49 protein-coding genes, 3 tRNA genes, 1 pseudogene and 1 riboswitch (1 of these 54 running past the window's edge) are annotated in these 57416 nt (G+C 67.8%); of the genes and pseudogenes, 23 read left to right on the forward strand and 30 right to left on the reverse strand.

The features are described 5' to 3' along the window. The 4 genes in view from ACFFGN_RS25850 to ACFFGN_RS25865 are tightly spaced (each overlapping or abutting the next) and all read right to left on the reverse strand, a layout consistent with a single transcriptional unit that may run on beyond the window. Window positions 1-398: the 5' end (the start) of a glycosyltransferase gene (locus ACFFGN_RS25850; RefSeq protein ID WP_380052408.1), read on the reverse strand. 562 nt of this gene lie to the left of the window's left edge; only the first 398 of its 960 coding nucleotides appear in the window; it begins with the start codon at window positions 396-398; its stop codon lies off the left edge, out of view. Further along, window positions 395-1399 (reverse strand): glycosyltransferase family 9 protein, encoded by a 1005-nt coding sequence (locus tag ACFFGN_RS25855; protein ID WP_380052410.1) that lies wholly within the window; start codon window positions 1397-1399, stop codon window positions 395-397. The genes ACFFGN_RS25850 and ACFFGN_RS25855 overlap by 4 nt, the downstream gene beginning before the upstream one ends. Continuing rightward, a complete protein-coding gene (locus ACFFGN_RS25860; RefSeq protein ID WP_380052412.1) occupies window positions 1399-2868 on the reverse strand; it encodes an HAD-IIIA family hydrolase in 1470 nt (489 codons plus the stop codon). Before ACFFGN_RS25860 ends, ACFFGN_RS25855 begins: the two co-directional genes overlap by 1 nt. Then, on the reverse strand, window positions 2865-4511 hold the full coding sequence (locus ACFFGN_RS25865) for a carbamoyltransferase family protein (RefSeq protein WP_380052414.1): 1647 nt from the start codon (window positions 4509-4511) through the stop codon (window positions 2865-2867). Before ACFFGN_RS25865 ends, ACFFGN_RS25860 begins: the two co-directional genes overlap by 4 nt. A gap of 192 nt (window positions 4512-4703) precedes the next feature. Here ACFFGN_RS25865 and ACFFGN_RS25870 point away from each other — a divergent pair, with 192 nt between their 5' ends. From ACFFGN_RS25870 to ACFFGN_RS25910, 9 genes are all read left to right on the forward strand, one after another. Then, window positions 4704-6497 (forward strand): MBL fold metallo-hydrolase, encoded by a 1794-nt coding sequence (locus tag ACFFGN_RS25870; protein WP_380052417.1) that lies wholly within the window; start codon window positions 4704-4706, stop codon window positions 6495-6497. Between the two features lie 15 nt (window positions 6498-6512). Next, window positions 6513-8276 carry an alpha-amylase family protein gene (locus ACFFGN_RS25875; RefSeq protein ID WP_380052419.1) on the forward strand — a complete coding sequence of 588 codons (1764 nt, stop codon included), beginning with the start codon at window positions 6513-6515 and terminating at the stop codon, window positions 8274-8276. Between the two features lie 25 nt (window positions 8277-8301). After that, on the forward strand, window positions 8302-9351 hold the full coding sequence (locus ACFFGN_RS25880; RefSeq protein ID WP_380052421.1) for a LacI family DNA-binding transcriptional regulator: 1050 nt from the start codon (window positions 8302-8304) through the stop codon (window positions 9349-9351). A 754-nt stretch (window positions 9352-10105) separates the two neighbouring features. After that, a complete protein-coding gene (locus ACFFGN_RS25885) occupies window positions 10106-11473 on the forward strand; it encodes an ABC transporter substrate-binding protein (RefSeq protein ID WP_380052423.1) in 1368 nt (455 codons plus the stop codon). Between the two features lies 1 nt (window position 11474). Beyond that, complete coding sequence (locus ACFFGN_RS25890) at window positions 11475-12386, forward strand: carbohydrate ABC transporter permease (RefSeq protein WP_380052425.1); 912 nt, start codon at window positions 11475-11477, stop codon at window positions 12384-12386. Next, entirely contained in the window at window positions 12386-13213 is an 828-nt protein-coding gene (locus ACFFGN_RS25895; RefSeq protein ID WP_380052427.1) for a carbohydrate ABC transporter permease, read from the forward strand. The genes ACFFGN_RS25890 and ACFFGN_RS25895 overlap by 1 nt, the downstream gene beginning before the upstream one ends. Window positions 13214-13217: 4 nt before the next feature. After that, entirely contained in the window at window positions 13218-14195 is a 978-nt protein-coding gene (locus tag ACFFGN_RS25900) for an ROK family protein (RefSeq protein ID WP_380052429.1), read from the forward strand. Continuing rightward, window positions 14192-14806 carry a D-sedoheptulose-7-phosphate isomerase gene (locus tag ACFFGN_RS25905; RefSeq protein ID WP_380052431.1) on the forward strand — a complete coding sequence of 205 codons (615 nt, stop codon included), beginning with the start codon at window positions 14192-14194 and terminating at the stop codon, window positions 14804-14806. The genes ACFFGN_RS25900 and ACFFGN_RS25905 overlap by 4 nt, the downstream gene beginning before the upstream one ends. Further along, window positions 14803-17283, forward strand: a complete 2481-nt coding sequence (locus ACFFGN_RS25910; protein ID WP_380052433.1) for an alpha-mannosidase — start codon at window positions 14803-14805, stop codon at window positions 17281-17283. Before ACFFGN_RS25905 ends, ACFFGN_RS25910 begins: the two co-directional genes overlap by 4 nt. Before the next feature lie 87 nt (window positions 17284-17370). On the opposite strand, the gene ACFFGN_RS25915 is transcribed toward ACFFGN_RS25910, so the two are convergent. From ACFFGN_RS25915 to ACFFGN_RS25935, 5 genes are all read right to left on the reverse strand, one after another. Next, entirely contained in the window at window positions 17371-18234 is an 864-nt protein-coding gene (locus ACFFGN_RS25915) for a hypothetical protein (RefSeq protein ID WP_380052435.1), read from the reverse strand. A 46-nt stretch (window positions 18235-18280) separates the two neighbouring features. Further along, window positions 18281-19915, reverse strand: coding sequence for an FGGY-family carbohydrate kinase (locus tag ACFFGN_RS25920; RefSeq protein WP_380052437.1), 1635 nt, complete (start codon window positions 19913-19915; stop codon window positions 18281-18283). A 1-nt stretch (window position 19916) separates the two neighbouring features. After that, complete coding sequence (locus tag ACFFGN_RS25925) at window positions 19917-21485, reverse strand: DUF885 domain-containing protein (protein WP_380052439.1); 1569 nt, start codon at window positions 21483-21485, stop codon at window positions 19917-19919. Between the two features lies 1 nt (window position 21486). Beyond that, window positions 21487-22254, reverse strand: coding sequence for a GNAT family N-acetyltransferase (locus tag ACFFGN_RS25930; RefSeq protein WP_380052441.1), 768 nt, complete (start codon window positions 22252-22254; stop codon window positions 21487-21489). A 164-nt stretch (window positions 22255-22418) separates the two neighbouring features. Beyond that, window positions 22419-22760 (reverse strand): metallopeptidase family protein, encoded by a 342-nt coding sequence (locus tag ACFFGN_RS25935; RefSeq protein WP_380052758.1) that lies wholly within the window; start codon window positions 22758-22760, stop codon window positions 22419-22421. A gap of 200 nt (window positions 22761-22960) precedes the next feature. Between ACFFGN_RS25935 and ACFFGN_RS25940 the strand changes: the two genes are divergently transcribed. From ACFFGN_RS25940 to ACFFGN_RS25950, 3 genes are all read left to right on the forward strand, one after another. Beyond that, window positions 22961-23033 (forward strand) — tRNA-Glu (locus ACFFGN_RS25940). Between the two features lie 90 nt (window positions 23034-23123). Continuing rightward, window positions 23124-23200 (forward strand) — tRNA-Asp (locus ACFFGN_RS25945). A gap of 49 nt (window positions 23201-23249) precedes the next feature. Continuing rightward, window positions 23250-23322: transfer RNA gene (locus tag ACFFGN_RS25950), tRNA-Phe, on the forward strand. 579 nt (window positions 23323-23901) lie between these two features. Here the strand turns inward: ACFFGN_RS25950 and ACFFGN_RS25955 are convergent. The 3 genes from ACFFGN_RS25955 to soxR all read right to left on the reverse strand — a co-directional run bounded on the left by ACFFGN_RS25955 (window position 23902) and on the right by soxR (window position 26594). Continuing rightward, the gene (locus tag ACFFGN_RS25955; protein WP_380052443.1) at window positions 23902-25083 is read right to left on the reverse strand and encodes a Fic family protein; all 1182 of its coding nucleotides are present in this window, start codon (window positions 25081-25083) and stop codon (window positions 23902-23904) included. 534 nt (window positions 25084-25617) lie between these two features. Further along, window positions 25618-26034 carry a hypothetical protein gene (locus tag ACFFGN_RS25960; RefSeq protein ID WP_380052445.1) on the reverse strand — a complete coding sequence of 139 codons (417 nt, stop codon included), beginning with the start codon at window positions 26032-26034 and terminating at the stop codon, window positions 25618-25620. Window positions 26035-26135: 101 nt separating this feature from the next. After that, window positions 26136-26594, reverse strand: coding sequence for a redox-sensitive transcriptional activator SoxR (gene soxR, locus ACFFGN_RS25965; protein WP_380052447.1), 459 nt, complete (start codon window positions 26592-26594; stop codon window positions 26136-26138). Window positions 26595-26648: 54 nt separating this feature from the next. On the opposite strand from soxR, the gene ACFFGN_RS25970 reads away from it, so the two are divergent. Then, on the forward strand, window positions 26649-28136 hold the full coding sequence (locus tag ACFFGN_RS25970) for an MFS transporter (RefSeq protein ID WP_380052451.1): 1488 nt from the start codon (window positions 26649-26651) through the stop codon (window positions 28134-28136). A 77-nt stretch (window positions 28137-28213) separates the two neighbouring features. Here the strand turns inward: ACFFGN_RS25970 and ACFFGN_RS25975 are convergent, their stop codons facing one another. From ACFFGN_RS25975 to ACFFGN_RS25980, 3 genes and pseudogenes are all read right to left on the reverse strand, one after another. Further along, on the reverse strand, window positions 28214-29023 hold the full coding sequence (locus ACFFGN_RS25975; RefSeq protein WP_380052453.1) for a hypothetical protein: 810 nt from the start codon (window positions 29021-29023) through the stop codon (window positions 28214-28216). A 255-nt stretch (window positions 29024-29278) separates the two neighbouring features. Next, window positions 29279-29389 (reverse strand): annotated as a pseudogene (locus ACFFGN_RS36105) (DUF8730 family Cys-rich protein); the annotation flags it as partial. Continuing rightward, entirely contained in the window at window positions 29355-30281 is a 927-nt protein-coding gene (locus ACFFGN_RS25980) for a dihydrodipicolinate synthase family protein (protein WP_380052455.1), read from the reverse strand. The gene ACFFGN_RS25980 and the pseudogene ACFFGN_RS36105, both read right to left, overlap by 35 nt. Before the next feature lie 70 nt (window positions 30282-30351). On the opposite strand from ACFFGN_RS25980, the gene ACFFGN_RS25985 reads away from it, so the two are divergent. Together ACFFGN_RS25985 and ACFFGN_RS25990 are read left to right on the forward strand one after the other, a co-directional pair. Next, complete coding sequence (locus ACFFGN_RS25985) at window positions 30352-31242, forward strand: LysR family transcriptional regulator (protein ID WP_380052457.1); 891 nt, start codon at window positions 30352-30354, stop codon at window positions 31240-31242. Between the two features lie 58 nt (window positions 31243-31300). Beyond that, window positions 31301-32290: an NAD-dependent epimerase/dehydratase family protein gene (locus tag ACFFGN_RS25990; RefSeq protein WP_380052459.1), complete on the forward strand. Its 990-nt coding sequence runs from the start codon at window positions 31301-31303 to the stop codon at window positions 32288-32290. 369 nt (window positions 32291-32659) lie between these two features. Here the strand turns inward: ACFFGN_RS25990 and ACFFGN_RS25995 are convergent, their stop codons facing one another. Next, window positions 32660-33358 (reverse strand): bleomycin resistance protein, encoded by a 699-nt coding sequence (locus tag ACFFGN_RS25995; RefSeq protein WP_380052461.1) that lies wholly within the window; start codon window positions 33356-33358, stop codon window positions 32660-32662. A gap of 176 nt (window positions 33359-33534) precedes the next feature. Here ACFFGN_RS25995 and ACFFGN_RS26000 point away from each other — a divergent pair, with 176 nt between their 5' ends. After that, on the forward strand, window positions 33535-34203 hold the full coding sequence (locus tag ACFFGN_RS26000; RefSeq protein WP_380052463.1) for a hypothetical protein: 669 nt from the start codon (window positions 33535-33537) through the stop codon (window positions 34201-34203). Between the two features lie 168 nt (window positions 34204-34371). Here ACFFGN_RS26000 and ACFFGN_RS26005 read toward each other — a convergent pair whose 3' ends face one another. Both ACFFGN_RS26005 and ACFFGN_RS26010 read right to left on the reverse strand, forming a co-directional pair. Further along, window positions 34372-35655 carry a HAMP domain-containing sensor histidine kinase gene (locus tag ACFFGN_RS26005; RefSeq protein ID WP_380052465.1) on the reverse strand — a complete coding sequence of 428 codons (1284 nt, stop codon included), beginning with the start codon at window positions 35653-35655 and terminating at the stop codon, window positions 34372-34374. Then, window positions 35652-36332, reverse strand: a complete 681-nt coding sequence (locus tag ACFFGN_RS26010) for a response regulator transcription factor (RefSeq protein ID WP_380052467.1) — start codon at window positions 36330-36332, stop codon at window positions 35652-35654. Before ACFFGN_RS26010 ends, ACFFGN_RS26005 begins: the two co-directional genes overlap by 4 nt. Before the next feature lie 112 nt (window positions 36333-36444). On the opposite strand from ACFFGN_RS26010, the gene ACFFGN_RS26015 reads away from it, so the two are divergent. Further along, window positions 36445-36942, forward strand: a complete 498-nt coding sequence (locus ACFFGN_RS26015) for a hypothetical protein (RefSeq protein WP_380052469.1) — start codon at window positions 36445-36447, stop codon at window positions 36940-36942. A 368-nt stretch (window positions 36943-37310) separates the two neighbouring features. Continuing rightward, a riboswitch (cyclic di-AMP (ydaO/yuaA leader) is annotated at window positions 37311-37501 on the forward strand. After that, window positions 37501-38343, forward strand: coding sequence for a C40 family peptidase (locus tag ACFFGN_RS26020; RefSeq protein WP_380052471.1), 843 nt, complete (start codon window positions 37501-37503; stop codon window positions 38341-38343). It overlaps the preceding riboswitch by 1 nt. A 112-nt stretch (window positions 38344-38455) precedes the next feature. On the opposite strand, the gene ACFFGN_RS26025 is transcribed toward ACFFGN_RS26020, so the two are convergent. Both ACFFGN_RS26025 and ACFFGN_RS26030 read right to left on the reverse strand, forming a co-directional pair. Continuing rightward, the gene (locus tag ACFFGN_RS26025; protein ID WP_380052473.1) at window positions 38456-39109 is read right to left on the reverse strand and encodes a response regulator; all 654 of its coding nucleotides are present in this window, start codon (window positions 39107-39109) and stop codon (window positions 38456-38458) included. Continuing rightward, window positions 39106-40377, reverse strand: coding sequence for a sensor histidine kinase (locus ACFFGN_RS26030; RefSeq protein ID WP_380052475.1), 1272 nt, complete (start codon window positions 40375-40377; stop codon window positions 39106-39108). The genes ACFFGN_RS26025 and ACFFGN_RS26030 overlap by 4 nt, the downstream gene beginning before the upstream one ends. Window positions 40378-40519: 142 nt before the next feature. Between ACFFGN_RS26030 and ACFFGN_RS26035 the strand changes: the two genes are divergently transcribed. From ACFFGN_RS26035 to ACFFGN_RS26045, 3 genes are all read left to right on the forward strand, one after another. Continuing rightward, complete coding sequence (locus ACFFGN_RS26035) at window positions 40520-41410, forward strand: ABC transporter ATP-binding protein (RefSeq protein WP_380052477.1); 891 nt, start codon at window positions 40520-40522, stop codon at window positions 41408-41410. 36 nt (window positions 41411-41446) lie between these two features. Beyond that, the gene (locus ACFFGN_RS26040; protein WP_380052479.1) at window positions 41447-42268 is read left to right on the forward strand and encodes an ABC transporter permease; all 822 of its coding nucleotides are present in this window, start codon (window positions 41447-41449) and stop codon (window positions 42266-42268) included. Window positions 42269-42460: 192 nt separating this feature from the next. Next, window positions 42461-42649, forward strand: coding sequence for a DUF3073 domain-containing protein (locus tag ACFFGN_RS26045; RefSeq protein ID WP_380052481.1), 189 nt, complete (start codon window positions 42461-42463; stop codon window positions 42647-42649). A 506-nt stretch (window positions 42650-43155) separates the two neighbouring features. On the opposite strand, the gene purM is transcribed toward ACFFGN_RS26045, so the two are convergent. Both purM and purF read right to left on the reverse strand, forming a co-directional pair. After that, window positions 43156-44232, reverse strand: a complete 1077-nt coding sequence (gene purM / locus ACFFGN_RS26050; RefSeq protein WP_380052483.1) for a phosphoribosylformylglycinamidine cyclo-ligase — start codon at window positions 44230-44232, stop codon at window positions 43156-43158. Window positions 44233-44313: 81 nt separating this feature from the next. Next, window positions 44314-45891 (reverse strand): amidophosphoribosyltransferase, encoded by a 1578-nt coding sequence (gene purF / locus ACFFGN_RS26055; protein ID WP_380052485.1) that lies wholly within the window; start codon window positions 45889-45891, stop codon window positions 44314-44316. Between the two features lie 247 nt (window positions 45892-46138). Here purF and ACFFGN_RS26060 point away from each other — a divergent pair, with 247 nt between their 5' ends. Next, window positions 46139-47122 (forward strand): helix-turn-helix transcriptional regulator, encoded by a 984-nt coding sequence (locus ACFFGN_RS26060; RefSeq protein ID WP_380052487.1) that lies wholly within the window; start codon window positions 46139-46141, stop codon window positions 47120-47122. Window positions 47123-47249: 127 nt separating this feature from the next. Beyond that, entirely contained in the window at window positions 47250-48281 is a 1032-nt protein-coding gene (locus ACFFGN_RS26065; protein WP_380052489.1) for a hypothetical protein, read from the forward strand. 77 nt (window positions 48282-48358) lie between these two features. On the opposite strand, the gene ACFFGN_RS26070 is transcribed toward ACFFGN_RS26065, so the two are convergent. The 8 genes from ACFFGN_RS26070 to ACFFGN_RS26105 all read right to left on the reverse strand — a co-directional run bounded on the left by ACFFGN_RS26070 (window position 48359) and on the right by ACFFGN_RS26105 (window position 57274). Beyond that, window positions 48359-49219: a nucleotidyl transferase AbiEii/AbiGii toxin family protein gene (locus tag ACFFGN_RS26070; RefSeq protein ID WP_380052760.1), complete on the reverse strand. Its 861-nt coding sequence runs from the start codon at window positions 49217-49219 to the stop codon at window positions 48359-48361. 124 nt (window positions 49220-49343) lie between these two features. After that, window positions 49344-50132 carry a type IV toxin-antitoxin system AbiEi family antitoxin domain-containing protein gene (locus tag ACFFGN_RS26075; RefSeq protein WP_380052491.1) on the reverse strand — a complete coding sequence of 263 codons (789 nt, stop codon included), beginning with the start codon at window positions 50130-50132 and terminating at the stop codon, window positions 49344-49346. Between the two features lie 131 nt (window positions 50133-50263). After that, complete coding sequence (locus ACFFGN_RS26080; protein WP_380052493.1) at window positions 50264-50959, reverse strand: GAF and ANTAR domain-containing protein; 696 nt, start codon at window positions 50957-50959, stop codon at window positions 50264-50266. 20 nt (window positions 50960-50979) lie between these two features. Next, window positions 50980-52350: an NAD(P)(+) transhydrogenase (Re/Si-specific) subunit beta gene (locus ACFFGN_RS26085; protein ID WP_380052495.1), complete on the reverse strand. Its 1371-nt coding sequence runs from the start codon at window positions 52348-52350 to the stop codon at window positions 50980-50982. Further along, entirely contained in the window at window positions 52347-52682 is a 336-nt protein-coding gene (locus ACFFGN_RS26090; protein ID WP_380052497.1) for an NAD(P) transhydrogenase subunit alpha part 2, read from the reverse strand. The genes ACFFGN_RS26085 and ACFFGN_RS26090 overlap by 4 nt, the downstream gene beginning before the upstream one ends. Continuing rightward, entirely contained in the window at window positions 52679-53803 is a 1125-nt protein-coding gene (locus ACFFGN_RS26095) for an NAD(P) transhydrogenase subunit alpha (protein ID WP_380052499.1), read from the reverse strand. Before ACFFGN_RS26095 ends, ACFFGN_RS26090 begins: the two co-directional genes overlap by 4 nt. 45 nt (window positions 53804-53848) lie before the next feature. Beyond that, window positions 53849-55189 (reverse strand): dipeptidase, encoded by a 1341-nt coding sequence (locus tag ACFFGN_RS26100; protein ID WP_380052501.1) that lies wholly within the window; start codon window positions 55187-55189, stop codon window positions 53849-53851. Between the two features lie 144 nt (window positions 55190-55333). Further along, window positions 55334-57274, reverse strand: a complete 1941-nt coding sequence (locus ACFFGN_RS26105) for a zinc metalloprotease (protein ID WP_380052503.1) — start codon at window positions 57272-57274, stop codon at window positions 55334-55336. Window positions 57275-57416 lie beyond the last annotated feature (142 nt).

The raw sequence follows: 57416 nt of genomic DNA on the forward strand, positions 1-57416 counted from the left end.
GCCGACCCGTTGTCCCACATGGCCTGGTTGAACCGGGTCACATGGGCGAGCGGGATGTCGGCGCGATCCGCCAGCACGTGCCGCCAATCGTTCACGTCACCGCGCGGAGTGTTGTGCTCGACGTAGATCGCGGGCGTTCCCCCGGCACCGAGATTCCGGCCGGTCCAGCGCTGGAACAACTCCAGCTCGATCGGCCGTTGCAGCACCACCAGGTCGATCTCGGCCGAGCGCAGTTGCTCCGGCGTCAGCTCCACCACGTTCGGCGGCCAGTCGAAGGTTCGGGCCCGGCCGGCCCCGTCCGGACCGCGATCGGGAAGTACCGGCACCAGGTAGTCGTGCCCGCCCTGCACGAACGACGTCATCCACGAGCCGTGCACGTGCCACGCCAGGATCCTCATCCCGCCACCTCCTCGATCAATTTGCGCACGGCCACCACGACCTCGTCCGGCGTGATGTCCGACAGACAGGGATGTCCCGGCTCGGGACAGATCCGCGCCCGGGTCCCCCGGCAGGCGGCCTGCTGATCGCCGAGCACGATCGTCGGCACACCCCAGGGCGCCCAGCTCCCGGCCGGCACGACCGGGGCGAACAGCGACACCACCGGCGTACCGACGGCGGCGGCGAGATGAGCCGGACCGGTGTTCCCAACCACCACGCACGCGGCTTCGCGCAATACCTTCGCCAGTTGGCGGAACGTCGTCCGGCCGCCAAGGTCGACCCCGTCATCGCCCGCGACGTACGCCGTCAACTCGCGCTCCCGCGCCGACCCGGTCACCAGCACCCGCCAACCCACGGCGGCCAACGCCGAGACGTAGGCGCGCGCCCGATCCGGCTGAGGTGCCCGCGCCGAGACCGAGGCGCCCGGGTGGACCACCACGAAAGGGGCCTCGGGCAATGACATGGCCGGCAACGTACGGCGTACCGCCAGCTGGCCGTTGTCGTGTGATGGCAGGTGGAACCCCGCGGCGGCGGCCAGCGAGAGCGAGCGCCGCACCTCGTGGCCGACCTCGGGCCGATGCCGCAGATCGAGCAACGAACCCGGGTAGTCCGCACTGGCGGCGGCGATATAACGAATCCCGGCCAGTCGCAATATAAGGGCCATCGGCAACGAACTCTGGTGGAACGAGGTTAGGATCAACGCCCGGCCGATGCATTCCAGCTTGAGGGCCTCGATCAGCGCGGTGGTCAGTACCGGATCGACCGCCGGTGGTTCGAAACCGCTCCACGGGCAAGGCCAAACCACGACGTCGTGCACACCCGGCAACAGCCACGCGGCCTGTTCGCCCGAGGGCGAGACCAGCATGATCACGCGCGCCGAGGCCGCCACCGCGCGCACGGCCGGACCCGCCAGCAGGACGTCGCCGTCGTTGTCGGGACGGCAGATCAGCACGGTTTCCATCAGCGCCGCTCCAGGACGAGGTCAACCGCCTCCGCGAGGTTCTGCCGAACAACGGGCGCCGCGTCGATCTCGTCCCGTTTGGTCACGCCGGTCGGTACCAGCACCGAGCGGGCACCAGCCGCCTCGGCGGCCTGCACGTCGGTCCCGATGTCCCCGATCACGACAACCTCCTGCGGCCGTACGCCGAGATCCTCCGCAGCCGCGAGCACCATCCCGGCGGCGGGTTTGCGGCACGCGCAACCGTCGTCGGCGGTGTGCGGGCAGATCTGCCACGTCTCGAACGGGCCCAACTCGGCATCGATGCGCTGGTTCACCGCCGCGACCTGTTCGGCCGTGAGCAGGCCGCGGCCGACACCCGACTGGTTCGTCACCACCCCGACCTTGATCCCGGCCTTGCGCAGGCGGCGGATCGCGTCCGAGGCGCCGGGCATCGGCGCGACCTTGGCCGGATCCCCGTTGTAGGGCACGTCCTGTACGAGCGTGCCGTCGCGGTCGAAGAGCACGGCCCGTACCGGACCCGGCCAAGCCGTCGCACCACGGTGACGCCACCAGCCGCGCAGCCGGTGCCAGCTCGCGACGGGCGGAATCACCACTGAGGTGACGCTCATCCGCGAGATCTCGTCCCGGGTCCGCGGGCCGGGCGCGATCCGCCGCCGCGCGAAGTCCACGGTCAGCGCGAACCAGGCACCCGCGGCCCCAACGGCGAGCCGGCGACGCCCCGCTACCGCGCCACCGGCCGCCGTGCAGCCCGCCAGCACGGTCAGCAGGTGCCAGCGGAACCGGCCGGGAGGGCATTCCGCGAGACCCCGCCAGTTCCGTCCGTGCACCGCTTTCATCAACGCGTCGTCGGCGTTGCCGCGCTGCACCCGGACGCTGACCCAGTACCCCTCGGCGCGCGCGGGATGCAGGACGTGCCGCTTCCCCTGACGCAAGTCGCCGCCCTGCCTGCGGATCCGCAAGGCCAGTTCGGCGTCCTCGCGGTAGGCGCGCGGGAATCGCTCGTCGAAGCCATCGGCCCGGCGCAGTGCGTCGCGGCGATACGCCATGTCGGCCGTGGCCCAGCGAGCGTTCTCCAGCCCCGCCGTACTGCGCTCCCAGTCGGTCGGCGCCCGCCCTTCGTCCAGCGGTACGACGATCCGGCCCTGCACGCCGGCCACCGAATCGGGTACGCGCAGGTCATCGGCCAGGTCGCGCGACCAGTCCGGCGACAAACGAATGTCGTCGTCCAGGAACACCACCCAGTCGGCCGAGGAAGAGGTCGCCCGCCAACCGCGATTCCGTGCCGCGGCCGGTCCTCGACCGCCACCACGCAACACCCGGATCTCGCTGCCGAGGTCCAACGGCTCACCTCCCCGCCGATCGTCCACGACGACGATCTCGTCCGGCTGGTTCGGCTGTGTGGCGAGATCGGCCAGCAACTCGGTAAGCGTTGCGCGGCCGACCGTAGGAATGACGACCGCGTAGCTCATCGGAACGCACCCGCCCGCCGGACCACGTGCGGCCCGAGTACGAGCAGGTCCACCGGCGCGGAACCGAACAACTCCAGAGCTTCCGCCGGGGTGTCGACCATCGGACGGCCCGCCGTGTTGAGGCTGGTATTCACCAGCACCGGCAGTCCCGTACGTCGCTCGAAGGCCCGGAGCAGATCCGCCAGCACCGGCTCGTCCGCCTGGTCGACGGTCTGGATCCGCGCCGTACCGTCGACATGGACGACGGCCGGAATCCGGTCGCGCCAAGCGGGGGCCACGTCGTGCACGAACAACATGTACGGACTGGGCAGCGGGCCATCGAAGATGTCCGCCGCGCGCTCGGCCAGGACCAGCGGCGCAACCGGGCGGAACTGCTCGCGGCCCTTGATGTCGTTGAGCCGCTCAAGGTTCTCCCGGCGGCCAGGATGTGCCAGCAGCGAGCGATGTCCCAGCGCGCGCGGTCCGTACTCCGCACGCCCCTGGTACCAAGCCACGATCGCATCGCCCGCCAGCGCTTCACCGACCACCTCGGCCAGATCGGCCGGGGTCTCGAACGGCAAGGCCGCCTGGCGTAGGCGCGCCGCCAACTCGTCATCGCTCCAGCCGCGGCCAAGGGCTGCCGTCGTCATGGGTTCGGGTCGTTCGTTCCGCTCGGTGCCGCTGAGATGCAGGGCCGCGCCTAGGGAGGTTCCGGCGTCACCCGCGGCGGGCTGGACCCAGATGTGGTCGAACGGACCGCGCCGGGCCAGTACGGAGTTCGCGACACAGTTGAGCGCCGTACCGCCTGCCATCGTGAGGGCCTTCGCGCCGGTGCGGTCGTACAACCAGGTCGCGAGTTCGAGCAGGACCTCTTCGAGGCGTTGCTGCACGGTGCAGGCCAGGTCGGCGTGCGCCTCGGTCAGCTCACCTTCGCTCGCGCCGTTCAATCGCGGAGCGTATCCGGCCCAATCGACCTTCTCCGTCACGAATCCGCCCTCGGGCGTGGTTCGCAACAGGTGCCGGAAGTCGTCGAGATGCCGCGGCTTGCCGTACGACGCGAGGGCCATCACCTTGTACTCGTCGCTCGACCGGAGGAAGCCGAGATGCTCGGTCAGATCCTCGTAGAGCAGCCCGAGCGAATGCGGCAGATCCTGCGCCGCGAGGATTTCCAGCCGCGGTCCGTCGTACACGCCGCCGAGGTGCGAGGCCCGTTCGCCGCGGCCGTCCAGCACCAGGCAGGCGCTGCGCTCGTACGGCGCGGCGAGACCTGCCGAAGCCGCGTGCGCGACGTGGTGCGGCACGAACTTGACCTTGGCCGGGTCGAGGCCGGGCATACTCGCGGCCAGGAATCCCGGTGCGCGACGGGCGTAGTCCACCCGCACCTGATCGCCCGGATCGCAGACGCCGAGCTCCGACAGGTCGACGCATAAGGACGGGTCGAAGGAGTAGCCGACGACGTCGATGTCCTCAGGTTTCAGGCCGGCCTCGCGCAGGCACCAAGCAATCGCTTGATCGGGCAATTCCCAAGCAGACCAGGGAACTGGGCGTTTGCCGTGCTTGCGCCGGCTGAATCGTTCCTCCTCGGCCGCCGCCACGATCCGGCCGTCGACGACCAGCGCGGCCGACGGATCATGGAAGATCGCATTCACTCCTAGCACCCGCATGACCGCACCTCCTCACAGCGACCCACCGGCCTCCCGGCGGGAACGGGCGCTCTGGTACCCCGGCGAGAGGCGCATACACGTGGAGTAGCGCTTCTTCCGGATCGGCCGTCCGGTGAGCGGTCAGCCGGCAAAGTGGAATCGTTGCCAGGCCGGTCTTGCTCTTCCCCCACAACCGCCACTTAGGGTGCTGAGATGGCGTTGAAGAGCCGGCGCGTCGGCCCGGAGGTTTACGCGATCGACGACTGCTGTGTGGTCTATCTGCTGGTCGATCCCGGCAACAGAACGGCCGTCGCGGTGGACGCCGGATCGGGCCGCTGGCTGGCGCAACTGGCCGATTTCGGCGTGGATCGAGTTACCGACGTGATCGTCACGCACCATCATCGCGACCAGACCGAGGGACTGCCGCTACTCGCCGCACACGGCGCCCGCATCTGGGTACCGCCGGTGGAGCAGGATCTGATCGCCGATGTCGGCACCCACTGGCAGCGACGCTCCGTCGTCAACAACTACGACCTCAGAGCCGATCGGTACTCCTTGCTCGAGCCGGTCCCCATCGACGGCACGATGCCCGAATACCGAACGCGTCGCGTCGGCCAGCTCGACATCACCACCCTGCCGACACCTGGTCACACCGCCGGCAGTGTCAGTTATCTGGTTTCCCTCGGCGGGCGTCGGCTCGCTTTCACCGGGGATCTCATCCACAGCCCGGGCAAGGTCTGGTCCGCGAGCGCGCTGCAATGGAGCTACGTCGGCCTCGAAGGCGCGGCGCTCACGATGGCCTCGCTGGAGTTGCTGCGCCGCGAAGGGCCCGACGTTCTGCTGCCGAGTCACGGCGACCCGATGGAAGACCCGGAAGACGCCGTCGCCCGTACGACGGACCGGCTGGCCGACCTGATCCAGGTGCGGCTCGGTTACCCCACCGACATCCTGCATCGGCTGGACCACCCGTTTGTCGAGCTGAGCTCGCACCTGCTGATGAACGCGACCAGCGAGTCCCGGTCGTACGTGTTGCTGAGCGATTCCGGTAGCGCCCTGATGATCGACTACGGGTACGACCTGAGCACCGGCATTCCGGTCGGCGGTCAGCGGTTCGCCGTCCGGCCCTGGCTGCCGAGTGTGGACGTGTTGCGCCGCGACTACGGGATCGACCGGGTCGAGGTCGCCGTACCGACGCACTACCACGATGACCACATCGCGGCGTTCAACCTGCTGCGCGACGTGCACGGCACCGAGGTGTGGGCCGCCACGCCCGTGGCCGATGTGCTGGAGAATCCGCGCGACTACGACCTGCCCTGCCTTTGGTACGACGCGGTCCGCTGCGACCGGCGGATCGACGACGGCACCACCTTCGGCTGGCGCGAGTACGAGCTGTCCATGCACGCGCTGCCCGGGCACACCCGGTATGCCTCGGCCATCGCGTTCGAGGCGGACGGCCGGCGGGTGGTCGCGACCGGTGACCAGCAGACCGGGACGTGGGTGCCGGGCGCGCAACCCGAGATCCCGAACTTCCAGTACGCCAACGGCTTCTCGGCGAACGACTACATCGCGTCGGCCCAGTTGTACCAGCGGCTCCAGCCGGACCTGATGATCACGGGCCACTGGCAGCCGGTGCTGGTGACACCGGAATATCTGGACGAGCTGGTACTCCTCGGCCGGGAGGTCGCCGAGGTACACCGGGATCTCCTGCCGCCGGAGGACGCGGTGTTCGCCGACGGATTCGACGCCCGCCTTACGCCGTACCGGATCGATGCCCGCGACGGCGAGCCGTTCCAGGTGCGGGTGGACGCGTCCGTTCCGGCCGGTTCGAAGGCCGAGTTCGCCCTGGTGGTTCCGGACGGCTGGCGCTGGCAGGCCGAAGGCGACGTGTTCACCGTGACGCCGTCGGTGGATCGCCCGGTACGACGGGCCCGGATCGCGGCCACGGTGATGCTCGACGGCCGGTATCTCGGTCAGCACTGCGAGGCCCTGGTCGACGTCTCTCTTTAACCCCAAGGAGAATCCATGCGGAACTACACCGTGCACGTGCATGCCGAAAAGGCGTACGCGGCCGTTCACGGACCCGACGGACGGCCGTGGTTCAGCCTCCGGTTGTACGGCTCGCTCGACACTTTGGCCGGGCCGGACGAGACCTTCGGCGACATCGAGGTGACCGAAACCTCGCCCGGCACGTACGTCGCCACCTGCCGGAGCACGGTCTGGGAGACCCGGACCACGACCACCCGGTTCCTGGCCGACCGGATCGAGTCGACCACCACCGTGACCGGGCAGGGCCGGCTCACCGAGGTCCACCTGCTCGGTGGGCGACGTACGCCGCGCGGGTTCCTGCCCAGCGGGTCCAGCCTGCGGCGGGCGTACTCGCCGAATCCGGATCACCCGACGCGCGTGATCCGGGACGCCCTCGAACCGGCGACGATCAGCCCCTGCGGCGAAGGCAGCGAACCCGGCATCGAGCGCTGGCTGTTCAGCCCGGCACCTTGGTGTTTCGCGGTCACGCCGGACGCGGCGGACGAACCGTCGCCGCACTGGTTCGGGCTGAGCGTGATAGCGCCGATCGAGCAGCAGACGTTCACCAATTACGTGTACGCCCCGGTGACGGGTGGTTTCAGCCTGCGGCTCGACTACGAAGGCCAGACTGCGGTGGAAGGCCAGTTCACCACGCCACCGCTGGTGATCCACCTGGACGGGCGGGACCCGGAGCACGTGCTGGCCCGGCATCGCGCCTTGCACGATTCGTACGGCGCCACCCCGGTACGTCGTACGGCGCCGGCGCCCGCGTGGTGGCAGGGCACGATCTTCTGCGGATGGGGTGCGCAGTGCGCGCTCGGCGCCCGTACCGGTCAGGACCCGCAGCCGCTGGCGACCCAGCTGAACTACGACCGGTTCCTGGCGGCGTTGCGCGACCAGGGCATCGATCCGCAGACGGTCGTGGTCGACGACAAATGGCAAGCCGAATACGCCACCTGCCGTCCTGATCCGCGCAAATGGCCGGATCTGCGCGGATGGATCGCCGAACGCCATTCGCACGACCAGCGGGTGCTGCTGTGGTGGAAGGCCTGGGACCCCGAAGGCGCGCCGCGCGAAGCCTGCCTGCTCGACGCCGCGGGTGATCCCGTCGCGCTGGACCCGGATTCGCCCGCGTGCGCGCGGCTGATCACCGAGGCGGTCGAGTACATGCTGTCGCCGGACGGTCTCGACGCGGACGGCTTCAAGGTCGACTTCACCGCCCGGACCCCCTCGGGCAGCTCGTTGCAAGGCGCCGGACCACGCTGGGGTACGGCGTTGCTGCACGAGCAACTCCGCCTCGTGTACGCCGCCGCGAAACGGGTGAAACCCGACGCGCTGGTGGTCACGCACACGCCGAACCCGGCCTTCATCGACGTGACCGACATGATCCGGCTGAACGACGTCCTGCGCGCGGTGGACGCGGTCGAACCGGGATACGTCGCGCGGCATATGACGTATCGCGCGGGCGTGGTGAAGGCCGTCTGCCCCGAACTCGGCATCGACACCGACGGCTGGATGATGCCGAGCCACGCGGAATGGCGCTCGTACCTCGACGTACAGCACGGTCTCGGCGTACCGGCGCTGTACTACGTCGACGGCACCGACACCGACCAGTACGACTTCGGCCCGGAGGACTTCGCCGCGATCCAGTCCAGCTGGCAGCGCTTCTCCGCCGCCGGGGCAGCGGCTGGAGCTGGTGCGGCCGGTTCCACGGGGACGGCACGTGCGGCTGGTTCGGGGGGTGAAGCCCGAGTGTCCTGAGTCCGAAGACACTAGACTTCGGCGCATGAGCCGTCGGCAGTCGCCTTCGGGCAGCCCGGCGGCGGCCTCGAAGCGCCCCACCGTGCAGGACGTCGCCCGGGAGGCGGGCGTCTCGCCGTCGACGGTCTCACGCGCGCTGCACACCCGGGGTTATGCCTCCCCGGACGTACGCGAGCGGGTCCAGCAGGCGGCCGAGCGGATCGGCTACGTGCTGAACCACAATGCCCGCAACCTGCGCAGCCGGACCTCCACCTCGATCGGCGTACTGATCTCCGACCTGCGCAACCCGTTCTACGCCGACCTGGCCGCGGGCATCGAGGAAGTGCTGCGCGCCGAAGGTCACCAGATGATGCTGGTGAACGACAACGGCGACCCGGCCGAGGAAATGCGCGCGGCCGAGACCCTGCTGGCCATGCGAGTACCCGGCGTGATCGTCACCCCCGTCACCGCGGCCTGCCCGAGGATGCTGCAGGAGAACGGGGTCCATGTGGTCTGCGCCGACCGGGAGTTCCCGCGCCAGGGCGTGGACGTCGTACTCAGCGACAACAAAGCGGGCGCGCGGGAGCTCACCGAACACCTCATCGCCCTCGGACATACCCGGATCGGCCTGCTGATCGACGAAACCAAGTGGTCTACCGGCGCCGGCCGGCTGGCGGGTTTTCGCGCGGCCCATACCGCGGCCGGGCTGGACCTGGACGAGGGGTTGGTGGCGTTCACGAGCTTCGACGCCGAGGCCGCGCGAGTGACCACCCGTGAACTGCTCCGCGCCCAGGCACCAACGGCCATCGTCTCGGCGAACAACGTGCTGGCCCAGGGCGCGTTGGCCGAACTGAAGGACCGCCGGCTGAAGATCCCGCAACGAATCAGCCTCGCGGCATACGACGACGTACCGTGGATGTCGCTCGTCCAGCCGGCCCTGACAACGATCGACCAGCACACGGTAGAACTCGGCCGCTCCTGCGCCCGCCTCCTCCTCGCCCGAATCCGCGCCGAACTGCCTGCAAAGCGCCGCATCATCCGAGTACCCCCACGCCTGATAGTCCGAGGCTCCACGGGCCCCGCCCCCACGCCATAACCACCCGGTCGGCCTTCCGAAGGCGGTCACCCATCCCGAGGCGCTAGCCATCCCGCGGTGCGCGGAGGTGCTAGCCATCGCGTCCGCCCGGGGCGGCTCACGGCGGCCATTTCACGGGTCGACGTGTGAAATGGGGGGTTGGCTCGTCAAGTCTCAGAAGTCGACGCCCCAATTGGCACGTCGACCCCTGAAACTTGCGGGCGATTGCCGCCGACGACTGGCCGACCGCGTCGAACCAGGGCGGGCGGGCGACCGGCCGGGCCTCCACGGGACCAGACCCGCCGAGGCTTGAGGCCGGAGAACTCGGCGCGGAGCGCACGGGATTAGCCGAGGCAGCGGGCTATCAGGGGGACGGGTGCCGGACGGGATATCCGGCTTGGTGGTTCGTGGCGGGAGTAGGCGACGATTCGTTCGAACTCGCCCGCCTACATCGGCGACCACGGCGGGCCGCCGTACGCAGGGGCGAGCGAATACAGACCAATCGACGCAACGACGTGAGCTCCCGCCGCCGTACGGCTGATGGCCGACGCAACGACGTGAGACCCCTCGCCGTACCGACTCGTGGCCGACGCAACGCCGTGAGACCCCGCCGCCATACCGACTCGGTGGCCGCTGTCCGGGGAGCGGGGAAAGGTTGTCAGGCGGGGTTGGGGGTTGACGGTGAGTGGAGGGCGCACTTAGCGTGCGACGCATTGTGGCAACGATGCCACAATCGGCCCTTGGATCGGCCCTGACCCGGTTAGGAGCTCGTCACATGCAGCATCTCCGCCTGCCCGCAGTACTGGTGACCACCGCGCTCGCCCTCACCGCCTGTGCGGGAGTTGGCGGTGGGGACGACAAGGGTGGCGGAGGTGGGGACACCTCCTCGACGCCCTCCGGAACCCTTGCGGTGATGGGGTTCAGTGGCGAGGACGAGGTGGCCCAGTCGCGGATCGCGGCGTACAAGGCGGCGTACTCCGGGGTCACGGTGAAGAACAACAAGGGTGACTTCGACGCCCAGCAGTTCCTCACGGCGGTCTCGAGCGGGAACCCGCCGGACGTGGCCTACATGGCCCGGGCGCTGATCGGCACGTACGCGGCCAAGGGTGCGATCCAGCCGCTCGACGACTGCATCAAGAACAACGAGATCGACACCAGTCAGTACCGCGAGGCCGCGATGCGCGAGGTCACGCTGAAGGACAAGGTCTACGGCATTCCCGAGTTCTACACGGTCACGGTCAACCTGATCAACGCGAAGGCGCTCAAGTCGGCAGGCGTGCAGACGGCCGATATCCAGACCACCGACTGGGCCAAGCTGGAGCAGACCGCCAAGAAGCTGTACCGCGACAAGGGCGGACGCCCGTCCCGGATCGGGTATGACCCGCGCATGCCGGACTTCTTTCCGCTGTGGGCGATGGCCAACGGCGCCGAGCTGGTGAAGCCCGACGGCACGCCCAACCTCGACGACCCGCTGGCGGTCGAGGCGCTGACCTACACGATCAAGCTGGTTCAGGACCAGGGTGGCTGGTCGAACTTCAAGACGTTCCGCGACACCTTCGACGTGTTCGGTGAGAAGAACCAGTTCACCCAGGACCAGCTCGGCGTGATGCCGATCGAGAACTGGTACGTGAACGTGCTGCGCGATTCGATGAAGAACGGGCTCGAGCTGCAGTCGACGATGTTCACCGACCGCAAGGGGCAGCCGATCAGCACGGTCGGTGGTTCGGCCTGGGTGATTCCGAAGGGTGCGAAGAACTTCGACGCCGCCTGCAAGTGGGCGAAGACGATGACCTCGGTCGAGACCTGGCACAAGGCGGCGGACGCGCGGATGGAGACCGTACGCAAGGACAAGAGCTTCTTCACCGGGCTCTTCACCGGCAACAAGACCGCCGACGAGGAGATCAAGGCGAAGTACCTCAAGCCCGTGGGCAACGCCGGATTCGACCAGGCCATCAACAACTACTACGCCACGCTGGACATCGCGAAGCCGCTCAACCCGTCGTCGGCCGGTTCGGAGATCGACGCCGCCTGGAAGAACGCCGTGGCCAAGGCGCTCGCGGGACAGGCCACCCCGGCCGCGGCGCTGGCGCAGGCGCAGCAGGAGGCGAAGACCGCCTTCGACAAGGCCCAGCAGGGCGGCTGAGGTGGCGCGAGGAAGTGGGCTCGCCCGGGGTGAGAACCGCGCCGCCTGGTTGTTCGTCTCGCCCTGGGTGATCGGCTTCCTGATCTTCACCGCGGGACCGATGATCGCCAGCCTGGTGCTGTCGTTCACCGACTACGAGATGATCCGGGCGCCGCGCGGCGTCGGCGCCGACAACTACCGTCAGCTGATCGAGGACCCGCGGATCGCGAAGTCGCTGATGAACACGTTCATCTACGCGCTGATCTTCATCCCGACCGGAACGGTGGTCGCGCTCGGCCTGGCGATGATGCTGAATCGGGTCGGCCGAGCGGCGGGCTTCTTCCGGACGGCGTTCTACCTGCCGGTGATGACGCCGGCAGTGGCCGCGGCGGCGATGTTCCTGTTGTTGCTGAACGGACAGCGCGGGCTGGTCAACGAGGTGCTGAGCTGGGTCGGGATCCAGGGGCCGAACTGGACCACCGACCCGGCCTGGCTCAAACCGTCGATCGCGATGGTCAGCCTGTGGAGCATGGGCGGCACGATCGTGATCTACCTGGCCGCGCTGAAGAACGTGCCACCGCAGCTGTACGAGGCGGCGTCGATCGACGGCGCCGGGCCGGTGACCCGCTTCCTCAAGATCACCTTGCCGATGATCTCGGGCGCACTGTTCTTCACGATCATCACGAACACCATCGCCGCGCTGCAGATGTTCGACCAGGCCTACACGATGTTCTACGGGCCACAACAGAAAGCCACTGCCTCGGAAGAGTCACTGGTCTACATGGTGTACCTGTTCCAGAACGCCTTCCAGTTCTTCAAGATGGGCTACGCCTCCGCGATGGCCTGGCTGTTGTTCGTGATCATCCTGATCGTCACGGCGATCCAGCTGCGGCTCGGTAATCGCTTCGTGTACTACGAAGGAGGCCGGGACTGATGCAGCAGGTGAAACGATTGCCCTTCTACTTCGGGCTCACGCTGGCCACCTTCGCGTTCTGTTATCCGCTGGTCTGGCTGATCACCGCTTCGTTCAAGCCCAAGTCGCAGGTGTTCGACAATCGGCTGATCCCGGAGGTGTTCCAGCCGCAGAACTATGTCGAGGTCTGGACGGTCGCGCCGGTTCTGCAGTGGCTGCTGAACTCGATCATGGTCGGCCTGATGGCCGCGATCGCCGTCACCTTGTCGAGCGCGCTGGTCGCGTTCGGCTTCGCGTACTTCCGGTTCCCGTTGCGGAACGTGCTTTTCGGGCTGGTGCTCGCGACGATGATGCTGCCCGGCGCGGTGACGATGATTCCGGTCTATCTGATCTGGAACAAGCTCGGTTTCATCGACACCCAGGTCCCGTTGTGGGCGCAGAACCTGTTCGGCTCGGCGTTCTACATCTTCTTGTTGCGGCAGTTCTTCCTCGGCATTCCGCGGGAGTTGTTCGAGGCGGCCCGGGTCGACGGCTGTACGTTCTTCGGCTTGTGGCGGCGGATCGCGTTGCCGTTGTGCCGTCCGGCGCTGGTGATCGTGTTCATCTTCGAGTTGCAGGCGAGTTGGTCGGACCTGATGAAACCGCTGATCTACCTGCAGACGCCGGAGTACTTCACGATGCCGCGCGGCCTGAAACAGATCGTCGACGCGTTCGCGTTGTCCGGTGAGTACCACTGGGAGATCGCGATGGCGGCCAGCGTGATCGCGACCGTGCCGATGATCATTCTGTTCGCGCTCGGGCAGCGGCACATCCTCGACGGGGTCGCGACGAGCGCGCAGAAGGGCTGAGCCGATGACCGTTCTCGCACTCGATGTCGGTGGCACCAAACTCGCCGCCGGCGTGGTCACGCCCGACGGGCACGCGCTGTCGTTCGTGACCGCGCCGACCGGCATCGACGACGGTCCGGCGACAGTGGTCGACCGCCTGACCGAGCTTGGCCACGAGGCGTTGCGGTCCGCAGCTGCTCTGGGCAACAAAGCAGGTGTCACAGGCAATGATGTTGTTGCCTTGGGCATCGGCTGCGGCGGGCCACTCGATCCCGGTACCGGCACGATCCTCGGGCCGCCGGGACTGCCCGGCTGGTACGACGTACCGCTCGGGCCGTTGATGGCGGAGCGGTTCGGCCGGCCGGCGTACGTCGAGAACGACGCGAGTGCCGCCGCGCTCGGGGAGTACCGCTGGGGCGGGTGGAACGTGCGCAGTCTGGTCTATCTCACCGTCTCGACGGGCCTCGGTGGTGGCGTCATCCTCGATGGCGAGTTGTTCCGCGGCGCGGCCGGGCAAGGCGGCGAACTCGGTCACGTGGTGGTCGACTGGCAAGGACGTGAGTGCGGTTGTGGCGCGCGCGGGTGCGCGGAGGCCTACGTCTCCGGTACGGCGATCGCCCGCCGCGCCGAGGAAGCCCGGCAAGCGGATCCGGCGTCCTCGCTGGCCGGGTTGCCCGCGATCACGGCACGCGAGGTGGTCACTCATGCCCGGGCGGGTGATCGGTTGGCCCGGGCGATCTGGGACGAGACCACCGCGATCCTGGCTCGCACGGTCGCCGTACTCATCAACGTCTGGGAGCCGGAACTCGTGGTGCTCGGCGGCGGGGTGACCCGGGCCGGCGGCCATCTGCTCGACCCGGTCCGGGAAGGCGCGCTGCGGCAGGCGATGCTCCCGGCGGCCAAGGCCTGTGACGTGGCGTTGAGCGGCCATGGTGACACCGTCGGCGTCCTCGGCGCCGCCGCGATCGCCTTCCACCACCTTGAGCGGAGTGAGGGCGCGTGACGGAGTTGCACGTCGACCACATCCTCGTGCGGCAACTGGAGCGCCATCATGAGGTCACCACCGCGCTTCGCGACCAGCTCCCGGCCATCCAGGCCGTCGCGGACGAGCTGATCCGCCGGCTCGACGGCGGCGGAATCCTCTACACCTACGGCAACGGCGGCTCCGCCGCGGACGCGCAACACCTGGTCGGCGAGCTGATCGGCCGCTACCTGCGCGAACGACGCCCACTGCCCGCGGTGGCCCTGATCGGCGACGCTGCCGTGGTGAGCTGTATCGCGAACGACTACTCGTACGACGACGTATTCGCCCGCCAGGTTCGTGCGCTGGTCCGCCCGCAGGACATCGTCATTGGCTTCACCACTTCCGGCACCTCACCTACCGTGGTGAATGGCCTCGCGGCGGCGCGAACGAACGGCGCCTGCTCGGTGGCGTTCACCTCCAGCCGGGGCCAGGCGCTCGCGCGGTCCGCCGACCTGGCGGTGGTGGTTCCGGCGGAAGAGACCGCCCGCATTCAGGAGATGCACCTACTCGCGCTGCACTTGATCAGCGAACTGGTCGACCGTTGGGCGGCCGCAACCGATCCCCCACAGAGAGACAGCCCGCATCCATGAGCCGTGGACCCCTGCACATGATCGGCAATGCCCATATCGACGCCGTCTGGCTCTGGCAGTGGCAGGAGGGCTACCAAGAGGTCCGGGCCACCTTCCGGTCGGCGCTGGACCGGATGGACGAGTATCCGGACTACGTTTTCACCGCCGACTCGGTGGCCTACTTCAGCTGGATCGCCGAACACGATCCGGGCCTGTTCGACCGGATCCGCAAGCGGGTCGCGGAGAAGCGGTTCGAGATCGTCGGCGGCTGGTGGGTCGAACCCGACTGCAATCTGCCCGGCGGTGAGTCCTTCGCCCGGCACGCGTTGTACTCGCAGCGCTGGCTCGCGGAGAACCTGGGCACGATCGCAACCGTCGGCTGCAACGTTGATCCCTTCGGCCACAACGCGACGCTGCCGCAACTGCTGAAGAAGTCCCGCCTCGATTCGTACGCGTTCCTCCGCCCGCAGGCGCACGAACGGGAACTGCCCGCACCCCTGTTCTGGTGGGAATCCGCCGACGGCTCCCGCGTGCTGGCCTACCGGATCCCGCACGAGTATTGCTCGCCGGCCGGGGAGATCTCCGGCCATGTCACGAAGGCCCTGCAGCAGTTGCCGGTCACCACCGAACCGCTGATGGTGTTCTACGGCGTCGGCAATCACGGCGGCGGGCCGACGATCGAGAACATCGAGTCGATGAAGCAGCTGGCCGAGCGCGACCTGTTCCCCGAGATGTTCCCGTCCAGCGCCCGGCGGTTCTTCGACGAGGTCCGGGCCAATCCCGAGATCCCGGTCCACCGCACCGAACTGCAACCGCACGCCATCGGCTGTTACGCCGCCCACTCCGAGGTCAAACGCCAGAACCGGCTGGCCGAACAGCAACTGCTCGCCGCCGAGAAGTGGTGCACGATCGCCGGTTCCATCGGCGGCATGCCGGAGGCCACGGCCGAACTCGGGCATGCGTGGAAGCAGGTGCTGTTCAACCAGTTCCACGACATCGCGGCCGGTACGGCGATCGCGCCCGCCTACGAGGACGCGCGCGACCAGCTCGGCGAGGCCAAGTCGATCGCGGCGCGTCTGGCCAATCGCTCGATCCAGTCCATCGCCCGGCAGATCGACATCCCGGCCGAGGAACGCATGATGCCGGTGGCCGTGTTCAACCCGCATCCCTGGCCGGTCCGGGCCACGGTCGAACTCGAGCTCGGCTATCCGTACCCCCTGCGCGGTTCGATCGCCGTCTTCGAAGGCCTGCATGGACAGCGGTTGCAGGCCCAGGAGATCCGTTCGGCCGCCAGCTCGAACGGGCGTCGCCGGGTGGCCTTCGCCGCCTCGCTACCTCCGCTCGGATACCAGCTCTACACGATGCGACCGGGCGAGGGAACGTACCACCTGGGTCTGCCGGCCGAGCAGCACTTCCGGTTGGACAACGGCATCGTGTCGGCCGAGGTCGATCCGAAGACCGGCTGGCTGCGCGAACTGACCGGCCCGGACGGGACCAACCTGCTGCCGGCGAAGCGCCGCAACGCCGTACCGCACGCGCAGGTGATCGACGACGACACCGACACCTGGAGCCACGGCGTGCGTTCGCTGTGGCGGACATCCGACTCGTTCGAAGTCACCTCGGTACGGCGTACCTGGGACGGGCCCGTTCGCCAGGTCGTGCGGGTCGAATCGGCGTACGGGCGATCCACCCTGATCGAGGAGTTCGTCCTGGACGCGGGCGCTGCCGCCGTGGAGGTGCGGGTCACGCTCGACTGGCGCGAACAGCTGAAGGCCTTCAAGCTGTGTTTCCCCTTCGCGCTCGACGACGCGGAGGCCACTCACGAGATCCCGTACGGCCATCTCGTCCGCGAGACCAACCGGCAGGAGGTGCCGAGCCAGGCCTGGGTGGATGTATCGGGGCGGCAGGGCGGAGTGGCGGTGCTGAACGACGGGAAGTACTCGTTCGCGGTGGACGGCTCGGTGCCGGGACGGCCCGTCCTGGCGATGACCTGCGCCCGGTCGCCGGTTTACGCGTGGCACGATCCGCATCAGCTCACGGACGACGGCGTGTACGAGTACCTGGACCAGGGCATCCAGCGGTTCCGGTACCGCCTCCAACCGCATGCCGGGGATTGGCGCGCGGCCGGGGTGGTGCGGGCCGCCGCGGAACTGAACCAGCCGGTGACGCCGTTGATCGAGTGCTTCCACGACGGACCGCTCCCGGAGAGCGCGTCGTACTGCTCGGTGTCCGGGGATGGTGCGGACCAGGTGGTGGTGTCGGTGCTCAAGCACGACGAGGACGACACGGGCTCGGTGGTACTGCGCGCGTACGAGACGACGGGTGCACCGGCGAAGGTGAAGATCGCGGTGCCGTTCCTGGGCCGGGAGTTCCCGGTGCGGTTCGGCGCGGGTGAGATCAAGACCTTGCTGCTGCCGTCCGCCCCTGACGCCGTACCGGTCGAACTGGACCTGCTGGAGTGGATCCCTGGCACGCTTCCTGCCGGGGTCCGTCCCTGATTGGGTCTTTCGGCCTTGATCGGCCCCGGGGTTTCGGCCTTGATCGGCCCCGGGGTTTCGGCCTTGATCGGCCCCGGGGTTTCGGCCTTACGGCATGACGGCTTCGTGCCAGGGGCGGGCGGTACGACGTACCAGGTCGGCGATCTCGGTCAGGCGCTGGCGGCAAGGGCCGGCCAGCACCGGGCGGGGATCGTCGGCCTCGAGCGCGGGGGTCCAGAGCGCGCGGCCGGCCAACGTGCCCGAGGCGCCGCCCGCGCAGGCCAGCTCGACCGCCCGGGGGAAGTCGTCCCGGGCCACGCCGTTGGACAGGACCACCCAAGGTCCGCTGAGAGTCTCGGTCAATTGCTCACAGGTCTTCACGATCTCGGCCGGATCACCGATGCCACGGCTGGGCACCTGTGCCTTGTACAGATCGGGGCGCACCGGACCGAGCGACCACGCGGCCTCGACGATCGCGCTGTCCAGGTCGAAGTCGTCCTCACCCGGCGCGGGCTGAACCACCGGTTCCAGTACGGACAACAGCCCGGCCTCGGCACAACGCCAAACGAACTCCTCGGCCATTTCGAGCCGCCTGCGCTGTTGGTCGTCGCGCTTCCAGATGACCAGCAGCTTGAGCGCGACGTACCCGTCTTGGCGGGCTTGGCGCGGGTCGATCGACTCGTCCAGGTGGGTATCGGTGACACCGCCGCCGCGTTCCTGGGTCAGCTGGTCCACGGCCAGGATCCGCCCGATGCCCGGCGGCCGCAGCGCGTCGTACCCCTGGTCGATCAGGAAGCCCGAGGCCAGCGGCGCCAGCGTGTCCGCGACGGCCGCCTTGAACGCGGTGATCGATTCCGGCCCGTCGGCGCGACCGTGCTCGGCGAGCATCGTGCGCAGGCTCTCCCGCTGGTCCATCGCCACCATGGCGAAGGTGCCGTTCGGATAGGCCAGGACGTCCAGGCTGTACGGCATGCGGTGTTCGGCTCCTTGGGGCGAGGTGAGCTCTTTGTGGGTGGTTCTAGTCGGTGCCGGTGGTTCGGTGTGGTGGTTCTGCCGGTGGGAGTTCCGTCGGTGCGGGTGGTTCGGTAGCAAGCCTATGAAATCGATGCCAGTGACCGCCATCCCAGTGCGCGGCGACGGCGGGATCGACCGGTACCCGGACGCGCGGGTGCGTAGACCGCTCAGCGCCGGGTGGTTCGGCGCGGCGTTCTTCGGCGGCGCGTGGTTCGGGGCGGCGTAGTTCGGCGCCTGCGAGTTCGGCGGCGATCAGGGCGGCGCCGGCGGCGGCCGTGGTGGTGGCGACGAAGAACGGCCGCGGCGCCGAGGCCAGCGCCTTCCGCCGCATCCAGCCGTCGATCGCGGTCGGACCACCGAAGGCGACGGTCTCCCGCCAGTCGATGCCGAGCAACGCCGTCTGCGTCTCGGCCATCCACCGCGCGTGCATCGCGAGCCCGTCGATCAGCGCGCGGATCTCGACTTCCTCGTCGACCACTGGCCGCGTGGCGTCGTACCTGCTGCGAGGATCCGGCTCGGGCGCCTGCCTGCCAGCCGGATACGGCGCAACAAGCTCACCCGGCAAATCGTCCTGCAAGGCCCATGCCAGCCAGTCATACTCCTTGCCCTTGCTGAACGAGGCCAGGCGCTCCGCGACGAGTCCGCCCGCGGCGCCGTGGCCGGAGATGGCGCAGCCGTGGCGGCCGTCGACGTACCAGCCGGAGCTGATGCCTTGCCGACGGAGGCGCTCGTCCACGACCGGCTCGGCGCTCGGGGTGACGATGGCCTCCGAAGTACCCATCGAGTCGGCGACCTGACCTGGTTGGCGAACGCCCGCCGCCCACGCGGCAACCAGGTGATCATGCCCAGCGAGAACAACCGGCGTACCTTCGCGAAGTCCCGCGACGCCCGGCCGGACCCGGCCCGTGACCGTCATCGGATCAGCGATAACGGGGAGCTGATCCGGTCGGATTTTCGCGAATTCGAGCAACTCGGCATGCCAGGTTTTCGACCTCAGATCGAGTACGCCGAGTCGTTGCGCGTGCGTGAGGTGGGTCGCGTACGTCCCGGTCAACGCGTAAAGGATGAGGTCCGCCGCCCCCATCCAGCGAGCGCCGTTCATCCTGGCGCCAAGCCAACGCCACGTCACAATCGGCAACTTCGCGCTCAGCCGCAGCCCGGTACGAGCGAAAAACTCGGCGGCACCGACCTGCTCGGCCAACTCCTGGACCTGCTCAACGCCAGGCTGATCCCGCCAACTGATCAGCGGGGTAACGGCTCGCCCATCGGCATCAAACGCAGCCCCCGTCTCAGCCATCCCCGCAATCCCCACACCCTCAATCACGACCCCCGGCCGTGCCTCCCCCGCCCCCCGAGCACCCGCTCCACCCCTTCCCCCACAAGTCGCGCCCTCCCCACCCTCTCCCCGAACAGACGCCTCCGCACTCCCGCCACGAGTGGACGCGTCCGCACCACCTCCGCGAGTGGACCCGCCTGCACGCGTCCACTCGCGGGGAGGGGGTTCGGTGATCTCGCTGATGAGGCCGAGGACGCGGCTGACCAGCAGAGCCGGGTCGTTCGGTGTCGGGCAGGTCAGGGTGCGATCGCCGAGGGTGACCTTGGTGTTGGTGGTGCCGACGTCGATGCCGAGCCAGCCCACGTCACACGCTCAGCAGCCGGAGCGGCAGCGGCCCGTCCGCGAGAATCGCCTCGTGGAACTGCTTCAAGTCACCACCGGCGCCGGCCCGTAGCTGCTTCAAGTGCCAATGCCCCAAGTGGTACGCGAGTGCCTGGCCCGGATCGTCCACGGCGTACCGCAGGATCTCGGACTCAACCTCAACCGGCGACAGGAACCCCGCCCGCGCCAGGTAGTCCCCCGCCTGTTCGCGACTCCAGCCAAGGACATTCAGACCGGTATCGACCACCAGCCGGGCCGCGTGGAACCGCTCAGCCGACAACCGGCCGTAGTGGTCGATCGGATCCGGGTAGAGCCCGAGCTCCTTGCACAACCCGGCGGCGTATTCCGCCCAGCCCTCGTGGTACCCGGCGATGGCAAACGTCGGCAGCTCAAGTTGTTCCCGCCGCAGCGGATGCAACGCCTTGTTCTCCAGTTGGCGCCCGAGCTGCAAGTGATGCCCGGGCAGGCCCTCGTGGAACATCACACTCGCCGCCTGGATCAACGGCCTGTTCGCAAGATCGGAACCGTTGTAATGGTAGTACCCAACGCCGTCAGCACCCGGTGGTTCGTAATACCCGTACGTCAGACCACCCGCAAGCCCGTCATCCAGTTGACGAATCGCGAAAGGAGCCTCGGGCAACTTCTCAAACACCTCGTCCAGTACGCCGGAGAGCCGATCGAGGTGCGCCTGGTATCGCCGTTCCAGGTCGGCGGAATCCTTCGCGTACGAGGCGGGATCGTTCGCCAGCTGCCGCCGATAGGCCTCTTCGTCGGTAAGCTGCAGCTCTTGGGCAATTTGCCCGGTCAGGCGCTCCACCTCGGCGAGACCGATGCGGTGCACCTCTTCCGCCGTGAGGTCGAGCCCGGTGTGCAGGCGGATCAGGCCTTCGTAGGCGGCGGCGCCTCCGTCGTACTGGCCGATCCCTACGTCGCTGTTGTTGCTGTCAGCATCTTGTTGCAGGCCATCCAGGATCTTGTCGAAGGCCTTGATCTCCGGGGTTGCGGCCGCATAGGAACGCATGGTGTCGATGACGATGCCGCAGGCCCAGGAGGGGATCCGGATGCCGCGCGCGCGTTGTTCGTCGAGGTTGCGCGCTAGTTGCTCGACCACCTGAACGTAGTTGCCGGCGAGGTGCGGCAGATCGCTGCGGTAGAACCCCAGCTGCATGGAGTAGTACGGCGTTACGCCGAATCGGTACCAGTGACGATCTTCCTCGGCAACCTCTTGCTCAAGGTGGTCTTGCAGGAAGCCCGCCGCGATCCGGGTCTCGCGGTCCGCCGTGGCGAGGTCCACTTCCGACAGGTCCGCAAGGGCCTTCCGTGCTTGAGCGACGGCACTAGCGATCTCTTCGGGCGAGCCGACAGGGAGGTGTTCGACGGTACGGCCGAGGCGGTTCGCCGTCACCGGGTCGCGCTCTAGTGCACGCTCCCAGGCAGCATCCATCAGCCCGGTTACCCGCCTCGCCACTTCGTTGCCCTCGGCGTATTGATTATTGCCAGGGGCATCTGCGTCGTTGCCCTCGGCATGAGGATTGTTGCCCGGGGCGTGCATGTCAGATCTCCTTGCCGAAGGTGAGCCACCAGGGCTCGCGGACGTAACCCAGCTTGGCGTTCACGGCCAGCATCGGCAGATTGACCTCTGCACCACCGGTCCGGAACACCCTGCCACCCTCGGCGAACAACGTCCGGATCATCACCACTTTGATCGCGGCGGCAAGCCCTTGGCCACGCCATTCCGGATCAGTCGCAGTGATGAACGTGTCGACCTCGCGGCCTTTGAGCGTGCTGACGGTGATACCCAGCCAGCGGCCGTTCGCGATCGCCCCGAAGACCCGTTGCTCCCGCACCATCGCGGCGAACTCCGCCGCACTCTGCGTCTCATGCACCGTCGCGGGGGTCCGAGGGAAATCCCCAGCCGCCCGGACGTACATCTCGTAGGCAGCCTCCGCATCTCCCGGAGCCAGCTCGCGAATTTCCACCTCGGACGGGATCAACGCGTCGTACGCGCTCCAGTCGGGATCGTCCGGCAGCACCAGTTCCGCGCCCCAAGACCGCCAGCGAACGGTGTACCCGGCGCCCTCCAGGCGATCGGCCGCCACGTCGTCCTCGCGGACCACGCTCACCGCCAGGTTCATGCCGTCGGCCCGCGCCTGCTGTACGCCGTACTCGAGCAGGGAAATCCAGATGCCCGGGTCCTCCGCATCCACCTGGAGCCGTACGGCCCGGTCGAACCCGGCCGAGCGCAATTCCACCGATCCCCCGGCGCCCTCGAACCGCCGCCACCCCGCGCCGGCCGCAACCTCGCGGATCTCCCTGTGCATACCCGCACGCTACGGCGTCTCCACCCATTCCACCTCCCAATTCATACCCCGCCATGGGCGACCTGGACAGCTCGTCACAGGAGGTGATCCAGCCGCCGCCGACGGTTGCCATCCACCCACGCACGACGGTCGTGTCGCTTTGGCAGAGGTGAGGCGGCGAGGGCTCAGCCGTAGCCGAGTTCGTGCAGCCGGGCGTCATCGATGCCGAAGTGATGGGCGATCTCATGAACGACGGTGATGTTCACCTCATCGATCACATCCTCGACCGTGTCGCAGATCGCCAAGGTCGGATTGCGGAAGATCGTGATCCGATCCGGCAACACCCCGTCGTAGTACTGACCACGCTCGGTCAACGGAATGCCCTCGTAGATCCCGAGCAGATGCGGATCCTTCTCCGGCGCCTCGTCTTCGACAAAAATCGCCACGTTGTCGATCATCGCGGCCAGCTCCGGCGGCACCTGATCCAGCGCCTCCGCGACCAGCACCTCGAACTCCGGCCGGCTCATCTCGATCACCACCCCAGCCTAGGCCTCCCCCGGTAATCGGGCCCCTCCAGAACATCGCGCGCAGCGTCCTCCGAGTGGCCGCTTCCGCCTGTCGCAGGCGGTCCGTCCGAGCGCCAGGGATCTCGTTTTGGTGCTGGGCCGAGAATCCTCTAAGCTAACGGCTGTCCCTGATGCAGGAGCTTCGGCTCCCGCGGGTCCGAGTCCCCATCGTCTAGTGGCCTAGGACGCTGCCCTTTCAAGGCGGTAACGCGGGTTCGAATCCCGTTGGGGATACGCTCGGAAACGTGTGAATGTGCAAGGATGTACAAGCAGTAAGTGTGGTGAGAACGGCGCGAAAGATGGTGTACCATCGTCGCGCAGCCTGGCCCAGTAGCGCAGTTGGTTAGCGTGCCGCCCTGTCACGGCGGAGGTCGCGGGTTCGAGTCCCGTCTGGGTCGCCAGGAGAGTGGCGGCGGAGTGGAAACACACCGCCGCCATCATTTCTCTCCCGGTCAGGTAGCTCAGCTGGTAGAGCGTCCGCCTGAAAAGCGGAAGGTCGGCGGTTCGAGACCGCCCCTGACCACACTTCTGACCTGCGGTTTCTCCATCGGAGAACCGCCAACACATCGGTGAGTACCGCAACGTCCGCCGATTTTCTGCGGACGGTTGACCGTATATGCGCGTCGCGCATGACCTCCCGACGACGGGCAGTCAGCACTGACGTAGTGGCTTGCGGAAGGTGGCAGCGGTGGGCTTCCTGCAGGGGTTCGATCATGAGAACTGCGCGTCATCGTGGAGGATGACGATGCTGTGGCTTACGCGTACCTCCTGGACGAAGACGCAATAGTCAGCGACGTGTGGTTGTACGACTATGGCCCTGACCCGCTCGAACGACCATGACAGAACGGTGCCGAGATGCCGTTCCGCAACCCAGCGGAGCTCACATCAGGAGATGACATAGGCGAGCCTGTGGCGTCGAGCGCGGTGGGCGTCCGGTGGCGGCGGATGGACCTGGAATCAGAGCGGAGATCCGGCTTCGCGAACGGCCCATCGCCTGGCTTGAACCTGGTACCCGGCCGGGATGGTCCGCCCGGGTGACAAAAGTTGGGCCGCTGGCGAAGCGAGCCCTCGACCGCTCCTGAGACCGCAACAGCTACCCCACTCACGAATGGTTCTGTCGATAAGGAACCGCGCGCTTAGGCTGCTCACCCCGGGTGTTGCCTGACTCGGTGGCGGACGCTCGCTCATAGTCGGTGAGGATCCCGAACACCTTCGGAGCCTCATAGAGACGTGAGCGCCGCTGATTGCCGATTGGCTGAAGGATTCCGGCCTCGACATAGCTTTCCATGGCCGCGAACGCAGCGGATCTGCTCGCCCCGGTCAATTGCATGACGTCTTCTGCGGTGATCACTGGATGCCCGATCAACTCGGGAAGCAGACGTTCGGCCGCGCTGCCTTTGCGAGGGTTGAGTTTGGCTCGCCAATCCAATTCGAGATCCCCCAGACTTTTTTGCAGGGCGGCTGCGTCGGCGGTGGCTCGCCGGGTTGCAGTCAGGAACAGATCCAGCCAGTCACGGAGACCATCGAGCGCCGCTTGTCCGTCCGGGGGGCCTGTGTATCTGAAGCTGGACAGTCCGTCGACATATGCCGAGGCGCGAGTCGCGAGTGCAAGGCTGATCGGCGGGATGAAGTCCCTTGTCAGCCCTCGCCTCTTGAGGATGACATGGATGAGGGCACGACCGGTTCGGCCGTTCCCGTCCGCGAAGGGATGGATCGTCTCGAACTGCGCATGGGCCAATCCGGCCTGCACCGTGCCGGGTAAATCGTCGCGATTTACGAACGCGCACAGATCCTCGAGTAATGCTTCGACGTACTCCGGTGGCGGCGGCACGAAGGCCGCCTGGCAGGGATTGAAGTTGTTGCCACCGATCCAGTTCTGCTTGGTTCTGATCAGACCGGCGATCTCGGGTTGGTCCGAATGCTCCATGAGAGCCCGGTGGATGTCGAGAAGATCCTCTACCTCGACCCTCTCGGCCACTGCAACCGACTGCACCGCGTGGTTCATGGCTTTGACGTTGCCCAGAACGGCGTCGGCTGTCGCGTCTTTGTCCTGCACTCCGGCCGCCAACCTCGCTTCATGTCTGGCTAGCCGGCGGCTGTTGACCTGCAGGCCCTCGATCTTAGACGATGCGACGGCCTCAGCTCGCAGCAAGAACCGTGCCAGTTGCTCCAGGTGGTGCTCGCCGGGTCCGCCGAAGGCTGCCAGGGCGCGTTCGGCGTCGACGATGTCTGCCGCGAATTCAGCACTGAAATCCAGCCCGTGGGCGCTGAGCAGGTCAGGCACGTACGCTGTGTACTCACATGGACGCCTGTGTTTGCGCGGTCCGTAGGCGTCTGGATTGGCTTGCCAGACTGCGGTGATCTGCTGACTCAAACCTGGATCTCCTCGTCGTTAAGTCCAGGTTATCTATCTAACCTGGACTTACAGCGATACTAGTCCAGGTTAGATCCCCACCTGAGGACCTGTCGCGACGAGCGACCCGACAGTCAGGGCGCACAGAGAAGATCGCGCACTGCTCAACCGGGGCAGGTCCCTTGGATCAATCGCTCCTAGCACTGGACCGCAGCCGTTACCGCAACGAGTACCGCAACGGCCTGCGACCGCCAAGAGCACAGCCCCACGCCCAGCAGAAATGTAGGCGGCTTCAACATGGGCCGCTGTCGAACTGAAAAGCGGAAGGTCGGCGGTTCGAGACCGCCCCTGACCACACAGCACCCTCTCCGGCATACGGGGAGGGAATTTTTCTTTCCACGCGTGCGCACCGAGACCGTCGCGTCGCCGCACGAGGCCCAATCCGACGGTTTCGGGTCGTCGACTTCAGAGGCCCTCGGCGAACGCACTTCGGATGCTGTTCCCGTACTCATCGTCTGAGAGCGCGTCCAGGTACGTCTGCCCGAGTTCAAAGTGGTGACGAGCGTTGGCCATGTCAGCGAGGCGCCGGTAGTCCACGGCCAAGTTCAGATGAAGGGACGGCAGGAGGGCGTTCTTGCCGCCCGGATTGCCTCTTTCGATGGCTCGTTGGTCGGTGAGTTCATCCATGAACGCGAGCGCTCGGAGGTCCCACGCGAGTTCGTCTTCGGGGTCCTCCTGCACGTCAGCCAGCGAGTGAGCAAGGAAGACTTTGGCGAACGCATCGTCACCACCTTCGACATCAGCGACCAGGGGCTCCATCAGGGCCTTCGCTTCAGGCGAGCGGCCCTGTTCGCGCAGGGCAATTCCCTCGCGAATAGTCACGTACGCAGGTGACTCGGGCGGGGTAGTCATGCTCCTCCTCACGTACTCGAGTTGGGGTTTTGGAACGGCGTCAGCGTCCAGTTGGTTGCCTCGGCACGGTGTCACTGAGTGGGTGGGTCTATCCAGAGGCGGCGGGGGCCGGGGCCGGTGGTGGCTAGTTTGTCGTCGCGGTTGCGGAGGAGGCAGCGGTCCAGGGAGAGGCAGCCGCAGCCGATGCAGTCGGTGAGTTTGTCGCGGAGGCGGATGAGTTGGGCGATCCTCAGATCGAGGTCGGCCCGCCAGTTGGTGGAGAGGCGTTCCCAGTCCGCTTGGGTTGGTGGCTCATCCGCCGGCAGCTCGGCCAGGGCCAACCCGATCTCGCGTAAGGAAATGCCCACACGCTGGGCGACGCGGATGAAGGCGATCCGGCGCAGCGTATGCCGGGGAAATCGGCGTTGGTTGCCGCTGGTCCGGCGGCTCCGGATCAGGTCGCGCTCCTCGTAGAAGTGCAGCGCCGTGACAGTTACCCCGGCGCGCTTGGCCAGTTGGCCGATCGTGAGTTCGGCAGTCGGTTCGGGCATGGCACGAATATACGGGCTTGACCTCGACTTAACCTGAGGTTTGAGGATATCGGCATGACCACTGAACTGACCGAATCCCGGCTGGCGGGCCGACGGGAGTGGCTCGGCTTCGCCGTACTGCTGCTGCCGGCGCTGCTTGCCTCGCTTGAGCTGACCATCACCCATCTCGCGCTGCCCGCGATCGGCCGCGATCTCGGCGCGTCTAGTACGCAGCTGTTGTGGATCGTCGACGGGTACGCGTTCCTGCTCGCCGGCACGCTCGTGGTGATGGGCACGCTGGGCGACCGAATCGGAAGGCGACGGCTCCTGCTTGGTGGGGCGATCGCCTTCAGTCTGCTTTCCGTGATCGCGGCGTACGCGCCGAATCCGGAGGTCCTGGTCGCCGTACGGGCCCTGCTCGGCGTGGCCGGAGCCACCCTCATGCCGTCGGTCCTGGCGCTTACCGTCGCGATGTTCACCGAGCCACGTCAGCGCACGCAGGCGGTCGGCATCGTCGTCGCCGCCGTCTCGGCCGGTACGGCGATCGGGCCGCTCATCGGCGGCTGGCTGCTCGACAACTTCTGGTGGGGCTCGGCATTCCTGCTGCCGATTCCCCTGATGCTGGTGTTCGTTGTGTTTGGGCCGCTGACATTGCCTGAGCACAAGGCTTCCGTCGCGCGCAGGCTGGATATGCCGAGCGCAGCTCTCTCGATCGGCGCTGTGCTGGCCATCGTCTACGGGCTCAAGCACGTTGCCGCGGCTGGCCCGGGACTGACGTCGTACGTCGCAATCGTGGCGGGGCTGGTTTGCGCCACGATCTTCGTACGCCGCCAACGAGGGCTGGCCGATCCGATGATCGACTTGCGGCTCTTCGCGGGACGGGCGTTCACCACGGCAACGCTCGCACTCGTCTTCGGGATCTTCGTGCTCTGGGGAACGAACTATTCGGTTGCGCAGTACCTGCAACTGGTGGCCGGGCTTGATCCCCTGGCCGCCGGGCTCTGGACGGCGCCGCCTGCTCTCGGCGTGATCATCGGCTCACTCGGTGCGGGCCGGCTGGCACGGCGGGTGCCTGCTGGGCGGATCATCGGAGCCGGGATGCTGCTGTCCACCGCGGGTTTCGTGATGCTCGCTCAGGTCGAACCAGACACTCCGCTTGGTTTTCTCGTCGCCGCGACGTTCATCGTGTCCGCCGGGCTAGGACCGATGATGGCGCTGGCCACGGACATCGTGGTCGGCAGTGCTCCGTCCGAACGAGCCGGCGCGGCGTCGGCGATCGCCTCGACCGCTCCGCAACTGGGCGGCGGGCTGGGCATCGCGATCCTGGGCAGCATCCTGACCGCGGGTTACCGCGCGGAGATGGACGGCGTTACCGGACCATCCGGCGATACGCTGACCGGCGCGGTCTCGGCCGCCGCGACTCTCCCGCCTGGAGAAGCCGCGACTCTCTTGGAAACGGCCCGCTCCGCCTTTGCCAACGGCTTCGGCATCAGCGCGTTGGTTGCAGCTGTGCTGACGGCGTTGACCGCTGCGGCCGTCCTGGCTGTTCTCGGCCGCCGGTGAACTATTCGCCCGTGACTCCGTCGATGCGCTCGCGGAGCAAGTCGGCGTGGCCGGATTGCCTTGCGGGGTGGCGACGGTTAACGGAAGGCGCCGGGTGCGACGAACGAGCGCTGGGATCTCCCGACCGCTGCCGCGTTGTGGCTGGCGTAGGTCAGATAGGCCAGCGGCACTGTGCTCAGACCGAAAAGGAGCGTCGTAAGCATTGAAACGGCTAGAGGCAGTGGCGACGACGCCTGCAGCTGAATCATGAACGGCCAGAACCCGCCGAACCCCATTCCGAACTGGGCCGCCAACTGGGCGATATCCCTTAGATTGCGCGCACGCTCGGCCTCTTCCCACCGGAGCTGACTCTCGGAGGTCGCGAGAGATGGCAGCAGCAAGGCGGCACGCGCCAGCAGGCCGACCATCAGCAGGAAGACCATCTGGAGCAGCGACACCGCGAAAAGCAACCACGCCAAACCCTGGTCACCCGCATCAAGCAGGACTATTGCCAGCAAGGCCGGCCACACAGCAAGGCCGGCCGGGACAACGGAGGTGATGATCTCCATCGGCGTGAGGTAGTCCGCGAAACGGCGCGGCCGGAGTTGAGCGGCCCGAGCCGTCACCAGGCTGCGTCGGCGGCGAACCTCGCGAAGCTGACCGAGCCAGATGCTGAGGAGCAGCCCCAGCCAGCTGACCGCGAGCGCCGCTTGCAACCTCATGCTGGACTCGAAGATGCCCCGCTGCTCACTCAGCAGAAGCGGCAGCGTGAGGACCAGCCCGGCGAGGGCGAGCCCACCAAGTGCGCTGTACAGCCGGGTACTGAGTCGGCGTCGCTCTTGGCGTAGCGCCTCGTGGTACGACGCCTGGTCTGGAGGCAGCCAAGACAGTCGGACGTATCGCGCCACTTCGGAAGCGGCGGTCCGGTCTCGCCTCACCCAGCCAACGGCCAAGATGAGGCTGATCCCTGCGAGGGCGACGGCTGAGAAACCGACGGCGAAGTCTGCTTCGGTGACCAGTGGCTGCGTAAGTAGTTCGACTCCCGGCAAGGCAGCCCCTCTCGTTGTGGCAGATCATATTGCTACAAAGTGGCGGGCGTCAGGCGCGCGCAGTTGGGGTTAGCGGCCGAAGAGGCGGGCTAGCAGGCCCGGGGATTTGGCGTGCCCCGGGCACCACTGGTCGGCCGGAACCGCCTGTTTGACCTGGGCTACGTGCTGGCCGCAGCCGGCCCAGGTGGTCTTACCGCATTGACGGCACTTCACTGCTCGGCACATGTGGGGATCCCTCGACGTCGGTGCTGTGAGTATGCCCGGCGACCGACGCGAGAGCCGCCTCAACCGAAGCAGGACTCGCTGCCACGAGCGGCAACCGGACCGCCGGAGTCGGGATCAGCCCTTCGGCGTACAAAACGGCCTTGATAACCGTCGGGTTGGGTTCAGCGAAAAGCCTTGCGGACATGGCAGCCAGACGATGACCAAGGGCCCTGGCACGGGCAACGTCGCCGGATCGCCATGCGTTGATCAGCGCCACGAAATCGGACGTCGCCAGGTGCGCGGAGGCCAGGATCGCGCCGGATGCGCCGAGCGCGAGCAACGGCGAGACGACCACGTCATCCCCGCCCATGATGGCGAATCCGGGGCGTGGGTCGGCCAGCAGTTCGATGGTGTCGGCGTCGATCCCGCCCGCGGCGTACTTGAACGCAATGACACCCGGGATGCCAGCCAGGCGGCGCAAGCAAGCGGGCGACAAGGCCTGCCCGGTGCGATAAGGGATGTGGTAGATCACCAGTGGCACAGGGCTGATCGATGCCAGGTGGGTGAAGTACGCGACCACGCCATCCTCACCCGGGCGTACGAACGCCGGCACCGGGATCTGCGCCGCGACCACCTCCGGGCGATCACGCAGTTCCGCCAATCCCTGCGGGCTTTCCGCGCCAACCACCAGTTGCGCGCCGCGCGAACCGCAGACCCGCGCGATCACGTCGAGTACGGCGTGCCGCTCGGGCGCGGAAAGCACCGTCGGCTCCGCGGTGGTTCCAAGCGCGACCAGACCAGTCGCACCCGCGTCGAGCAGGCGATGCGCGAGGGCCTCCAGCGCGTCGAGCGCCACGGTGCCGTCGGAATCGAACGGCGTGATCAAAGGGACGTACAACCCGGAAAGCGTCATGCAGCCACCCTCAACCGGCAGACCCGGAAGTTCCAGTTCAGCTTTGTACGGCAACACGTAAGCTGAACTGATGCTGGATGTACGACGTCTCCGCCTCCTGCGCGATCTCGCCCAACTCGGCACGATCGCCGCCGTGGCGAAGGCGCATACCTATACGCCGTCGGCGGTTTCGCAGCAGTTGGCCGTGCTCGAACGCGAAGCGGGTGTGCCACTGCTGGAACGTACCGGCCGCCGGGTGGTCCTCACTCCCGCGGGCGTCGTGTTGGTCCGGCATGCGGAAACCGTGCTGGCCGCGCTCGAAAGTGCCGACGCCGCCTTGGCCGACGCTCGCGGCGAGTTGTCCGGTCCGTTGCGGATCGGCGCGTTCCCGACCGCCGTACGGACGTTGCTCCCAGCGGCGCTGGTCGCGCTCGGGCGGGACCATCCCGCACTCGAGTTGATGGTGGCCGAGCTCGATCCGGTCGCCGTGCCGGAGGCGTTGCGCGAACGACGGCTCGACGTGGCGCTGGTTCACGACTACGACATCATGCCCGTGGAACCGGACCGGACCGTCGACGCGGTTCCCCTGCTGGACGAAACCGTCTTCCTGGCAACGCGTTCCACCGGCAGTGACGACGACCCGATCGGAACCACCCGGAACGCCGACTGGATCGTCGGTACGCCTGGAACGGTCTGCCACGCCGTAACCCTGCAGGTGTGTCGAGCAGCCGGGTTCAGCCCACGCGTTCGGCACCACGCGGACGACTTCGACGCCGTACTAGCGCTTGTAGCCGCTGGCCAGGGCGTATCGCTCGTACCGCAACTAGCAACGGCTCAAGCCCCTCCCGGCGTGCACCTGATCCCACTGGCCACTAGGCGCCATACGAAGATCGCCTACCGGCAAGGTGCTTCCAGCCATCCTGCGATCGCCGCCTTCGTTCTAGCGGTTCAGGCCGCGACTGCGACGTACCTGGCGCACTAGCGTTCTGCTGTCAGCAGGAGGGCTTTGACCCGGCCTAACCGCACGGCAGGGTGGGGGCATGAGACTGCTGATGCTAGGCGGTACGGCGTTCGTGGGCCGGGCCGTTGTCGAAGACGCGCTAGCCCGCGGGTGGGACGTCACTGTACTCAACCGAGGTACCACCGACCCGAACCCGCCAAAGGGTGTAACCGCACTAGTCGGCGATCGAACCACCGACGAAGGCCTAGGCGCCTTGAAGGATGGCCAGTGGGACATAGTCGTCGACGCCTGGTCCCAGAGTCCTAGAGCGGTTGACGCGAGTACGCGGCTCCTAGCCGATCGCGCCGGGTTCTACGCGTACGTGTCGACCCGAGGGGTGTACGAATGGCCGCCGCCTTCCGGAGCCGCTGAGGACTTCCCGCTGGTAGAGGCCGATCCGACCGACGGGGACGTCGACTACGGCCGGGCCAAGCGCGGCGGGGAGATCGCGGTGGAACGGGCCTTCGGTGATCGAGGCCTGCTGGTCCGGGCCGGGCTCATCCTCGGGCCCTGGGAGAACGTCGACCGGTTGCCCTGGTGGTTGCGCCGCATCACCAAGGGCGGTCCCGTACTGGCACCGGGCCCGCGCGACCTCGGCATCCAGTACATCGACGCCCGGGATCTCGCCGCCTGGACGCTGGATCAGGCCGTGCGTGGACAAGGCGGCGCGTACAACGTGGTCAGCCCACCGGCGTACACGACCATTGGCGAGATCCTCGAGACCTGCGTCGAGGTGACGGGATCGGACGCGGAGCTGCGCTGGACTGAACCCGATGTAATCCTTGCCGCAGGCATCGAGGGCTGGGCCCAGCTACCGATCTGGGTCGAACCCGGACCCAGCTACGACGCGCTGCACAACGCGGATGTCTCGAAGGCGTTGGCCGCCGGCCTGACGATTCGGCCGGTGGCGGAGACGATTCGCGACACCTGGGCGTGGATGCAAGGGCCCACCGGACAGCCGGCCCGGACGGTTCGATCGGCGACCGGGCTGGATCCCGAGGTCGAGGCGCGGGTGCTGTTGTCGTCTTAACGATCATTTGACCCCACGCGGACGCGCGATATGGCACCGTTGTCGGGACACGGCCCGTCCTCCTTGAGCCCACCTCCCCCCGGGGCCCGAGGACGGGCCGTTCCCTTTGCCTTCCGGGCCCACTTCGCGCCGTGGCGGTCGCTTCGGGAACCCGACGGGAAACCACCTGGACATGGGTCGGCCCCGAACGCTGTTGCCTCAACGCCGGGGCCTGGAGAGAGCAACGCTCGAGCGGACACCCTCTCCTGTGCGGACAGGTGCCCGTTGGCTACGTCATTCATGCACTGAACCGCGAGTAGTCCACCTGGCATTCCGGTACTAACCAGTGTCGTTGCGCCAACCGAAGGCAACGTTGCCAACGACAGGACGTCAGCGGGCCAGTTGAGCGCGGAGTTCGTCGACCGCGGCGAGATCGGCGTCCGCGCCGGTGAGATCGAGCGCATCGATGGCAGCGAGGGTCTCCAGCGCCCGGACTGAATCACCGGCGCGATGGTGGAGCTCGGCCAGATAAACGAGTACGGGCAGGCGCTCGGCCGCGGAGGCGTCCAGATGGCGAGTCAGGCCCGCCTCCAACACGGTGATGGCCGCTGGAACGTTGCCCCGCGCGTCACCTTGGCGGGCCGCATTGAGCAGCACCCGGTCGAGCCGCCCGGCCGGAGCCTCGTTCTCCTCGGTCTCACCCGCGGAGGTGACCCGCAGCCAGTTGCCACCGGGATCGACGACCGAGAAGCCGCCGGTGGTGCCCTGCTTGCGGCGCGGCCGGGTGATCCGCGGCAACCCGCTCATCGGCAGTTTGCCGTACGCCGCGCGCAACCCAGCGGCGAATTCGTCGTACAGGGCGCCGATATCGGGCACGACCACGAGCACGTTGCCGAGCGAGCTCTCCGGATCGAACTCGGCTATGCCGGCGAAATGCAGGTCGATACCGCCGCGCCGCAGGCAGAGATACGGATTCGGGCGAGCCTGGCGATAGGTGACGGTGAAACCGAGGGCCGTATAGAAGGGCACCACGTCGTCGAGATCGCGGCAGGGCAGGATCGGGATCGTTCGCTCACTGACTGAACTCACGCTAAACAGCGTACAGTGTCCGAAGTTTCTCGGCGTCGGCTTTACTCGCTGCCCTGAATGCCTGGGGCAACGGCCTGAGGGCTTTAACCTCGGCTTAGCGTTCGGCGGGTGTGGGCTTGAGGGGCGGCGCGACATCGTCATGGGTGTCAGGAGATGCACCGAACAAGGAGAAGACCATGACGAAGCGCAGCAAGCTCGCCCTCGCCGGAATCAGCACGATGGCGGTGGCCGGCCTGACGCTGGGCCTGGCCACCCCGGCACTCGGCCGGGCCCTGGACAACGGCGCCTCGCCCTCGGCCATCACCACCAGTTCCCCGTCGCCCAGCCCCGCCAGCTCCCCCAGCCCGTCGGCCAATCCGTCGGCCAGTCCGTCGGTCGATGACGACAGCCTGGCGGAGCGTAAGGCCGAGCAGGAACTGGCGGCCTGCGAGCTCAAGTACGGCGACGACGCCCGCGAGTGCGCCGCCCTGGACGCGGCGGAGGAACGCGCCGACCGGGCCAACGACCAGGCGAACGGCCGGCACAACTCCGACGACAACAACGACCGCGCAGAAGCCTCGGACGACAGCGACGACAGCGACGACGGCGACCGGGATGACCGGGACGAGGCCGGCGATGCCCGCGATGGCCAGGTGGCGCCGGGCGATGACAACGACGGCCGGGTCGATCGCGATGACCGGACCGAGGCCGGCGACGACCGCGACGTGAATGGCGTCGAGCGCGACGACGACAGCCGGGCCGAGCGTCAGGCCGAGGCCGCGGAAGACCAGTGCGAGGCCAAGTACGGCGATGACGCCCGCGAGTGCGAGGCCCTCGACGCCGCCGAGGACCGCGCCGACCGCTGACCCTCCCCCAGAAGCAGGCCCGGCCGAGGCTCCCTCACCTCGCCCGGGCCTCTTCTCATGCGTTCATTCGTCGGAATACGGCCGGTATCTAAGCCGCATCCCGTCGAATGAACACAAACCCCTGCTGACCGGACTTCTGCGGGCCCGGAAGCCGGATGCGGGACGGGGTCAGGAAAGGGGTGGGCCGAGGGTGAGGGTTAGCTGGGCGCCGCCCAAGGGGGAACGACCTGGGGTGAGGTGGCCGCCGGAGGATTCGGCGGCTCGGCGGGCGATGTCGAGGCCTAGGCCGGTTGAGCCCGCTCCGCTTTCGCCGCGCGCGACCAGGTCCGCGTCGGGCAGACCCGGGCCGCCGTCGCCGACCACCAGGCGGCAACCACTACCTGGTTCGGGCGTCACGCTGATGGCGATCGGCGCTCCATCCGGAGTGTGCGCGAAGACGTTGCCGAGCAGGGCGTCGACCGCCGAGTCGAGTTCGGCCTTGGCCAGGCGGACCGGGATCGGCCCGGCCGGCAGGTCGATCGTCAGCTCGCGGTCCTGGTCATCGGCCAGCACCTTCCAGAACTCGGCCCGGGCCCGGACCGCCGCGACCGCCTCGCATTCGACCGAGACGGCCTCGCGCATCGGTAGCCGGGCGGCGGCGATCACGTCGTCGACCACTCGGCGCAGCTCTTCCGCGGTGGCGCCGAGGCCGGCTCGTTCTTCCGGGTCGCGCAATGAACCAGCCTCCAGGCGCAAGGCCGTGAGCGGAGTACGAAGGCGGTGCGAGATATCCGCGACTCGCTCGCGTTCGGCGACCAGCAGCTCGTTGATCCGCGCGGCCAACCGGTCGAGCGCGCCACCTACTTCACGGAGTTCGCGCGGGCCCGTCACTTCCGCGCGAGCGGTCAGATCCCCTGCCTCCAAACGGGAGGCGGTGTCCGCGAGTCGCCGTACGGGCCTCAATAGAGAGGTGGCAAGGCGGTCCGCGACGAGGATTGCCACGGCCAGGAGGACCAGACCGAGCCCGGCGAGGATCAGCCAGACTTGCCGGACTCCCGCGGTCAGTCCGGAGGTCGGGACGAACACGCGGATGACCGTCGCCTGGGGCGCGCCGACTGCCACACCGACGTACAGCTCGATGCCGTTGTCTGTTTTATAGGAGAAGGATCGCGGCTGCTGGGCGAGCGTCACCCGCTCTGTCGGCGGGACCTGCGAGCCGAGGATCGTGCCGTCCGGCAGGTAGATCGACACCGGCCGCTCAGGCGAGTCGGCGTCGATGGCCAGTGTCATCGTTTCGAGCTGCCCGGGAGTCGCCGTACCGGTGATGGCGACGAGTGGCTCGATCTGCTGGCGCGCGGCCGAGATGGCCCGGTCGGCCGCGACCTGACGGATCACGAGTGCCAGTGGGACCAGGAACGCCACCAGCACCAGCGTGGTCGTCGCCGCCACCAGAACGAGGATCTGCCGTCTCATGGCGCTAGCAGCTTCACACCGACACCGCGCACTGTATGGAGGTACCGCGGCTCTTGTGCGGATTCGCCGAGCTTGCGCCGTAGCCAGGACAGGTGGACGTCGACGGTCTTGTCGGAACCACCGTACGGCTGGCGCCAGACCTCGGTCAGCAGCTCCTTCTTGGTAACCACCTCGCCCGCCCTGGCCGCCAAGAACGCCAGCAAGTCGAACTCCTTCGGCGTCAGATCCACCGGTACGCCGTCCAGCTCGACCGTACGGCCCCGCGGCCGGATCACCAGGCGGCCCACCTCGACCGGGGTCTCCGCCACCTCCGTATCGGCGGCCCGGCGCAGTACCGCCCGAATCCGCGCGTCCAGCTGAATCGCGCTGTACGGCTTGACCACGTAATCGTCGGCGCCCGCGTCCAGCGCCGCCACCATCGAGGGGTCGTCATCGCGGGCGGTCGCGACGATCACCGGAACCCGGCTGACCGCGCGCAACATCCGCAACAACTCGCTGCCGTCGAGGTCGGGCAGGCCCAGATCGAGTACGACGAGATCGGGCCGGCCGTCGATGGCCTGCTGCAGGCCCGCCATGGCCGTCGGCGCGGAACTCACCGCGTGGCCGAGATCGGTCAGCGCCCGGAGCAGCGCCGTACGGATCCGTGCGTCGTCCTCGATAACCAGTAGCTGCGCCACCCGCCCAACGTAACCGGGCGATCACCCGAGCGGGCGGCAGACGCGACGTCCCGGCCCAGGCTTGGCCTTGTCTTAGCCTCCGCTTAGCGCGGGAGGCGGCAGACTGGCGACCATGCGACGACCTCTGCTGCTGGTGGGTTTCTGGACGGTGGCGGTACTGGCTGCCACCGGAATCGGCCTGCTCGCCGTCTCATTCGCCGGCCCAGGCCTGCCCGGCGCGGGCGCAAGTGGCGACAAGCCGCTGACGGGTCCCGAGGTGAGCAAGGCCCTCGCGACCCGGACCACACCTGCCCCGACCAGCCCCGGCCCGTCCACCCCTGGCCCGTCCACTGGCCGGCCGTCGTCGCCATCGGCCGTCCCGGCCAAGGCCGTGCCTTTCCAGCACCTGGGCAACTCGGTGCTCGCCTACTGCACGAACGACCAGGCCGGTCTTCAGAGCTGGGCGCCGGCGGCAGGCTGGCAGGTCGACGACGACGTACGGCGCGGACCCGCCGCCGAGGTGGAGGTCGAGTTCGAAGGACCGGCCTCGGACGTCAAGGTCCGGGTCAAATGCCGCGGCGGCCAGCCGGTGTTCACGCCCGAGGTCCGCGCCGACGATTCGGACGACTGAAGCGCGCCGCGAAGCTGTAACCGGCTCTGAACGCAGAGTTATCCACAGGCGCGGATCACGCACAGCGGCTGACTGCGCAGCTAGTTCGGCTGCCGCGTCAGCCAGGTCGACGGACACGCTTTGTGGCCGTTGTCACAGGGAGCGACCGGGCTGAATCGCCGATTGTGACTGGGGTCACAGAAAACCGCTGCTTGCCCGCCTGAGAGGCGCTCAGGCGCGCTCAGGACACCTGGTGTTCACCCCGCGGTGCAAAGCCGCCACAGGGGCGTTCAGAGGCTTTTGTGTGGCCTTCTGTGGACAGGTGGGTTTGCGTCGTGACCGTTCTGTTATACAGTCGTCGACGGTTCGCCGAATTCGTCGAACTGCATGTGCGTCAACGCCGAGTCCCGCCAGGGCGTGCATGCTCCCCTCAAACAACTACTGGCGGGAGTGGGGGACCCAGGAAGTTGGGTCCGAGACCAGTTGGTCGGAGACCCTGGGGTGAAGTCGCGGGAGCGACCGGGCGAAGTTTTCCAGCCCGAACCCGACAGCTAACTCCGCAGGCGTCGGGAGACAACCATGCCCGTCACTGCCCGACGGACGTCGCTTTCGCGCGCCCAGAGTCCGATCAGTAGCGAGGCCAGCACCCGACCGATCGGTCGCGCCCTGGCCAAGCACCGTAAGACCAAGCCCGCCACCGCACCTCGCGCCGCAGCCGCCATGACCCTTTCGGTCGGCCTCGCGGTCAGCGGCGGCGCAGCTCTCAGCCTCGCCGGCACGCCGCAGACCGCGGACGCCGCAACCTCCTCCGCGGCCAAGACCCGCGGCAGCATGCCGATCAAGACCAAGCCGGCCCTTCGCTACGGCGACTCCGGCAGCGCGGTCAAGTACGTGCAGTACCGCCTGCGCATCCCGATGACCAGCTGGTACGGCGCCAAGACCCGCACCGCGGTCAGCGACTTCCAGCGCGCGGTGAAGCTGCCCCGTACGGGCACGATGAACAAGCGGACCTGGGGTTCGCTGTTCTACATCGCCAAGCACCCGATCAAGAAGAAGTCCACCGGCAGCACCACCTTCCACAATCGCGTTCTGCGGGAGGCCTACAAGCTGCGTGGCACCCCGTACCGCTACGGCGGCACGACGCCCAACGGCTTCGACTGCTCGGGCTACACCGGTTACGTGTACAAGAAGGCCGGCAAGAAGGTGCCTCGCACCTCTCGCGCCCAGTACTCGGCCACCAAGCACCTTTCGCGCAGCGCCGCGAAGCCGGGTGACCTGGTGTTCTTCAAGAACAGCTCCGGCCGGGTGTACCACGTCGGCATCTACGCCGGCGGCAACATGCTCTGGCACTCCTCCAAGCCGGGTTCGCCGGTTGCCAAGTCGAAGATCTGGAGCTCGCGCGTCGCCTTCGGTCGCGCGTAAGTTCCAGCCCGTCAGCCCTCGCCTCGTGCGACGACGCTGACCCCGAAACCGGTCGTACAACGCTGCCCCCACCCCTCCAGCGGCCCGTACGACCGGTTTCGCACGTCTAGGCTCAGTCGAGCAGGCCGGCCTCGTGGGCGAGGATGGCGACCTGGACCCGATTCGTCGCGTTGAGCTTCACCAGCACACGCGAAACGTGGGCCTTCACGGTGGCCTCGCTCATGAACAGCTCCCGCCCGATATCGGCGTTCGACAAACCCCGGCCGACGGCGGCGAGGACCTCGCGCTCGCGATCGGTCAGCGCGGTGAGGCGCTCAGCCGCCGATCGCTGCCGGTCGTTCCGGCCGTTGGCCGCGAAATGCCCGATCAGGCGACGGGTCACGGCGGGCGAGAGCATCGCGTCTCCCGCCGCGACAACCCGAACGGCCTGGACCAGCTCGCGTGGCGGAGTGTCCTTCAGCAGGAATCCGCTCGCCCCGGCCTGCAACGCCCGGAACACGTAGTCGTCCAGATCGAACGTCGTCAGTACGACCACCTTGGGCGGATCCGGCAACGCCTGCACGTCCCGAGTGGCGGCCAGCCCGTCGAGCCGCGGCATCCGGATGTCCATCAGTACGACGTCCGGCTGGTGCTTGCGGACCATGTCGACCGCGTCCGCGCCGTCACCCGCCTCGGCGACCACCTCCAGGTCGTCGGCCGATTCGAGGATCATCTTCAGTCCGGCCCGGACCAGTGCCTCGTCATCGACGATGAGCAGTCGCGTCACTGTGCCACCTTGTTCTCTCCCTCGGTTTCATCAGGTCTATCGGCCGCCGCCTCGCCGTGCTCCGGCGCCGCGGCGGGACCGGTCTGCGCCGCGGTGGGATCGGCCGGCGCCGCGCTGGGGTCGGGAGGTGCGGGCGTCCATGGCAGGCGGGCCTCGACCTGCCAACCGCCGTCAACCGTGGGCCCGGCCATGAGCGCGCCACCAACCAGGTTGACCCGCTCCCGCAGGCCGACCAGGCCGGCGCCGGAACCCGGCAGCAGCGCACCGGACGCGACCGGCCGGAGGTTCGCCACCCGGACCACGATCTGCTGCCGTTCCGGCGTGACCAGGACCTCGGTTGCGGCACCACGGGCGTGCTTGTGCACGTTGGTCAACGACTCCTGCACGATCCGGTACACGGTCCGGCCGAGCGCTGCGGGCACTTCGGCGGGCAACTCGATCCGGGCCGAAACGTTCACCCCGGCGGCCCGGGACGCGTCGACCAGCCGGCTCAGATCCGTCGCAGCCGGGACCGGTGCCAGGTCCGCGCCATCAGCGCTCACGTCCGTGCGCAGTACGCCGAGAACCTCGCGCAGGTCCTCCATCGCCTGCCGGGCGGTCTCGCGGATGAGGCCCGCGGAACTCTCCACCTTCTCCGGACCAACTCCCGGATTCACCTCCAGACCACCCGCGTGCAAGGCGATCAGCGAAACCTTGTGCGCGAGTACGTCGTGCATCTCCTGCGCGATCCGGGCCCTCTCTCCCAGCCGGGCCTGTTCGGCGCGCAGCTCCCGCTCGGACTCGGCCCGCTCGGCTCGATCCCGCAACGAGGCCATCAGATCCCGCCTCGCACCGATATAGGCGCCCGCGGCAACCCACAGTCCCACCACGAACGGGCCGGTCACGAACAGCACGGCCAGCTCGTTCCGCCCGTTCTCCGGGCCGTACCCCAGCACATACGCGGCATACGCGGCGAGGCTGGTGAGCGCGAGCACGGTGTCGCGGCGGCGAATCGCCAACGTGAACAAGGCGAAGCCCAGCGGCGCGAAAACCATTGTGGTGGCCTGGGCAACGATCGCGACGAACGTCACCGCGACGGGATACTTGCGCCGCCACCACAACGCGAGCGAGGCCGCGATGCCGACCACGAACGTGATGCTCGACTGCGCGCCACCTTGCGACATGGCCTGAGCCAGCGTGTAGAGCAGGCTGAAGCCAATGAAGATCAGGTCCCGTAGCCGCGGTCCGTGGCGACGGAACCAGGCATACCAGCGCCGCAGACGTTCCACTTGACCACCCTAAGTCGCTCGTGCAGGCCAGACGTCCCCCATAGGTCTCGGTCTGCGGGTGTGTTCGCACGACTTTCGTAGGGGGTGGGAACAGCCGGTTGGTCGATGTGCCGACCCCCTGCGGACCGGCAGAGTTCTGGTCATGATCACCGTCGAGAACCTGAGCAAGCGCTACGGCAGCCACACGGCCGTCAACGACGTGTCCTTCACCGTGGAGCCCGGCAGTGTGACCGGCTTCCTCGGCCCGAACGGCGCGGGCAAGTCCACCACCCTGCGGATGCTGACAGGACTGACCCCGCCCACGTCCGGTACGGCGACCATCGCCGGCCGTCGGTACGCCGAACTGCCCAACCCGGGCCGGGTCGTCGGTGTGATGCTGGACGCCGCCGCCCAGCACCCGGGTCGCACCGGCCGGGAGACGCTGCTGCTGAACTCGGGCCTGCTCGGTGTTCCGGCCAAACGTGCCGACGAAATGCTCGAGGCGGTCGGCCTGACCGCGGCCGCGAAGAAGCGCGTCGGGCAGTACTCGCTCGGTATGCGCCAGCGCCTCGGTATCGCCGCCGCGTTGCTCGGTGATCCGGCCATCCTGATTCTCGACGAGCCCGCCAACGGCATGGACCCGGAGGGTATTCGCTGGATGCGCGGGCTGCTCCAGGACTTCGCCTCCCGCGGCGGCACCGTCGTACTGTCCAGCCACCTGCTGGGCGAGGTGCAGGCGACCGTCGATCGGCTGGTCGTGATCGGTGGCGGCCGCATCGTTGCCAACGGCTCGCTGGGCGAACTGCTGGCCGGACAGGGCACGCTCGTGCGCGGTCTCGACCCGGTCGCCCTGCGGGCGGCGCTCGTCGCCGCCGGATACGCGGTGGAGCCGGTCGCCGATGGCGGTCTGCGCGTCGAAGCCACGGCCGAGGAGGTCGGCCGCGCGGCCTACGCCGCCGGCCAGATTCTGATCGAGCTGCGCGACAGCGACGGCGCCGGGCTCGAGGACCTGTTCTTCCAGCTCACCGGCCCGGCCGACCAGCTCGCCGCCTGATCCCCCTTCTTCTTCGACTGCCAGGAGCAAAGCCACATGAGCGTCACCGAAATGAATCGCCCGGCCGGTATGGCCGAGACCGGCGTCACCGCGCGGCACCGCGCCGAGGCCGCCGACCTGCCGCCGGTGCGCGGCCAGTCCTTCCTGCTGCTGGTCCGGACCGAGCTGCGTAAGTCGGTCAACACCCGCAGCGGCCGGGTGCTGATCCTCGCCATCGTGGCGCTGGCCCTGGCCGCGATCACCTGGCAGCTGACCCACCTGGAGCCCGGCCGCATCACCCCCGAGTTCTTCATCGGGCCGGCCTCGACCGGCGTGATGCTGTTGCTGCCGGTGATCGGTGTGATGGCGATGACCAGCGAGTGGACCCAGCGAACCGCGCTGACCACCTTCACGCTGTCGCCACGCCGGATCCGGGTCCAGCTCGCCAAGTTCGTTTCGGCGATCGTGCTCAGCGTCGTCGTATTCACCGTGGTCACCTTGCTGGCGCTCGCCGCCATCCCGCTGGGCGGCGCGATCAACGGTGACGGCAGCACCTTCACCGGACTGGGCGGCCTGCTGGCCGGCATGTACCTGACGGCCGCGCTGAACGTTGTGATGGCCGCCGCCTTCGGTGCCGTACTGGCCAACACCGCGATCGCCATCGTGGTCTACTTCATCGCGCCGACCGCCTGGTCGCTGGCCGGACCGGCCCTGTTCAAGGACAACGCGCAGTGGCTGGACGTCTTCGGCGCCTTCGGCCGAATCTCCGAGCGCGACCTGAACGGCATGCTGCCCGAGACGCTCACCGCGCTCACAGTCTGGATCGTGCTGCCGATCGTGGCGGGACTGTGGGCAAGCTCACGTCGCGAGGTCAAATGACCCCCTGAACACGGAGGGCCCGGCTGGTTTGAGGGGACCAGCCGGGTCTTTCCGGCTTTCCGCAGGGCCCGGAGAGGGGGCGGGGTGTGTGTCGATCCCCTCCTCCGGGTAATCTAGAGCCACGATTACTGACGACTGATCCGTGGGCGCCGCGCTGCGTACCCGGTTGACTTGTGCGAGGGGGTCGACGCTATGGGGCGCGGCCGTGCAAAGGCCAAGCAGACGAAGGTCGCACGCGACCTGAAGTACCGCACCTGGGACACCGATCTGGAGCAGCTCAAAAAAGAGCTGTCCGGCGGCGACGAGGGCGGGAACCGAGCTGTGAATGGTGACGACTCAGACGTTGGCGGAGACGCCGACGAGTACCACCCCCGTCGGTAAAGCTGCATCAGCAAAGACGATCTGCCCGGTCGCTGAGGCACTGGGCAGATCGATCCTTGTCTGGCACTGACGGCAACACCCGAGCCACGTGAAGACTTTCACGCGCCCCGGTACACCTCACCCGGCACACCGCCAGGCCTAACGCCAAGCGCAGGCCCCGCCACGCGCCAGGAAGCCACCCGGAAGAGCCCCGGCCCGCACCGCGCAAGGCCATGCCGCGCGCGGCACCACCCAAGCGCCGAGCTCAACCCCGCGTGGCACCACCACGTCCGGTGATCCCCAGGCCGAGGCCACCACGCCAGCTAGCGCCGCGCCCAGGATCACGCGCGCCCGGACGCCGCACCACGCGAGCTAGCGGCGTGCCCGGGATGACCCCAGCCCGCTTAGGTATTCATCGGGCCCTTCTGACCACTGCGCCCACCCGTCACGACCCAGGCAAGAGCAACTCAGTGGTCAGAAGGGCCCGATGAATGCGCTCGGGACTACCCCAGCCAAAGACGGCAGGGTCAGACGGCGTAGTCGCCTTGGAGTTCTACGCCCGGGGCGTCGGTGGCGGTGGAAACCTCGCCGCAGACCCAGGCCTTGATGTCGCGTTCGGCCAGTACGGCGATCGCGTGGTCCGCGGTGGCCGGGTCGAGGACTGCGACCATGCCGACACCCATGTTGAGCGTCTTCTCCAGCTCGAGCTGCGGCACTCCGCCGAGTTCGCCGACCAGGTGGAAGACCGGCGCCGGTGTCCACGTCGACCGGTCGATCCGTACCGTCAGGTCATCGGGAATGACCCGGCCGAGGTTCGCCGCGAATCCCCCACCGGTGATGTGGGACATCGCGTGCAGCGGCTGAGCGTCGGCCGTGTTGAGCGCGCGGATCAACTCCAGGCAGTGCTTGGCGTAGACCCGCGTCGGTACCAGCAGGGTGTCGCCGAGCGTGCCGCCGAACTCGGGCACCTCCCGGTCGAGTTCCCAGCCGGCGCGGTCGAAGAAGACGTGCCGGACCAGGGAGTACCCGTTGGAGTGCAACCCGGACGAGGCCATCGCGACCACGACGTCACCCGCGCGGACGCGGTCGGCGCCGAGCAGTTCGTCGGCCTCCACCACTCCGGTGGCGGCGCCGGCGATGTCGTACTCCGCGGGGCCAAGCAGGCCGGGGTGTTCAGCGGTTTCGCCGCCCACCAGCGCCGTACCGGCCTCGACACAGGCCTCGGCGATGCCCTTCACGATCTGGGCGATCGTCTCCGGTACCACCTTGCCGCAGCAGATGTAGTCGGTCATGAACAGCGACTCGGCGCCGCAGACGACCAGGTCGTCGACGACCATGCCGACCAGGTCGAACCCGATCGTGTCGTGGCGGTCCATGCGCTGCGCGATCGCCACCTTGGTACCGACGCCGTCGGTGGAGGTCGCCAGCAGCGGCCGCCGGTAATTCTTCAGCGCGGACGCGTCGAACAGGCCCGCGAAACCGCCCAGGCCACCGACGACCTCGGGACGGGTCGCCTTGGCCACCCATTCCTTCATCAGCTCGACGGCCCGGTCACCGGCCTCGATGTCGACACCCGCGGCCGCGTAGCTCGCGCCTTCAGTCACGTCAGATCTCCCTTGTTGCGGCCGGCCGGGACCGGCTGAGCGTTGCGACCGGCCCGGGACCGGCTAAAGCTTTGCGGCCGGTCAGGGCCGGCTGAGCGCGTCCGCGGCACCGGCGCCACCAGTGATGCTGGCAAGGCCGTCGACATCCGTACGCCCGTTCGGCTCCTCGAGCAGGTGCTTGCCGAGCAGTTCGGGTTCGGGCAGCGCCACCGGGTAGACGCCGTCGAAACAGGCCCGGCACAACCGGTCCTTCGGCACGGTGGTGGCCTCGATCAGGCCGTCCAAGCTGACGTAGCCGAGGCTGTCCGCACCGATCGAGCGGCAGATCTCCTCGGTGTTCAGGCCGTTGGCGATCAGCTCGGCCCTGCTGGCGAAGTCGATGCCGTAGAAGCACGGCCACTTCACGGGCGGCGACGAGATCCGGACGTGGATCTCGGCGGCACCGGATTCGCGCAGCATCTTGATCACCGCGCGCTGGGTGTTGCCGCGCACGATCGAGTCGTCGACCACAACCAGGCGCTTACCCTCGATCACCTCGCGCAGCGGGTTCAGCTTGAGCCGGATACCGAGCTGGCGAATGGTCTGGCTGGGCTGAATGAAGGTCCGGCCGACGTAGGCGTTCTTGACCAGGCCGGAGCCGTACGGAATGCCGGACTCCTCCGCGTACCCGATGGCGCCGGGGGTGCCCGACTCCGGAGTCGCGATCACCAGGTCGGCTTCAACCGGGTGTTCGCGGGCCAGCACGCGGCCGACCTCGACCCGGGTGGAATGGATGCGCTGGCCGGAGATCTGGGTATCCGGACGAGCCAGGTAGACGAACTCGAACAGACAGCCCTTCGGCTCGGCCTCGGCGAACCGGGTCGACCGCAGGCCCTGCTCGTCGATCGCGATGATCTCACCGGGCTCGATCTCGCGAATGAAGGTGGCTCCGACGATGTCGAGGGCCGCCGTTTCGCTGGCGACCACCCAGCCGCGCTCGAGCCGGCCCAGCACCAGCGGCCGGATGCCCTGCGGATCGCGGGCGGCGTACAGCGTGCCCTCGTCCATGAAGACCAGGCTGAACGCGCCGCGAACCTTCGGCAGCACCTTCGCGGCGGCCTCTTCGATGGTCAGGTCGGCGTATCCGGCCAGCATGGTGGTGAGGATGTCGGTATCGGACGAGGCGCCGTGCTTGGCGTTGGCCCGGGCGTGCGCCGGGGCCTGCTCGCCGTTCAGCTCGAGTCCGAGATCGAGGTCGTCACCGCCGGTCAGCGCGGAGGCCAGCTCACCGGTGTTGGTGAGGTTGCCGTTGTGCGCGAGCGCGATCGAGCCGGTGGCGGTGGACCGGAACGTCGGCTGGGCGTTGGCCCAGACGCTCGATCCGGTCGTCGAGTACCGGCAGTGGCCGACCGCGATGTAGCCCTTGAGGGACGCCAGCGTGGCCTCGTCGAACGCCTGGCTGACCAGACCCATGTCCTTGTAGACCAGGATCTGGGTGCCGTTGCTGACCGCGATACCGGCAGATTCCTGGCCGCGGTGCTGCAGAGCGTAAAGCCCGAAATAGGTGAGTTTGGAAACCTCTTCGCCTGGAGCCCAGACACCGAAGACGCCGCACGCGTCCTGGGGTCCTAGGTCCTGCGGATCAAGGTCATGGGTCAGTCGTCCATCGCCACGGGCCACGCCGCCAGTCTACGGGAGGTCCAACCGTCACCAGCACGGCACACAGATCGGGGGCTCCCCGTGGTGACCGTCACCGGCGTGCGCGGGCATGACCGAGATCACGCTCAGTGCCAGTCCAGCGGCTAGCGCGACCAGGATGCGTCTCATCGCCTCACTCCTTAATGCACCTCAAAAACAACCAATTGCGACCGCAATCCGACGCGCTGTCGATTAAGGTCGGTTCCAAACACGCGTTGGAAGGTGCTCAGTGCTGGAACCGCTCGGGCTGGACGAAGCCACGTTCGCGGTCTACCACGCCCTCTTACGTGACCCGGACAGTACGCCGGAAATGCTTGCCAAGTCACTCGAAATGACTTTGGACGACGTGTACCGCCTGATGGAACGCCTGCGCCGCCTGGAACTGCTGGTGCCGACCTGGACCACTCCGGGCCTCGAGCACGCCGTACATCCGCGCGTCGGGCTGACCGGTCTGGCCGAGCGCCGCCGCAGCGAGCTGAACCGGCTGTTCGGCGAATTGCGCGAGGCCGAGTCGTCCGCGGAGGTGCTCGCCGAGCAGTACAACGAGCTACTCGGCGCCCGGACCAGCGCCGATATCGAGGTGCTGAAGGGCCGGGCGAACGCGTCGCGCCGGATCGAGGAACTCGGCATGAAGGCAAAGGACTCGTTCTGGGCGCTGATCCCAGCACACGTCGACGACACCTTGTCCCCGGCCGAGGAATCCCCCGACATTCCGCTGCTCGAACGTGGCATCCGGCTGCGCACGGTCTACCTCCAGAGCATGACGGTCAGCAAGACCGGCCTGGAGTACGCCGCCACGATCCACCGCCTCGGCGGCGAGGTGCGGGCCACTCCGACGCTGCCGCTGCGGCTGCTCATCATCGACAGCGAACTCGCGATCATGCCGCTCGACCCGGAGTCGCACTCGACCGGCGCGGTGATCCACCGCAGCCCGGCCGTGGTCGCGCTCGCGACGGCCCTCTTCGACGCGTACTGGTCCCGCGCGAGCGAGATCTTCGCCCCTGAGGACCGCGAGAGCGATACCCCGCTCACCGCCCACGAGGCCGAGGTCCTCCGCCTGCTGGCCGGCGGCGCCAAGGACGAGCAGGTCGCCCGCCTCCTCGGCATCTCCCTGCGCACCGCGCGCCGAATCACCGCCAACCTCTCCGAGCGCCTGGACGCCACCAGCCGCTTCGAACTAGGCGTAGCCGCCGCCAAACGCGGCTGGGTCTAACCCCTTCATCTCAACGGCTTGGCCTGCTTGATCCAGGGCGCGCCGGTCTGCCTTCCCACAAAGCTCGAACAAACGTATGGTTACCTTACGTGTCAGTGTGATTACTCCAAGTGCGCTGGGGGACATCATGACGACTGGGAGCAATGCACGGGGAGCGCGTGAGGCCGACCGGGTGCGGGAGCGGCAGGCTGAGGCCCAAGCCGGAACCGCCGAGGTGGAGGAACGGACGGCGACCCTTGGAAAGATCCTGGCCGGCAGTCTGCGGAAACCGGTCCGCATCCCGTTCGCTGCGCTGCGCCGGCAGCCCGCGCTACGGCCGTTCGAGCCCGGCCCGGACGAGCAGCCGGAGGAACCGCCTCGCTGGGCGGACTACGCCGTACCGGAACCGTCGGGGTGGCGCAGACTCCTGCGCGCCAAGGAGATCGAGGCCCGACGCAATGCGGCCCATGCCCGGTTCGCCGCGGACGAGGCGGCGTACCACCGGCGCGAGAAGGAACGGGCCTTCCGCGTGCGGCAGCGCCGGAACCGCCACGCCGTCGAGATGGCCGTACTGCGCCGACGGGCCGAGGCCGAGAACGCGCGCATCGACGAGCTAGAGGTTGGCTACCGCGTAGGACAGCCCGACGCCGTCCGGGAGTACGCCGGGCTGGTGCTGTCGCATCGACGCCTCCCGGCCGGCGTACCTGCCAAGGTGGACGTAAGGTACCAGCCGGAGTCGAGCCGCCTCTCGGTAGTTTTCGACCTTCCCGGCCCCGGCGTCATCCCAGCCATCGCTGGCTATCGGTACGTCCGAACCCGCGACACGATCGAGGAACGCGTCAGGCCGCTCAAAGACCGCAAGCAGTTGTACGCCGACTTGGTGGCGCAGCTAGTCCTAGTACGGCTGCACGACGCCTTCGCCACTTGCTCGGGCGATCTCGTCACCGAGGTGGCGGTAGCGGCCCTGGTTCCGATCCGCGATCGAACCACCGGCTGGCCCGCCCGCCCATGCCTCGCCAGCGTGGTCGCCACCCGAACCCGCTTCAGCGAACTACCACTCGCAAACCTCGACCCAGGAGAAGCCCTCGAACAACTCGGCGCCCGCCTCTCCCCCCGCCCCTTCGACCTCTACCCCACCCGCCCCTTCTTCGACCCCGAACGCGTCCGCCACCACCACTAACCGCGCCCACCATCGACCACGCCTCGCCCACTCGTGCACCGGCCGAGCGTCAGCAAAGAGCAACTAGACGGACAGTCCTACTGCCACGAGTGACGGTCCGGATCCCATGTACCGCTGGTTCGGCTTCCGCTGAGGACGTCGCCCAGGCAGGTGCTGCAGAACGCGAGCGCCGCATTCAGGTCCCAGTAGTCGCGTGAATACTCTGCGAACCCTGCCGCCGCTCGGGGGAACTCGACTCTCCAACCGTCACTCGGTGCTTGGAGCTCGCTCGGCAGCGCCATCCGACGTCGACCAGCTTCGCGTTGTAGGACTGTGACCAGCCGGGCAGCATCGAACGGAACCTCTGCGACGATCCGGACGATGTCGGCCAGGTCGCGGTAGCGGGTAGACACCTTTTCGTCGGCCGGGCCGTGCCGTTCGTAGAGGGCGCAAAGCTTGTCGGCAAGGTGGTTTTCGATTGGCGTGGTGGGAACCGTGGGAAGGTCTCGCAGCGTCTCGTGATCGATGATCGGCTTCAACGGCACGTGGTCGACCGGGGCGTCGAGGTGCCGGCGGGTTGTGAGATCGATGCTGAAGGTTTCGAAATCCCGGCCGCCCAGCAACGCCCGGGCCTTCACCTTGGCGGTTTCGGCGGCGTAGCCGTACGGGTCGGCTTCCTGATGGGCGACCACTGAGTGCAGATCGAATTCAAATGGATCGCGGTGGTGCGGTCGACTCGAAAGCCGCCGCAGTTCGGCCAACGCGTCTTCACGACTGGCCCAGGCACTCTCCCGAGCCAGATCGACATCCTGAGTGAATCGGCCGCCGCCGGTCCGGATCAGCAAAGCGTTTCCGCCGAGCAGCACCCAAGGTGCGTCGTGGTGCTGAAAGATGCGGCTGAGAAAGATCGTGAAAATGTACTGCTTGCGGACGGGGTCCGCCGCGGCGCTTCGCCTCAGCGGCCAGCTTGGCGCTCAGGGACGCCCTCAGGCGGTTAGCTTCGAGTTGGGTCAGCGGCTGCGCCATTGCCGGCCTTCCTGTTCTGCCGACGAACGGCATGCTGTGGTTCGCTCTTCTGTGCCGTCAGTGGGGAAAATCGAGCTTCGGCGTCAACCGACGGAAGTGCTCGGCGATAGCTTCGCTGAGGGTGTTCTTGAGATGAGGCGCGACCGCTTGGGCGAAGTTCTCTTGCAGCGCAGGCGAAAGCAATTCCAGAGCCCGAAGGTCAGGTCGGTAGCCGGCTGCTTTGAGCAGTGCAGACACCAGGTCGCCCCCATCAGAGGATCCGAACCGCTTCGCCACCGGATCGAGCGCCCGCACGAGCGCGGCGGGCGCAACGTCTGTGACGGTGACAGCATCGCGAACCACCGTGGCGAGGTGGTCGAAGTCAGTGCCGCCAGTGGCCAGATCGTTGACTGTGCGGGAGACGGTGGTCACTGGCAAGCCGTTGACTTGGGTGACGTCCTCATCCGGCAGCTCGCGCTTGCGGTACCGGATGTCCGGCTGCGTGGTCTGACGCCGTACCGCAGTGGCGAACTCGTACTTTGAGGGCAGCAGGTCACCGAGTCCGTGCACGGCAGCCGCGGACTCGCCAGAGACCACAGCCCGCAGTTGATCTCCCGCGGGTTGGCTGCCCGTAGCCAGCCAAGCGGCGCGCAGACCTTGCAACGGTCCAGCGTCGGTGGAAGGCAGTGCGTAGACGCCATGGCGGACCCGGTGCACGGTGCCACGGTCGGCCAGGCGAGACAGGTGCATCTTGGACACGCCCGCCTCGGAGGCCTGAGCCGTTGTCACCAGGCCCCACTGGCTGGAAGCGAGCAGCTCCAGCGTCTCCAATACGTCGACTGATTGCATGCCGCTCACCTCCTCCACGACTTCAATAGTAACATCTGAACGTTACTTTCCCAGTCGCGCGCAGCAGCGGCTGCGGAGGATGTCCGCATCTGCACGGAGAGTCGAGTACTGGGCGCGCGCCTACCGGCGGAAGAAGCAGGGGCGCCGGGTCAGGTGGGGAGGCCGCGGTGGTTTACGACGTGTTGGGCTACGTCGCGGAGTTTGGTGTTGGTGTCTTGGGAGTAGCGCTTGAGGATGGCGAAGGCGCGGTCGCCGTCGACGTCGTACTTCATCATCAGGATGCCCATCGCCTGGCCGACCAGTTTGCGGGCGTCGACGGCCTTGGCCATGGTTTCCTCGTGCCGGGCGGCGGCGACGGCGATGGAGGCGTGCCGGCCGAGGATGTGGGCGACGGCCTCGTCGTCGGAGGCGAAGGCGTCGATTTCGGTGCTGTACAGGCTGAGTACGCCGATGGTCTGGGCGCTGACCGCCAGCGGGATGTCGAGCACGCTGCCGATGCCCAGCGCCTCGGCCTTGGCCGCCCATTCGGGCCAGCGGGTCTCGGCCGGGGCGTTCGGGATGCGGATGGTGACCTGCTCGACGAGCGACTTCAGCAGCGGCCCGTCGCCCGCGTCGATCTGGAACTGGTGCATCTGCTCGACCAGCGGATCGGTGACCAGGCCGGGCTCGGCGCGCTGGCCCCGGACCGCCAGAGCCAGCCCGGCGTGCGTGCAGTTGACCGCCTGCAGCGCGAACTGCAGGACGGTCTCGACCGTCTCCTCGACCCCATCGGCGTCGTGCAGCTCCATCGCCAATTCGGCATAGGTGTGCGCTGGGATGGGCTCGGCAGGGTCGAACTCGGGCATGGCTGGCTCCAGACGGCGGACTAGACCGACTTAACGGCGGCGAGCAGTTTCCCGAGGGAATCACGCGCGTCGCCGAACAGCAGGGTGGTGCGAGGATCGTAGAGCAACTCGTTCTCGATACCGGCGAAGCCCGGGCGCATCGACCGCTTCAGGAAGATGACCCGCTTGGCCTCGTCGGCGTTCAGGATCGGCATGCCGTAGATCGGCGCTCCGGGCGAGTTCCGCGCGGCCGGGTTGACCACGTCGTTCGCGCCGACCACCAGCACCACGTCGGCCTGCTTGAAGTCGCCGTTGATCTCGTCCATCTCGCGGAGCTGCTCGTACGGCACCTGGGCCTCGGCCAGCAGCACGTTCATGTGTCCGGGCATTCGGCCCGCGACCGGGTGGATCGCGTAGTCCACGGTGACGCCGCGGCTCTGCAGTTCGTCGACCAGGTCCCGCAGGGTGTGCTGGGCCTGCGCGACGGCGAGTCCGTAGCCGGGCACGATGATGACGCGCTGCGCGTAGCCGAGCAGGATCGCGACATCTTCGGGACCACCGGAGATGACCGGCCGGTCCGAGGCCTCGCCACCACCCAGGGTGGAACCGCCCTTGAGCGCGCCGAACAGGATGTTGAAGACCGAGCGGCCCATCGCGTCGGCCATCAGCTTGGTCAGCAACGTACCGGCGGCGCCGACCAGGGTGCCGGCCACCAGCAGCAGGGTGTTGCCGAGCACGTAACCGCCCGCGGCCACGGTCAGACCGGTGAAGGCGTTCAGCAGCGAGATCACGATCGGTACGTCGGCACCGCCCACGGGCAGGACCAGCATCACGCCGACGGCCAGACCGATCACGCACAGCAGCACACCGACCAGGGCGACCGGGTTCGAGACCAGCCACACGGACAGGGCGATGCTGCCGACCAGGCCCGCGATGAACACGACCGGCAGACCCGGGAAGGTCACCGGCCGGCTGGTCATCAGTTCCTGCAGCTTGGCGAAGGTGACGATCGATCCGGAGAAGCTGATCGCGCCGACCAGGATGGTGAAGGCGGTCGCGATCCCCGAGACGGTCTGGCTGGACTCGATGTGGCCGAGCTCGATCAGCGCGACCAGCGCGGCGGCGCCACCACCGACACCGTTGAACAGCGCCACCAGCTGCGGCATGTGGGTCATCGCGACCCGGCGGGAACCGATCACGCCGATGACCGAACCGATCACGATCGCGATCAGGATGGCCAGCACGCGGTCCGGCTTGTAGGCGAAGAACGTGACGATCACCGCGAGCGCGGCACCGGCGGCGCCGAGCAGGTTGCCGGTGCGGGCCGAGCGCGGTGACGAAAGGGCCTTCAGCGCGACGATGAAGCAGACCGCGGCGACCAGGTAACCGAGGTGTGCCCAGGTGGAGATCACTTGGTGAGGCCCTTCTTCTTACCGGCGATACCGGGCTTGCCGGATTTGCCGGCGTTCGGACCGCGGAACATCTCCAGCATCCGGTCGGTGACCACAAAACCGCCGACCATGTTGATGGTGGCCAGCAGTACGGCGAGCAGGCCGACGATCACCACCCAGGTCGACTCGGCCTGGCCGGTGACGATGATCGCGCCGACCAGGATGACGCCGTGGATCGCGTTCGCGCCGGACATCAGCGGGGTGTGCAGGGTCGAGCTGACCTTGCTGATCACCTCGACGCCGACAAACGCGCTGAGCACGAAGATGGTCAGCAAGGCGATGGACTCGGTCATGCCAGCGGTCCTTCCAGCAACTCACGGATCGGCTCGTACCGGATCTCGCCGTTATGGGTCAGGCAGCAGCCGGCCACGATCTCGTCGCTGAAGTCCGGGTCGAACGAGCCGCCGTTGGTCATCAGCTGGATCAGGCTGGCGATGTTCTGCCCGTACAGGCGGCTCGCCGGCCCGGCCATCTGGCTCGGCACGTTCGCGCCACCCCAGACCAGGGCGTTGCCGATGGTCAGTTCCGTACCGGCGACCGAGCCCTCGACGTTGCCGCCGGACTCCGCGGCCAGGTCGACCACGATCGAGCCGGGCTTCATCCGCTCGACCATCGCGCGGCTGACCAGCATCGGCGCGGTTCTACCCGGCACGGCCGCGGTGGTGATCAGCGCGTCGGCCGCCTCGATGTACGGCGTGAGCAGGTCGCGCTGCAGCTGGGCCCGTTCCGGCGTCATCTCGCGGGCGTAGCCACCCGCGCCTTCCAGACTGCCGAGCTCGAGCTCGATCGGAATCGCCCCCATCGAGGCGATCTCCTCGGCCGCGGCGGCGCGCACGTCGTACGCCTTCACCACGGCCCCGAGGCGCTTCGCGGTGGCGATGGCCTGGAGGCCGGCCACCCCGGCGCCGAGTACGACGACCTGGGCGGGCGGCACCGTACCGGCGGCGGTCATGCTCAGCGGGAAGAACCTGGGCAGGCGCTCGGCCGCGACGATGGCGGCGCGATAACCGGCCACCATCGCCTGGGAGGACAGCGCGTCCATCGACTGGGCCCGGGAGATCCGCGGTACCAGTTCCATCGCGAAGGTGGTGAGCTTCGCCCGCCAGGCCGTTCGCACCACGTCGGGTGGGTTCGTCGGCAGGAACGAGATCAGCGCGGTCCCGGCGTGGAGCCGGGACAGCCGCTCCCGTTCGAGGGGTTGCACCGACACCACGACGGTGGCCGCGTGGTCGGCTCCCCAGGCCACTTCGGCACCCGCGGCCCGGTAGGCGTCGTCGGAAAACAAGGCGCGCTCACCCGCCGCGGGTTCGACCGCTACCTCGTAGCCGAGCTGGATGAGTTTGGCGACTTGCTCCGGCACCAGCGCCACCCGGCGCTCCGCCGGTCTGGTCTCTCGCACTACTGCGATCTTCACTCGCGAAAACCTATGCCAAAAGCAGTGCGAGAGGCCAGACTCGCCCTACGCTCGGTGAGCCAAGTTGACCAAGAGTTGGGCTTCGGCCAGGCAGACCTTGGTGAATTCGGCCAGATGCAGGCCTTCGTCGATACCGTGCGCCCGGGTGTCGGGGTCCTCCACACCGGTGACCAGGATGGCCGCCTGCGGGAACGTCTCGGCGAATTCGGCGATGAACGGGATGGATCCGCCCATGCCCATGTCCACCGGCGCGACACCCCAGGCGGTCTCGAACGCCGACCGGGCCGCGTCGTACGCCGGGCCGTTGGCGTTGATCGCGCAGGGCTGGCCTAGATCGCCGTCCGTGACGGTCACCTCGGCACCCCACGGCGCGTGCTGCTCCAGGTGGGTGCGGAGCGCCTCCATCGCCTTGGCCGCGTCGTCGCCCGGGGCGATCCGCAGGCTGACCTTGGCCCGCGCGACCGGGACGAGGGTGTTGCTGGCGTCGGCGACCCGTGGCGCGTCGATGGCCAGTACGGCGATCGCCGGGCGGGCCCAGAGCCGGTCGACCAGCGAGCCGGTTCCGATCAGCCGAACCTGGTCGAGTACGCCGGACTCCGCGCGCAACCGGTCGACCGGGTAGTCGAGATCGGCCGCGCGACCGGCGTGCAGGCCGTCCACCGCGACGTCACCGGCCTCGGTGTGCAGGGTGGCCAGCAGCCGGCACAGCGCGGACAGCGCGTCCGGTACGACACCACCGAACAGGCCGGAGTGGACCGCATGCTTGAGCGTGCGCACCTCGACATAGCAGTCGACCAGCCCGCGCAGCGAGATCGTCAGGGCCGGCTGGCCGATCGCGAAGTTGGCCGAGTCGGCGATCACGATGGCGTCGGCGGTCAGCTCGTCGGCGTACTCGTCGAGCAGTTGCAGCAGGGTCGGCGAGCCGATTTCCTCCTCGCCCTCCACAAAAACCGTCACGCCCACCGGCAGGTCGTTGCCCAGGGCACGCACCGCGGCGAGGTGGGCCGCGATACCGGCCTTGTCGTCGGCGGCACCGCGCGCGTACAGCCGGCCGTCGCGCTCGGTCGGCTCGAACGGCGCGGAGGTCCACTCGGCGGCCTCGCCGGTCGGCTGTACGTCGTGGTGCGCGTACAGCAGCACGGTCGGGGCACCGGCGGGCGCGGCCTTTTTCGCGATCACGGCGGGCGCGCCCGCACCGGCCCGCACGATCCGGGCGGTGAAACCCTCGGCCTCGAACAGGGCGGCGGTCGCCTCCGCCGAACGCTGGACGTCGGCCGCACGGGCCGGGTCCGCGCTGACCGAGGGAATCCGGATGAGGTCCTCGAGATCGGCACGGACGGAGGGCAGCACGCGGTCGATGGCCGCGGACAGGTCTTCATGGGTCATGCGGACCACCTTAGGTGGTTGTGGCGGAGCCCATCAGACCTTGTCTGGTCACACCTGCGACACCGTCACAATCAAGACCACTGCAGCCGGCGGCGCACCGCCAACTCCACACCAAGCTTGATGGGGAGTTGGCGGTCGCCCGATCTACCGGCCGCCGGCCGTGAGCGGCTTTCGCACCGCCGCTGAACCGGTAGCGCGCGGGTCGATGACACGGTCGACCGTGGCCGGGACGGGCTGCTTGCGCGCGGCCTGAGTTTGCGCGAGGTGTTTCGCTTCGAAGGTCTTCACATCGACGCTGGCCTTGCGCGCGGCCTCGGCGGTCGCGGCGTACGCTGCCGCGGCGTGAACCCGGACGCTCTCGTACTGATGTGCGGCCAACGCCGTCTTCGCCCGGCCGATCAGTACGTCGGCCTTTTGCAGATCTGCGTACCCGAGCGCGGCGTTGGGCGCGGCGAGCACCTCGGCGGCCAGGGAGTTCGCCGCCTCGTTCAGCGCGGCGCCACGGAACCGGGCCATGTTGTCGCGGTCGAACTGGCTGAAGTCCCAGTTGAGGTTGAGATAACTCATCACCGAGTTCGAGTGGTCGCCGATCCACGCGAAGTAGTACGGCCCGGTCGGCTCGAAGAACTTGTCCGCCAGCCCGTCGTACCCGTCGTGCGGATGCGTGACGCCGACGTGATGCCCGACCTCGTGGATCATCGTGGCCGTGAGGCCGTAGCCGTAGCCGACGAACTGCGGTGTGATCCAGTTGTAGACGAAGCTCGCCGTGCCGTCGGACCAATTACTGTCGGCATAACCGAGCCACGGCAGGTTGTCCTTCTCGACCGCGTAGTTGAACATCGGCAACTCGTAGTCGACCTTGCCCTGGTCGTCCAGCACCCGATCGAGTTCGCGCTTGTTCTGCAGGAACATGTTCGCGAAGGGCGGCAGGTTGGCTTCCGGGTAGCAGGAAAGATCGCCGAGCCATGCCTCCATGCACCGCTTGGCCTCACCGTCGTACGGCAGATCCTGGTTGTCGTAGCTCAGTTCGACCCCTGGCAACACCTCGCTCAGCTCGGCCTGGACCAGCTCGGGCTTGATGTACTTCGCGCTGGCGTCGGTCCCGGCCCAACCCTCATACGTGTTGCTGTCGAGGTTGACGGTTGTCGCCGGCCGCGCGACCGGAAGCTCCACCGGATAGACGGGCGAGCCGGTGAACAGCGCTTGTACGGCGACCGTTCGCAGCAGGCGGCCGAGATCTGCCGTGAGGTCGCCGGCCTTGCGGTAGGCGCCGTACTCCCATGCAGGCGGGATCCGGTAGTCGGCTTGGCCGTCACCGTCGAGGTCCGGGTTGTCGACGTTCCAGCTGCCGGTCGATTGCACGGGACCAGCCGAGAGGTCGTGGAACCAGACCCGGCGAGTGCTGCCGAGACCGCTCTCCTCGTCGTCGGCCGTCGTACCACCCCAGGCGACGAGGTCGCGGCTGGCGAACTTGCCGAAGTTCTGCCCGGTGTCCGGGTCCGGCTCGTCGGTCTTCGTGTAGACGTGGAACTTGAAGTCGGGCCGGTCGTACCAGTTGATCAGGAACACCGTGTTCTCACGGGTGTCGACACCGGTCGGCGGGTTGAACGCGAGCCACTTCTCGACGGCCGTGGCGTCGATGTGGTGGTTGGCGGTGACGTCGAGTTTGTTGTTCTGCTGCGCGTTGTAGCGCGCTTGCACGGTGCTCACCTCGACGGGACGCGCCAGCGCGCCGAGCTGCTGGAAGAACTTGGTCTGGTACGCCTCGTCGGCGAACTTCACCCGGTAGTCGTAGGTGTACTCGAGGCCGATCGTCTCGTGCAGTCCCGCGAGCAGGCGGGTGATCACCTTCGGCTTGTGGTTGATCGGCAGTGCACCGGTCAACGCGGCCGTGTCGATGCTCTCGCGTTTGTAACCGAGGAACACGACGTTGACCGGCACCCGCTCCGTCAGCTCTGGCTGTCCGCCCGGCCTCAGATGCTCGAATTCCGGTGGCGCGCTGTTGGCCGGCACCGCCGTCATGATCCCGGACGCGATCATGCCCAGCACTGCCACACCAACCGCCGCCAGCTGACGCCTCACCATCCGTACTCCTTCCATCGCGGTCGAAGTACGGGTGTCTAGCACGCGGTTCCAGCCACGGCTGAGCGTTTGAACCCAGCTCGAAGCCAGCGGCAGAATCGCCGAATTCGCTTCGATGCTGATCGAAATCGGTCCGTGGAAACCG

Source organism: Kribbella deserti, from assembly GCF_042434725.1.
Taxonomy (GTDB): Bacteria; Actinomycetota; Actinomycetes; order Propionibacteriales; family Kribbellaceae; genus Kribbella; species Kribbella deserti.

Coding starts and splice junctions, on each gene's coding strand:
- ACFFGN_RS25880 (WP_380052421.1), top strand. CDS start 8,302: ATGAGCCGTCGGCAGTCGCCTTCGGGCAGCCCGGCGGCGGCCTCGAAG.
- ACFFGN_RS25885 (WP_380052423.1), top strand. CDS start 10,106: ATGCAGCATCTCCGCCTGCCCGCAGTACTGGTGACCACCGCGCTCGCC.
- ACFFGN_RS26080 (WP_380052493.1), bottom strand. CDS start 50,959: ATGCCCGAGTTCGACCCTGCCGAGCCCATCCCAGCGCACACCTATGCC.
- ACFFGN_RS26035 (WP_380052477.1), top strand. CDS start 40,520: ATGATCACCGTCGAGAACCTGAGCAAGCGCTACGGCAGCCACACGGCC.
- ACFFGN_RS26015 (WP_380052469.1), top strand. CDS start 36,445: ATGCGACGACCTCTGCTGCTGGTGGGTTTCTGGACGGTGGCGGTACTG.
- ACFFGN_RS25865 (WP_380052414.1), bottom strand. CDS start 4,511: ATGCGGGTGCTAGGAGTGAATGCGATCTTCCATGATCCGTCGGCCGCG.
- ACFFGN_RS25925 (WP_380052439.1), bottom strand. CDS start 21,485: ATGCACGCCCCGGGCAACAATCCTCATGCCGAGGGCAACGACGCAGAT.
- ACFFGN_RS25935 (WP_380052758.1), bottom strand. CDS start 22,760: ATGAGCCGGCCGGAGTTCGAGGTGCTGGTCGCGGAGGCGCTGGATCAG.
- ACFFGN_RS25985 (WP_380052457.1), top strand. CDS start 30,352: ATGCTGGATGTACGACGTCTCCGCCTCCTGCGCGATCTCGCCCAACTC.
- ACFFGN_RS26100 (WP_380052501.1), bottom strand. CDS start 55,189: ATGACCCATGAAGACCTGTCCGCGGCCATCGACCGCGTGCTGCCCTCC.
- ACFFGN_RS26040 (WP_380052479.1), top strand. CDS start 41,447: ATGAGCGTCACCGAAATGAATCGCCCGGCCGGTATGGCCGAGACCGGC.
- ACFFGN_RS25980 (WP_380052455.1), bottom strand. CDS start 30,281: ATGACGCTTTCCGGGTTGTACGTCCCTTTGATCACGCCGTTCGATTCC.
- ACFFGN_RS25990 (WP_380052459.1), top strand. CDS start 31,301: ATGAGACTGCTGATGCTAGGCGGTACGGCGTTCGTGGGCCGGGCCGTT.
- soxR (WP_380052447.1), bottom strand. CDS start 26,594: ATGCCCGAACCGACTGCCGAACTCACGATCGGCCAACTGGCCAAGCGC.
- ACFFGN_RS25895 (WP_380052427.1), top strand. CDS start 12,386: ATGCAGCAGGTGAAACGATTGCCCTTCTACTTCGGGCTCACGCTGGCC.
- ACFFGN_RS25970 (WP_380052451.1), top strand. CDS start 26,649: ATGACCACTGAACTGACCGAATCCCGGCTGGCGGGCCGACGGGAGTGG.
- ACFFGN_RS25900 (WP_380052429.1), top strand. CDS start 13,218: ATGACCGTTCTCGCACTCGATGTCGGTGGCACCAAACTCGCCGCCGGC.
- ACFFGN_RS25855 (WP_380052410.1), bottom strand. CDS start 1,399: ATGGAAACCGTGCTGATCTGCCGTCCCGACAACGACGGCGACGTCCTG.
- ACFFGN_RS25910 (WP_380052433.1), top strand. CDS start 14,803: ATGAGCCGTGGACCCCTGCACATGATCGGCAATGCCCATATCGACGCC.
- ACFFGN_RS25930 (WP_380052441.1), bottom strand. CDS start 22,254: ATGCACAGGGAGATCCGCGAGGTTGCGGCCGGCGCGGGGTGGCGGCGG.
- ACFFGN_RS25875 (WP_380052419.1), top strand. CDS start 6,513: ATGCGGAACTACACCGTGCACGTGCATGCCGAAAAGGCGTACGCGGCC.
- ACFFGN_RS26020 (WP_380052471.1), top strand. CDS start 37,501: ATGCCCGTCACTGCCCGACGGACGTCGCTTTCGCGCGCCCAGAGTCCG.
- ACFFGN_RS26065 (WP_380052489.1), top strand. CDS start 47,250: ATGACGACTGGGAGCAATGCACGGGGAGCGCGTGAGGCCGACCGGGTG.
- ACFFGN_RS26000 (WP_380052463.1), top strand. CDS start 33,535: ATGACGAAGCGCAGCAAGCTCGCCCTCGCCGGAATCAGCACGATGGCG.
- ACFFGN_RS26005 (WP_380052465.1), bottom strand. CDS start 35,655: ATGAGACGGCAGATCCTCGTTCTGGTGGCGGCGACGACCACGCTGGTG.
- ACFFGN_RS25915 (WP_380052435.1), bottom strand. CDS start 18,234: ATGCCGTACAGCCTGGACGTCCTGGCCTATCCGAACGGCACCTTCGCC.
- ACFFGN_RS26045 (WP_380052481.1), top strand. CDS start 42,461: ATGGGGCGCGGCCGTGCAAAGGCCAAGCAGACGAAGGTCGCACGCGAC.
- ACFFGN_RS25860 (WP_380052412.1), bottom strand. CDS start 2,868: ATGAGCTACGCGGTCGTCATTCCTACGGTCGGCCGCGCAACGCTTACC.
- ACFFGN_RS26105 (WP_380052503.1), bottom strand. CDS start 57,274: ATGGTGAGGCGTCAGCTGGCGGCGGTTGGTGTGGCAGTGCTGGGCATG.
- ACFFGN_RS26090 (WP_380052497.1), bottom strand. CDS start 52,682: ATGACCGAGTCCATCGCCTTGCTGACCATCTTCGTGCTCAGCGCGTTT.
- ACFFGN_RS25870 (WP_380052417.1), top strand. CDS start 4,704: ATGGCGTTGAAGAGCCGGCGCGTCGGCCCGGAGGTTTACGCGATCGAC.